Consider the following 55,703-nt stretch of genomic DNA (forward strand, 5'->3'; position numbering starts at 1 on the left):
CTGTAGAGTCGAGCCATGCTCGGCTGATGAAAAGCAGCCGAGCATGGCTCGGCTCTACAACAGCCCGGGCGACGCCCCGGAAAACGGCATCGAACAGCAACGCCGGCGCGCCAGGCGCACGGCGATGTGGGTCGGCGCCATCGCTGTGCTGGTCTACGTCGGTTTCATCCTCAGTGGGGTGATCGGCCGATGAGCGACGCACCGGCCACCGCGACCTCACGCAGTGCCGGGCTGCCGCGCCTGATCGGCGTGGCGGTGGCGGTGTTCCTGCTGACGTTCTCGCTGGTGCCGCTGTATCGCATCGCCTGCGAGAAGGTGTTCGGCGTGCGACTGGAGCGCGGCCCCGGCAGCGAAGCCAGTGCCGGTGCCGCGTCCGGCAAGCGCACCGTACGGGTGGAGTTCGATGGCGGCGTCAACTCGCGCCTGCCCTGGTCGTTCCACCCCGAGCAGCTGACCATGGACGTGGTGCCCGGCGAGCTCAACGAAGCGTTGTACTTCGCCCGCAACGACAGCCAGCAGGCGGTGGTGGGCAGTGCGGTGCCTTCGGTGGCACCGGCGCGCGCGTCGGGTTTCTTCAGCAAGACCGAATGCTTCTGTTTCACCGCGCAGACGCTGCAGGCCGGCGAGAAGCGCGACATGCCGGTGCGCTTCATCGTCGATCCGGACCTGCCGCCGGAGATCAGGACGATCACCTTGTCCTACACCTTCTACCGCAACGACGCGCTGTCCGATCGGCTGGCTCCGGCCGCCACCTCGGAAGGCGCGCACGCCGCACCCTGACCCGGATACCGACATGGCCCAGACACCGACCGACGCCAACGTGTACTTCGTCCCGGCCCAGAGCAAATGGCCGTTCGTGGGTTCCATCGCGATGATGGTGACCATGGTGGGCGTGGCCAGCTGGCTCAACGATGCCAGCTGGGGACGCTGGACGTTCTACATCGGCATCGCGATGCTGGTGCTGACCCTGTTCTGGTGGTTCAGCGACGTGGTGCGCGAGTCGCAGGCCGGCAACTACAACCACCAGGTCGATGGTTCGTTCCGGATGGGGATGATCTGGTTCATCTTCTCCGAGGTGATGTTCTTCGGCGCCTTCTTCGGCGCGCTGTTCTACACCCGCAACCTGGGCCTGTCGTGGCTCAGCGGCGAAGGCCGCGGGGTGATGACCAACGAACTGCTCTGGCAGGGCTATTCGGCAGGATGGCCGACCAATGGCCCGGCGGCGATCGGCGGTGCGTTCCAGACCATCCCGGCCTGGGGCCTGCCGCTGATCAACACGCTGATCCTGCTCACCTCCGGCGTGACCCTGACCATCGCCCACCATGCACTGAAGGCCGGCAACCGCCGCCAGCTGCTGATCTGGCTGGGCCTGACCGTGGTGCTCGGCCTCGGCTTCCTGACCCTGCAGGCGGAGGAGTACATCCACGCCTACAAGGAACTGAACCTGACGCTCGGCTCGGGTATCTATGGTTCGACGTTCTTCATGCTGACCGGCTTCCACGGCGCGCACGTGCTGCTGGGCACGATCATGCTGATCGTGATGTGGCTGCGTTCGGCCAAGGGACACTTCACCCGCGACAACCATTTCGGTTTCGAAGCCGCCGCATGGTACTGGCACTTCGTCGACGTGGTGTGGCTGATGCTCTTCATGTTCGTCTACGTGCTTTGACCGCGCACGCATCGGTGGCCTCAGCCGCCGATGCCGTGCGGCTTGATCCAGCCCATGTAGATGCTCACGATCACCAGTACGATCAAGGCCACCGACACCCCGATGCGGCGTGTCAGTGCGTTGACCGTGCGCTTGGTCTGGCCGCGGTCGACCAGCAGGTAATACAGGCCGGCGCCCAGATTCCAGACGATGACGATCAGAAACGCGATTACCAGCAGGGTCTTCAGCGAATCACTCATGTGCGGCTCGAGGGCAGGGTGGATGTGCCTATCTGACCGCGTTTGCGCGGACTTGTCATGATGCGCCAGCACACGCGCGTGCTCGGATGGCTGCTGGCCGTGCTGGCAATGGCCGGTTTCACCGCATTGGGGCTGTGGCAGCTGCAGCGCATGCATGCCAAACAGGCAATGTTGGATGCACAGGCTCCAGCCGCAGCGCAGGTACTGTCGTTGGCGCAGGCGCTGGCAGCGCCCGGTGCGTTGCATGGCGTGGCCGACCACGGTCGCTTCCTGCCCGGCGTGGTGCTGCTGGATAACCAGACCCGGCACGGCCGTGCCGGCGTGAAGATCTACCGCCCGTTCCGCAGTGACGAGGGCAGTGTGTTGCTGGTCGATCTGGGATGGCGCGCGCTGCCGCCTGATCGCACCCTGCCGGATGTGCCGTCGCCACCTTCGCCGGTGGCCGTACGTGGGTTGCTGGCGCCGCCGCCGTCAGCGGGACTGGCACTGGGCCCGGCGTTCTCCACCACCGATGAAGCGGGCCGCTGGCTGGCCAGCCGGTTGCCGGCCGAAGGCCTGGCCCGCGCGCTGGGGGTGCAGTCACTTCCCGATCGTGTACTGCGCCTGGACCCGGCGCTGCCCTTCGGCGACGAACGTGATCTGGACCTGTTGCCGAACACGCTGCCACCGCAGCGTCACCTGGGCTACGCCGTGCAGTGGTTCGGCCTGGCCCTGACCGTGCTCGTCGTTGCGCTGGTGTTGGAGTGGCGCAGGAGGCGCGCCGTGGCACGACCGGCATCCCGTACCCAACCATGAGAAAATGCCCCGCATGAACACTGCTACGTCCCCGCAGGCGCGCGGCTCTGGCCGCCGGACCCTGGTACTGCTGTTTGCCGTGTTCTTCGGGGCGATGGCGCTGGCTGCCGTGCTGCGCTTCTCCGGCTGGCAGCCCACCGGGCACCGCAATGCAGGCCAGCTGCTGAAGCCGCCGGTGGACCTGCGCCAGCAGGCGCCGACCCTGGCCAGCGGCCAGCCTTATCCGTGGAATCCCGAGGCCCGTACCTGGCGCCTGCTGGTGGCGCCGGCCGGAGTCTGCGACGCGCAGTGCGTCACTTTGTCGCAGGGACTGGGCAAGGTGTGGCAGCTGTTCGGCCATAACGCCGATAATGTCGAAATCCTGTGGCTGGGAACGCCACCGGCGTCGATCGCCTCGCTGCCCGCGCTGCGGCCGCTGGCACCGTCGCCAGCACTGCGCGCGGCCCTGCCCGGCGTCGACGATCCGGCTGGCCTGCCGGTCTACGTGATCGATCCGAACGGCTTCGTGATCATGCGCCATGCCCCCGGCAGTGACCTGGGTGGCCTGCGCAAGGACATGGCCACGTTGCTGAAACTGAAGTGAGTCCCGTTTGATGAGCCTTTCCGCGCGTCCGGCGCTGCACCGCAATTTCCACCGCCTGGCGTGGTTCGCCATGATCATGACCGCGAGCACGATCATGTTCGGCGCCTTCGTGCGCCTGTCCGATGCCGGCCTGAGCTGCCCGGACTGGCCGACCTGCTATGGACAGGCCACCTGGCCGCAGCACGTGGAAGAGACCATCGGCCATCCGGCGGCGGAGATCCGCCCGCTGGAAACCCACAAGGCCTGGCGTGAGCAGGTGCATCGCTTCCTGGCCGGCGCGCTGGGCATCGAGATCCTGACCCTGGCGCTGCTGGCCACGCGCAAGCGGCGATTCGGAAGCACGGCGGTGGTGACCGCCTGCGTACTGGTGGCCGCCGGCATACCGCTGTACATGATGGGCTGGCACGGCACCGCCAGCGCCTTGGCCCTGATAGGCGAGGCGATCCTGCTGATCGCGGCGCTGCGCTGGAGCAACATCGACCTGGCGCGCGCTGCCCTGCTGACCCTGGCGGTGGTGATCTTCCAGGCCCTGCTGGGCATGTGGACGGTGACCCTGCTGCTGAAACCCATCGTGGTGATGGGCCACCTGCTGGGCGGCATGCTGATGTTCGCGCTGCTGGTGTGGATGGCCTGGCGCGCCACGCACATGCCGATCACCCTGGCCGAAGCACCGAAGCTGAAGTGGATGCTGCGCATCGGTGTGGCGGTGCTGGTCACCCAGATCGCACTGGGGGGCTGGGTCAGTGCCAACTACGCGGCGCTGGCCTGCGGCGGCGGCAGCGCCTCGCTGGACAACTTCCCGCGCTGCGCCAACCAATGGTGGCCGCAGCACAACTTCGTCGAAGGCTTCACCCTGTGGCGCGGCATCGGCGTGGACTACGAAGGCGGCGTGCTGGATGGCGCTTCGCGTATAGCCATCCAGATGGCGCACCGCCTGTTCGCGGTGGTGGTGGCGGTCTACCTGTTGTGGCTGGGCGTGCGCCTGTTCCGCCTGCCGAGCATGCGTGGCTGGGCCAGTGCGCTGATCGCGCTGCTGGTGCTGCAGGTCACCCTCGGCATCCTCAATGTGAAGCTGGCGCTGCCGCTGGAAGTGGCGGTGGCCCACAACGGCGTGGCCGTTGCCCTGTTGTTCGTGCTGGTCAGCCTGCTGGCCCGCCTGCGTGCCCCGGACTGATTCCATGTTTTCCAATTACCGCCAGTACTGGGACCTGACCAAACCCAAGGTCGTCGCCCTCATTGTCTTCACTGCCCTGGTCGGCATGGTCCTGGCCATCCCCGGCGTGCCCAGCTGGGAGCAGGTGCGCGCCGGCGTGCTCGGTTTCCTCGGCATCTGGCTGGCGGCCTCGGCCGCGGCCGCGATCAACCAGCTGCTGGATGCGCACATCGATGCGCAGATGGCGCGCACTTCGTGGCGTCCGCTGGTGGTGGGCAAGGTCAAGCCGTGGCAGGTGCTGGTGTTCGCCGGCCTGCTGATCGTGCTGTCGATGACCATCCTGGTGCTGTGGGTGAACCTGATCACTGCGGTGCTGACCTTCGCCTCGCTGATCGGTTATGCGGTGATCTACACCGTGTACCTCAAGCGCGCGACCTCGCAGAACATCGTCATCGGCGGCCTGGCCGGCGCGATGCCGCCGATGCTGGGCTGGGCCGCGGTGACCGGCATGCAGGGTTCGTCGGACTGGGCGTACTCGTCGCTGCTGGTGCTGATCATCTTCATCTGGACGCCGCCGCACTTCTGGGCACTGGCGATCTTCCGCCGCGAGGACTACGCCAAGGCGGAAATTCCGATGCTGCCGGTGACCCATGGCGTGGTGCACACCCGCAAGCAGATCATGGTGTATTCAGTGGTGCTGGCCCTGGTCTGCCTGCTGCCGTACCTGGTGGGCATGAGCGGCGCGTTCTACCTGGGCGGCGCGATCGTGCTCAACGCCGTGTTCCTCTGGTACGCCTGGCGCATGCTGAACCCGCCGGACGAGCTGTTCTCGATGAAGATGTTCTATTACTCCATCGTCTACCTGATGGCGCTGTTCGCCTTCCTGCTGGTGGACCACTGGATCCTGCCCTGGTTGTAAAGCGCCACCTGTAGAGCCGAGCCCATGCTCGGCTGAGGGGGGGTTGGAAGAGCAGCCGAGCGTGGGCTCGGCTCTACAGTAGATCCACACCATGCGTGGATGTTCTCCTCGTCGCGTCAGGGCTTGCGCCGCGCATACCGCTGTGCGATCACGCCGCAGACGATCAGCTGGATCTGGTGGTAGATCATCACCGGCAGCACGATGGCACCGAGGCTGCCACCAGCGAACAACACCTTGGCGATCGGCACGCCCGTGGCCAGGCTCTTCTTCGAGCCGCAGAACACGATGGCGATCTCGTCCTCGCGGTTGAAGCGCAGGCGGCGGGCGATGAAGGTGATCAGCGGCATGGCGATGCCCAGCAGCACCGCGGCCACGACGGCCACGGCCAGCAGTGACAGCAGCGGCGTCTTGCTCCACAGGCCCTCGGTGACGGCTTCGCCGAAGGCCGAGTACACCACCAGCAGGATGGTGGCCTGGTCGGTGTAGCGCAGCAGTGCACGCTGCTTCTCCACCCAGCCGGCAATCCACGGCCGCAGCAGATGGCCGGCCACGAACGGCACCAGCAACTGCAGCATGATGCCGCCGATCGCATGCAGCGGATCGTGCACGCCGCCGGAGGTGCCGGCCAGCGCGGTCAGCAGCAGCGGGGTCAGGAACACGCCGAGGATGCTCGACAGCGAGGCACTGCACACCGCTGCCGGTACGTTGCCATGCGCCATCGAGGTGAACGCGATGGACGACTGCACGGTGGACGGCAGGGTGCACAGGAACAGCACGCCCAGGTACAGCTCCGGGGTCAGCAGCCAGCCCGACAGTGGCTTGAACATCAGCCCCAGCAGCGGGAACAGGATGAAGGTGCATGCGAGGATGGTCAGGTGCAGCCGCCAGTGCAGCATGCCGCCGATGATGGACTCACGTGGCAGGCGCGCGCCGTGCAGGAAGAACAACGCCGCGATGGCGACGGTGGTGACGTCATCAAGGACGATGGCGGCGGCGCCCTTCATCGGCAGCAGCGAGGCCAGGCCAACCGTGCACAGCAGGGCGAGGGTGAAATTGTCCGGTCGCAGGCGCGACCACCAGCGGGTCATGGTGGGCAGAGTCCTTGGTGCGGTGGAGTCAGGGCGAAATGGATGGCGTGGCCAGGCGCTGGCGGGTGGCGGCTTCCAGCGACTTCAGGCCGGCACGCTGGCCGAGCTGCAGGGCCTGTTCCGGGCTGGCGTGTTCGTAACGTGCATTGACCAAGCCGAGCACGGCACCGGCACGGTTGCCGGAGGCGCAGTGCAGCAGCACCGGTCCCTGGCTTTGCCGCAGGGCCTGATGCACGGCGCGCACATTGGCCGCATCCAGCCCCTCTGCGCCGGCCACCGGAATGCGCACATAGCGCAGGCCCAACGATTCGGCCACGTGGGTTTCATCGAAACCGCGGTCTTCGTCGGGCTGGCGCAGGTCGATCACCGTGCGCACACCCTGTGCAGCCAGTTCGCGCAGTTGTGCGGCACTGGGCTGGCCGCCGGCATACAGGCCGGGGCGGACTTCATTGAGCGGGGTATCCGCGGCCAGGACGGCCAGCGGCAGGCAGAGCGACAACAACAGCAGGCAGGTCAGGCGCAGCAGCATGGTCCTCTCCGTGAAAGCGTCTGCCCCTCTACAGGCGCAGCCCGGCGCGGGCCTTCAACAGCTCGCGCAGTTCGTATTTGTCAGTATCGTCCAGACCCTGCTGGCGCTGCTTTGCCAACAACTCCTCCAGGCGTTGCACCAGCAGCTGTTTCTCCAGCTGAGCCACCGCGTCGTGCAGTTCCTGGGTCCAGCTGGCCTCGGTGCCGGGCAGTGTCTGTGCCGCCAGTGTATGCAGCGAGCCCTGTTCTTCGCGGCCGTCGAAATGTTCCAGCAGGGCGCCGGTGCTGATGTCCGGGCGCTGTTCGACCAGCCCCAGCAGCTCCAGCAGCAGCTCCACGCCGGGCAGGCGCAGGCCCTGGAAGTGATGCTTGCCGCCCAGGGTCAGTGCCAGCGACGGCTGCTGCAGCAGCACGGCGATCGCGCCGCGCACCAGGCTGCGCTTGGCCACCGGTTGAATAGTGCGTGCCGGCTGGCGCTGAGGCATCGAAGCGCGTGCAGCCTGGGCATTGCCGCCGAGGCCGGTCAGCTGCGCCAGCTGCTGCTTCATCAGGTCGCCGAAGGCACCGTCGGGAATCTGCGCCAGCATCGGCTTGGCCCGCTCGGCCAGGCGCGCCTTGCCGTCCAGCGTGCCCAGGTTGATCTCGCGGGTGAGCTCGTCGAAGAAGAACTGGGACAGCGGCGTGGCCTGCTTCAGGCGTTCGTTGAAGGCCTCGGCGCCTTCCTTGCGCACGATGGTGTCCGGGTCCTCGCCATCGGGCAGGAACAGGAAGAAGGCCTGGCGGCCATCCTTCATGCGCGGCAGCACCGACTCCAGCGCCTTCCAGCCGGCACGGCGGCCGGCGGCGTCGCCGTCGAAGCAGAAGAACACGTCCGGCGCGTTGCGGAACAGCAGCTCGGCATGGTCCGGCGTGGTGGCCGTGCCCAGCGTGGCAACTGCCTGGGTGACGCCGAACTGGAACAGCGAGACCACGTCCATGTAGCCCTCGACCACGATCAACCGCTCGATCTTCTGGTTGGCCTGGCGCACCTGCCACAGGCCGTACAGCTCGCGGCCCTTGTGGAACAGCGCGGTCTCGGGCGAGTTGAGGTACTTGGGGCCGTCGTCCTTCTCGAACACGCGGCCGCCGAAGGCGATCACCCGGCCACGGCGGTCGAAGATCGGGAACATCACCCGGTCGCGGAACTTGTCGTAGACGTGGCCGCGGTCGTTCTTGGAGAACAGGCCGGCGCGGTCGAGCAGCTTCATGCGCCGCTCGTCCTTGCCCAGCGCATCGCGCAGGCCGCTGTAGCCATCCGGCGCGTAGCCGATCTGGAAGCGTGCGCGGTTCTCTTCGTCCACGCCACGCCCATCCAGGTAGCTGCGTGCCTTTTCGCTGCCCTGCAGGTTGCTCTGGAAGAACTTCGTGGCCGCCTCAAGCGCCGAATACAGCTCGCGGCTGTCGTCCTGCTGCTGGGGGCTGCGTGGGTTCTCGCTGCGCGGCACTTCCATGCCTGCGCGCTTGGCCAGTTCATCCACCGCGTCGAGGAACTCGAGGCGGTCGTAGTTCATCAGGAAGCTGATCGCGGTGCCGTGCGCGCCGCAACCGAAGCAGTGATAGAACTGCTTCGTGGGCGAGACCGTGAACGACGCCGAGCGCTCGTCATGGAACGGGCAGCGCGCTGCATATTCCTTGCCCTGTCGCTTCAACGGCACGCGGCTGCCCACCACCTCGACGATGTCGGAGCGGGCGAGCAGATCGTCGATGAAAGCGTCGGGGATACGGGCCATGGGCAACAGAACGGGGCGCGGCCGCCAGGGCGCGCAGCAGGGGCGGCAGGTTCCCCTAGTTTACTCGCTGGCGACGTCGAGACTGGCCTGTTCGGCCTCGACCCCGGCCTTGGCCAGCTGAGCCCGTGCATGCAGGCGCTCGTCGATCACCGCGGTCATCAGCGCGCCGACGAAGAACACGGCGGTGGCGTAGTAGATCCACACCAGTGCGATCACCAGCGCACCCATCGAGCCGTAAGCGCTGCCCGGGGCCACGGTGGCGATGTAGACGCCGATGCCATACCGGCCCAGGGTGAACAGCACCGAGGTGATGGCGCCGCCGATGAAGGCCTGGCGCCACGCCACGCGGCGGTCCGGCAGGTAGTGGTAGAGGAAGGCGAAGGCCAGCGTGTAGAGCAGCAGCGAGGTCAGGTAGCCGATCGCCGGCAGCACCGAGGGCAGCTGCGCGAACACCACCTGCAGTGCAGTGGTGGCGGTCATCGAGAGGATCAGCAGGAAGCCCAGTGCCAGCACCACGCCGAACGAGAACACGCGCTTGCGCAGCCAGGCCTTGACGCCTTCCAGGCGCTGGCCGCTGGTGTGGAAGATCCGGTTCAGCGCGTTCTGCAGCTGGGCGAACACGGCGGTGGCGCCGATGAACAGCAGCAGTGTGCTCCACAGCCCGGCCAGCGAACCCACGCTGGGCTGGCTGTTGGCGTTGTGCAGCACGGTGTCGGCGACGCTGGCCACGCTGCTGCCGGCCACCGAGCCGATCTGGCTGATCAACGTCTGTTGTGCAGGCGGGTACAGCGAGGCGGTCAGCCACAACAGCAGCACCAGCAGCGGTGCCATCGACAGCAGGGCGTAGAAGGAGACCGAAGCGGCCTGGGTCAGTACATCGATTTCGACGAAGCGCTTGGCGACCGCCATCGGAAAGCTGTCCTGCAGGCGGTCAGCGTAGTGGCGAAGCCGTGCGGGGATGCCGTGGGGACGCGAGCCGGTGGGGGCGTTGGATTGCTCGACCATGGGGATGTTGTAGCAGCCGGGGGTCGAAGGTGCGGTGAAGCGGATGCATCAATGGGGTCAGAGCCCTTCCGCGATGCGAAAGGGATCCGACCCCGGCAATGGCTTATGCCAGCAGCTGCTTGACCAGCTTGGACACCAGGCCCATGTCGGCCTGGCCGGCGAGCTTGGGCTTCAGTGCGCCCATCAGCTTGCCCATGTCGGCCGGGCCGGAGGCGCCGGTCTCGGCAATGGCGGCCTGGATGGCGGCCACGATCTCGGCCTCGCCCATCTTCGCCGGCAGGTAGGCTTCGATGACCACGATCTCGGCGCGCTCGATCTCGGCCAGGTCCTCGCGGTTGGCGGCCTCGTACTGGTTGACCGAGTCCTTGCGCTGCTTGACCATCTTGTCGAGCACGGCGATCACGGCGGTGTCATCCAGTTCAATGCGCTCGTCCACTTCGCGCTGCTTGATGGCGGCATTGATCAGGCGGATCACGCCCAGCTTGTGCTTCTCGCCCGCCTTCATGGCGGCCTTCATGTCTTCGGTGAGCTGCTGCTTCATGCTCATGAGGAACCTCGTGGTGGTAAGTGGGGCGGGGCGGATGCCCGAACCCGGAAACGCAAAAAGCCGGCGACGCTCGCGCGTGCCGGCTTCGGCTCCATCGCGACAGGCAAACCCGCCGCAATGAAGATGCGTCCGATCAGTACAGGCGCTGACGCTTGGTGACGTCGCGCGACGAGCGGCGCAGCTGACGCTTCACAGCAGCGGCGGCCTTGCGCTTGCGCTCCTGGGTCGGCTTTTCGTAGAACTCGCGCTTGCGGGTTTCGGCCAGCACACCGGCCTTTTCGCAAGTGCGCTTGAAGCGGCGAAGAGCAAACTCGAAGGGCTCGTTCTCGCGGACTTTGACGCTGGGCATGGAATCTCCGGGACACAGTAGAACCGGGTCACGCCCGGCGAGCCGCACATTATAGCGGCGAATAGACAAACTGCAAGCGGCCAACCCTGAATACGGGCCGGAAGTTCGAAAGCAGTGAGATCTGCACATCCCCCGAGGGGGCGGCAGGGGCGTCATAATAGCAGGCATGCGAGTCCTTGGCATCGAATCTTCCTGTGATGAGACCGGCGTGGCGGTGTATGACACCGACCTGGCCGGCAGCGCGGCCCTGCGCGCCCACGCGGTCTACAGCCAGATCGCCCTGCATGCCGAGTACGGCGGTGTAGTGCCCGAGCTGGCCAGCCGCGACCACGTCCGCAAGCTGCTGCCGCTGGTGCGCCAGACCCTGGCCGACGCCGGTCTGGGCGTAGACGACATCGATGGGGTGGCCTATACGGCGGGTCCGGGCCTGGTCGGCGCGCTGCTGGTGGGCGCCGGCGTGGCCCGCTCGCTGGCCTGGGCGCTGGAGGTGCCGGCGGTAGGCGTACACCATATGGAAGGCCACCTGCTGGCCCCGCTGATGGAAGACGATCCGCCGGAAGCGCCGTTCGTGGCGCTGCTGGTGTCCGGCGGCCATACCCAGCTGGTGGCGGTGGACGCCATCGGCCAGTACCGCCTGCTGGGCGAGACCCTGGACGATGCGGCCGGCGAGGCCTTCGACAAGACCGCCAAGCTGATGGGCCTGCCGTACCCGGGTGGCCCGCAGCTGGCCAGGCTGGCCGAGCAGGGCACGCCGGGTGCGTACCGATTCGCGCGACCGATGACCGACCGTCCTGGGCTGGATTTCAGTTTCTCCGGCCTGAAGACCCAGGTGCTGATGGCCTGGCGTGACAGTGACCAGAGCGAGCAGACCCGCGCCGACATCGCCCGTGGCTTTCAGGATGCCGTGGTCGAGACCCTGTCGATCAAGTGCGAGCGCGCGCTGGAAGCGGCCGGGACCAACGTGATCGTGGTGGCTGGCGGCGTGGGCGCCAACAAGCGCCTGCGCGCGCGCCTGCAGCAGATGGCCGAGCGCCTGGGCGGCCGCGCCTGTTTCCCGCGCCCCGCGCTGTGCACCGACAACGGCGCGATGATCGCCTTCGCTGGCGCGCTGCGCCTGCAGGCCGGCCAGCACAGCCCGCCGAAGGTGGACGTGACCCCGCGCTGGGACATGGCGACCCTGCCGGCGGTCTGATCCGGCAGCGCCGGGCCACGCCGGGCGGACGTATTACCGACGCCCTGCCAACGGCGACGCCGCCAACACGGTCGTCGCCCGCTCATGGCGCTGCAGCCAGCCCAGGGTGTGCGGGCAGCGGGCGTGGATCAGCCGCCCGATCGCGGCCAGGTCGGCACCGAGGTCGCGTTCCAGGATGGGTTCGTGGTGCGCGATCCGGTTGCGCAGGTGGCGGATGCGTCCAATGTCTGCGTGGATGGCTTTCCTGATGACACTGGGATGTGCCGAAGGCGCATGACGTAGAACCCCACCAAGTGCGGGTATCCACAGGGTGGAGTCGAAGCGACATGTAAAGAGCTGCTGCCAGAACACCATTGGCAGGTTGGCGACGATCTCAGGTGTATCGGTTACGCGGCTGGCAAGTTGTTCCAGTGCCGTGCGTGGAGAAGTACTGGATGAAGTTGGCAGTCTGCGTCGGAAGGCATCATTCCACGGCCAACGCGGGCCGTGCTGTCGGGTAAGCACAGCTGCTGCGGCGTTGCGAATGACCACCTCGCACAGATGGACCGGCATCATCAGCGCACCGCACATCCGCATGTTCCAGAGATACAGGGAATCGGCAGTGACGTCAGGGCTGCAGGTCGATGCGATTCTCTCGTAAGTCGACAGGCGCTCCGCTGACAACGCGCGCCGCAGTACATCGTATGGAGCCATCGTCATGTGCAGTGGTGAAGGAGGGCTCAATGTTCGCGAGAGTGGGCGGCGGCGACCATCAGGGAACGTAGTTGTCCGCGCGGCTGATTTCCTGCGTTTCGCCTCGGGCGAATACCTGACCTGCCCTGTCGGAATTGGCCTTGACCGGCGATCTGGTCCTTGCCTAATCTGCGTGCCTGCGCCACCGGGACTCGCGGCTGGATTCCAGCTCCCCCTGGGGACAAACGGTAGTACCAAAGGGCCCTGCTAGCGGGGCCCTTTGTCTTTTCTGGGCCCGCCCCGTGCCGGCCACCCATCGCCCGTTCCGGGCAGGGTCACCGCCGTGCCGTTACCATGGCCCCCTGTATTCGGGCGGGTAAGCGCAATGGATAAGGTTTTCATCGAGGGGCTGACGATCGACGCCCTGATCGGTATCTACGATTGGGAGCGACGGATCCGCCAGGACCTGGTGTTCGACCTGGAAATGGGCTTCGACAACCGTCGCCCTGCGGCTACCGATGACATCGCCCACACGCTGAACTACAAGGCGGTGAGCAAGCGCCTGGAGCAGTTCGTGCGCGAATCGGAATTCGGTCTGGTCGAGACCCTGGCCGAGCGTTGCGCGCAGATCGTACTGACCGAATTCGACGTGAAGTGGCTGCGCCTGAAGCTGAGCAAGCCCGGCGCGGTGCGCGGCGCGCGCGCGGTGGGCGTGATCATCGAGCGCACGCGGGACTGACCCGGTCATGCCGGCCGCTGGCCGGCAACCTCAACAGCAATGAAGAAGGAGACAACTGATGGTGGACGCGGTGGTGGCGGTACAGTGGCTGGAAAAGCTGCAGAACACACTGGAACCCTATCCCGGCGCCTACCTGGCGTTGATGATCTCGGCGCTGCTGATCGCAGCGGGCCTGGCCAACTGGGTGACCAAGCGCATCCTGGTGCGTGGCCTGCGGCGCCTGCTGCAGCGCCTGCCGGGTGCCGAGTCCGGGCGTGGCAGCCATTTGATGCGGGTCATTTCGCGCCTGTCCAACGTGGTGCCCAGCCAGGTGATCGCGTCGGGCATCACTCTGATCCCAGATCTGCCGCCCGGCCTGGTCAACGTCATCATCAAGCTGTGCATCGTGTGGGCGGTACTGACCGTGTCGATGGCGTTCTCGCATGCGCTGGACGCGGCCAACAGCCTGTACGAGCGCAAGCCCGACGCGCGCAACAAGCCGATCAAGGGCTACCTGCAGGTAGTCAAGATCGTGGTGTTCGTGGCCGCCGGCCTGTCCATCATCGCCACCCTGCTGGGGGTCGCCCTGGGGCCACTGGTCACCGGCCTGGGCGCGGCCACCGCGGTGCTGATGCTGATCTTCCAGGACACCATCCTGTCGCTGGTGGCCAGCGTGCAGATCAGCGGCGATGGCCGCGTGCGCATCGGCGACTGGATCGAGATGCCCAGCCAGAACGCCGATGGTGATGTGATCGACATCGCCCTGCACACCATCACCGTGCAGAACTTCGACAAGACCATCACCACCATCCCGACCAAGAAGCTGGTGACCGAGTCGTTCAAGAACTGGCGCGGCATGCAGGAGGCCGGTGGCCGCCGCATCAAGCGCGCGCTGTACCTGGACCAGCACAGCGTCGGATTCCTGGACGAGGGCGACCTGGCCTTCCTCGGCCAGTTCGCGCTGCTGCGCGACTACCTGCAGGACAAGGAACAGGAACTGGGGCAGTGGAACGGGCGCCTGCGCGAGCAGGGCGTGGCCGAGGTCAACAGCCGCCGCGTGACCAACCTGGGCACCTTCCGCGCCTACGTGGAGCGCTACCTGCGCAGCCACCCGGGCATCCACACCGACATGACCCTGCTGGTGCGGCAGCTGCAGCCGACCACCGAGGGCCTTCCGCTGGAGCTGTACTGCTTCACCCGCAGCACTGCCTGGGGCGAGTACGAGGCGGTGCAGTCGGACATCTTCGACCACCTGTTGGCGATCCTGCCGGCGTTTGGCCTGCGGGTGTTCCAGGCCTCCAGCGACGCCATGTTGATGGCCGGGCAGCGCCAGTTGGCCGGCTCGGAGTAAGCTGCGGTGCCCCCGGCGGGGCCATACGGTCCCCGCTGGTGGCTGAAACTGAATGAAGAAACCTCTCGCCAAACGGCTCGGGATCGCTAGAATGCCGGGCTTGTAAACGTTTTCATCAAGGACTGCCGGTGGCCTCCGATCGCATCGAATCCCTCATTGCCCAGATGACCGTCGAGGAAAAGGTCGGCCAGCTGGGTGTCTTCGCAGACATGGTCCGCCCGTTCGCCCCGGACGTGAACCCGGAAGCCAACGTGCGCAATGCCGACCAGGTGCTGCAGCAGGTGCGCGAGGGCAAGGTCGGGTCCCTGTTCAATGGTGTCGGCGCCGAACTGGGCCGCCGCATCCAGCAGGTCGCCACCGAGGAGAGCCGCCTGGGCATCCCGGTGATCCTGGCTGCCGACGTCATCCACGGCATGCGAACCGTGTTCCCGATCCCGCTGGGCGAGGCCGCCAGCTTCGAACCGGACCTGGCCGAGCGCACCGCGCGCGCCACCGCCATCGAAGCCACCGCTGCCGGCCTGCACTGGACCTATGCCCCGGCCGTGGACATCGCCCGCGACCAGCGCTGGGGCCGTGGCGCCGAAGGTGCCGGTGAGGACGTGGTGCTGGGCTGTGCGTTCGCCGCCGCCCGCGTGCGCGGCTTCCAGGGCAGCGACCTGCGCGCCGCCGATTCGCTGCTGGCCACGCCGAAGCACTTCGCCGCCTATGGCGCGGTGATGGCCGGCATGGAATACAACATGGTGGACATCTCGCCGCAGACCCTGCGCGACGTGCACCTGCCGCCGTTCAAGGCCGCCTTCGACGCCGGCGCGATCACCGTGATGTCCTCGTTCAACGACATCAACGGCGTGCCGGCCAGCGCCAATGCCGAACTGCTGACCGACATCCTGCGCGGCGAATGGAAGTTCCCGGGCGTGGTGATCTCTGATTACACCGCCGACATGGAACTGGTCGCGCACGGCTATGCCGCCGATGATCGCGATGCCACCGCCAAGGCATTCACCGCCGGCCTGGACCTGAGCATGCAGAGCGGCTTCTACGCCGAGCACCTGCCGGGCCTGGTCGAGAGCGGCGAGGTGCCAATGGCGGTGCTGGATGAGGGCGTGCGCCGCATCCTGTGGCTGAAGGAAACCATCGGCCTGTTCGACGACCCGTACCGTTCGCTGGACCCGGCGCGCGAAGCGGATACCTCGCACCTCGCCGCGCATGACGAGCTGTCGCGCGACGCCGCGCGCCGTTCGATCGTGCTGCTGAACAACCGCGACAACGTGCTGCCGCTGCAGAAGACCGGGCAGAAGATCGCGCTTATCGGCCCGTTCGTGCAGGACCGCGAGAACATTGAAGGCTGCTGGACGCTGTTCGGTGACAAGCAGCGCTACGTGGATCTGGAAACCGGCGTCCGTGCCGCCATCGGTGACGAAGCGCTGCTGGAAATCGTGCCGGGCTGCGAACTGGAAACTGCCATTCCGGGCGGCACCGAAGCAGCCGTGGCTGCCGCTCTGCGCGCCGACGTGGTGGTGCTGGCGCTGGGCGAACCGCAGCGCTACAGCGGTGAAGCGCAGTCGCGCGTGGAGATCACCCTGCCGCCGGCCCAGCAGGCGCTGGCCGAGGCCGTGGCGATGACCGGCAAGCCGCTGGTGGTGCTGCTGCGCAATGGCCGCGCGCTGGCGCTGCAGGGCGCGGTGCGCAATGCACAGGCGGTGGCGGTGACCTGGTACCTGGGTACGCAGACCGGCCATGCCGTGGCCGATGTGCTGTTCGGCGACTACAGTCCGTCCGGCCGCCTGCCGGTCAGCTTCCCGCAGGTATCCGGCCAGCAGCCGTACTTCTACAACCACCCGCGCACCGGTCGCCCGGAACTGCCGACCATGTCGGAGTTCAAGGCCCGTTGGCGCGAGATTCCGAACGAACCGCTGTACCCGTTCGGCCATGGCATCGGCTACACCAGCTTCGCCTACGGCGTGCCGCAGCTCAGCGCGGCGCAGTTGGGCTGGGACGACACCCTGACCATCACCACCACGCTGACCAACAGCGGTGATGTGGCCGGCGAGGAAGTGGTGCAGTTGTACATCCATGACCGCGTGGCCAGCCGCGTGCGTCCTGTGCGTGAGTTGAAGGACTTCCGCAAGGTGGCACTGCAGCCGGGCGAGTCGACCGAGGTGGTGTTCACCCTCACCCGCGAGCAGCTGTCGTTCACCGGCCGCGACGGCGTGCTGCGCGCCGAGCCGGGCGTGTTCGACGTGTGGGTATGCGCCTCGTCGGCGGCCGGTGAAGCGGTGCAGTTCGAGCTGCTGAAGGGCTGATTGCGCCCTCATCCACGCATGGCGTGGATCTACGGCAAGCGGTAGCGCCGGGCCACGCCCGGTGTTGCTGTGCTCACGTTGCACGAACACGCCGGGCGTGGCCCGGCGCTACCATCGGGTTCCCTGTTTCGATGGAGCGCGCGCATGCGCCGGATGGCCTGTCTGATTCCCGCCCTGTTGCTGGCCGCCTGTTCGCAGCCGGCGCCGCCGGCCGAGCCTGCGGCGGATGCTCCGCCGCCGATGGAGGCCAGTGCTGCAGCGACGCCTGCGGCACCCCCCGCTGAGCCCACCGCCGCCGCACCGGCCGCGTCCGAAGCGGAAGCGCCCGCCGAAGACGCACGCGCGCGCATCGAGTCGCTGCTTGGCGATGCGGCGCAGTACGAAAAGGTGTTCAACGCGTTCAAGACCGCGGTGGTCGGCGGTGATCGTGCTGCCGTGGTCGAGGAAGTGCACTTCCCGTTGAACATCAGCGGCGGAAAGAAGATCACCGGCCCCGGTGAGTTCCAGCGCAACTACGAGAAGATCATCACCCCGGCGGTGGTCAAGGCGGTGTCCGAACAGGACTTCGGCAAGGTCTTCGTCAACCAGCAGGGCGTGATGATTGGCGATGGACAGGTGTGGTTGAACGGGCAGTGCCTGGACCAGGCCTGCACGAAGACCGAGGTGAAGGTCATCACCATCCAGTAAACGGAAACGGCCCCGCATGCGGGGCCGTTCCGGGAAAAGGTGCCGATCAGGCCTTCGGCGTCAGCTTCAACAGGCGCGCCTTGCTGCCATCTTCCAGCAGCCACAGCGCGCCATCCGGACCCTGTTCCACTTCGCGGATGCGCTCGCCCATGTTGAAGCGTTCGGCCTCGCGCGCGCTGTCGCCATCAAAGGCCACACGCACCAGCGAGGTCGACGACAGGCCACCGATGAAGCCGCTGCCCTTCCACTGCGGGAACAGGTTGCCGCTGTAGATCACGAAGCCGGCCGGCGAGATCACCGGCGTCCAGGTCACCTTCGGCGCGGCGAACTCCGGGCGCGTGTCGTGGTCGGGAATCGGCCGGCCGTCGTAATGGTCACCATTGGAAACGATCGGGTAGCCATAGTTGGCGCCGCGCACGATCAGGTTCAGTTCGTCGCCGCCGGCCGGGCCCATCTCGTGTGCCCACAGCTTGCCGTTCGCGTCGAAGGCCATGCCCAGAATGTTGCGGTGGCCCAGCGACCACACCTGCGCGGCAACGCCGCCCTGTGAGGCGAACGGGTTGTCGGCGGGCAGGCTGCCATCGTCGTTGAGGCGGATGATCTTGCCGAGGTTGCCGCCCATGTCCTGGGCCGGATCGAACTTCTGGCGCTCGCTGGAACTGATCCACAGCTTGCCGTCGGGGCCGAACGCGAGGCGATGCCCGTAGTGGCCCTCGCCGCTGACCTTGGGGCTCTGCCGCCAGATCACCTTCAGGTCCTTCAGCTGGCCACCGCCGTTGGCATCCAGTGCCAGCGTGGCCCGGGCCACGGCAGCACCGCGGGTGTCCAGCGTGCCTTCCTCGGCGTAGCTGAGGTAGATCACGTGATTACTCGCGAATTGCGGGTGCAGGATCACGTCACCGAAGCCGCCCTGGCCGCCGTAAGCGACCTTCGGAACGCCGGTGATCTCATGCTTCTGGCCGCTGGCCAGGTCCAGGTGCTGCAGCTTGCCGCGCTTTTCGGTGACCAGCAGGCCGCCGTCCGGCAGGAAGGTCATCGCCCACGGCTGGTCGAACCGGCTGATTTCGGTGGCGGTGAACGGGCGCTGGTCGGCAGTGGTGGAGGCAGCGGGCGCTGCGGTCTGGGCGCCGTTGGCGGCGGGGTCAGCGGCATTGCAGGCGGAGGTGGCAAGGATCGGCACAAGGCCGAGGGCGAGCAGCAGGGGCGTGCGGGTCATGGGTGTCTCCAGTGCGGGGATGCGGATGGCCGGGCTGTCCCTTGTATACCACTGGCGCCGTGAGCGTCGTGGCCCGAAGGTCCTGCGACCCCTGTGCGAGCGCGGCGGGATCGTCTAGGGTGGGCACGCCCGGGCAAAGCGTGCCCGTCTGCCTGCCAAGGACCTGCAATGAACACTGCCATGCCCCACAAGCCGTCCACCGCCTTCATCGCCGCCTCGTGGGTGGCCCTGTTGCTGGGCGCGGCGGCCTACCTGATCGGCCTGTTCAACGCCGCCACGATGGCGCTCAACGAGAAGGGCTACTACCTGACCCTGTTGCTGTTCGGCCTGTTCGCGGCGGTGTCGCTGCAGAAGAGCGTGCGTGACCGCGTCGAGGGTATTCCGGTGAGTGGTTTGTACTATGCGTTGTGCTGGTTCGCGCTGCTGTCGGCGCTGATGCTGCTGCTGGTCGGCCTGTGGAATGCCACCCTGGCATCGAGCGAGAAGGGCTTCTATGGCATGGCCTACGCGCTGTCGCTGTTCGGTGCGGTGGCGGTGCAGAAGAACACCCGCGACCTGATCGCCGCCGGTGGCGGTGAGAGCAAGCGCAGCGCAGGCGTGCCGCCGCTGCCGGAACAGGAGTGATTCTGTAGAGCCGAGCCCACGCTCGGCTCTACAGGAGCATGGCGTTATCGCTTCAACCGCGGATCCGCCAGCTGTGCATCCTCCCAGCCACGACGCACCGCACCGCGCGCCTGCGCCCATTCCAGCCGGCTGCGGCCACGTTCATTGGCCCAGCGCGATTCCAGCTCGGCTTCGACCTGTTCGTAGGCGCGGATCATGTCCTGCGCACGCGCGGCGTGGCCGATGCGGTAGGCCGGTTCATAGTCCTCGAAGAACAACTGGTCGTCGTAGTAGGGCTCGGCCGTGTAGCGTTCGCGCCAGTAGTTGCTGACCGCGTCGCGCGGCGTGCTGTCGTCCGGTACGCGGCCGGGGATCTGGTACTCGGTCATGGAAGGCTCCGTTGTAGACGAAGCCCGATCGTGCCTGCGTGGCGGTTAACGGCCCGGTCCGGCAGCGTGATAACCAGATCAATCCGCCGGGCATGCCGCGGCGTTACCGATCACCCGGCGTCGGCATCCTTGCGCGGCAGCTTGTAGATCACCGCGCCGATGGCAAACGCCACCAGTGCCGCGGCGATGTTCTGCCAGCTGGCACTGGCGAACAGCGCCACGCACAGCAGCAGCGCCAGCACCGGAATAAGCGGGCCACCCGGCAGCTTCAGCGCACCTGGCCGGTTGGCGTAGCGCTTGGCCAGCACCAGTACTGCCGCGGCAGTGCCGATGTAGGCGAACAGGCGCGTGGTCATCGATAGCAGCGCCAGCTGCACGAACGAACCGGACAGGGCCAGGCCGAGTGCGATCAGGCCTTGGCAGAGGATCGAGGCGGCCGGGGTGTGGAAGCGTGGGTGCACCTGCGCCAGGATCTTCGGCCCGTAGCCATCGCGGGCCAGCGCGAACAGGAAGCGCGGGCCCATCATCATCGTGTTGCTGTTGGTGCCGAGGATGGAGATGGTGGCGCCGACCGTCAGGATCAGCGCAAGCGCTTCGCCACCGAAGCCGGCGGCGGCATCGGCCAGCGGCGTGGCCGAGCTGGACAGGCCGGCCAGCGTGCCCTGCGCCACCACCTGCACCGCGCCGTAGATGACGGTGACGGTGATGATCATGGTGATCAGCGCGAACGGAATGTCGCGGCGCGGATTGCGGTACTCGCCGGCCGCGGCCGGGATGTTCTCGAAGCCCGCGTAGGCGTACAGCAACAGGAGCGCGGCTTCGCCCATGCGCTGCAGGTCATGCGGGTCCGGGCGCTGGCCGGAGAACGCAAGTTGCGGATCGATGTAGAACGCGCCGATGGCCACGAACAGCAGCAGCGGCAGCATTTTGCCGATCACCAGCACCACGCCGGTACGCGCGGCCGAGCGCACGCCGATGATGTTGACGCCGGTGAGGAAGCCCAGCGACACCACGATCACCGCGATGCGGCCCATGCCGGCGCCGGCCCACGGCCAGAAGCGCGCGACCGCATCGGCCAGTGCATTACTCAGTGCGGCCGCCGAACTGATGCGGGTCAACCAGATCATCCAGCCGATCTCGAACCCGGCGAATCGCCCGAACGCCTCGCGTGCATACAGGTAGCTGCCACCGGGTTCATCGAAGTAGCTGGCGGCCTGCGCGTAGCACAGCACCAGCAGCGCGACCAGGATGCCGGCGGCGACCACGCCCCACAGGCTGAAGGGACCGAGCAGGGCGACGGTGGCGGCCGGCAGCAGGTAGATGCCGCTGCCGATCACATCGTTGATCGACAGGCCGACGATCTGCCAGCGGCTGACCGCGCGCTGCAGCTGCGGTTCGTCCTGCGCGCTCAACGGGCGTCTCCACTCAGTGCGGGCAGTTGCCACTGGGCCTGCAGGCGCGTGTACTCGGCACGCGGCAGCAGGACGAAGCGCGGCGCATCCTGCGGCCGCAGCCAGTCCAGCAGGGCCTGCATGCGCACCTGCGGCATGGCGGTGCAGCCGGCTGTGGCCTCGCCGGGCTGGCGCCACAGGTGGGCGAAGATGCAGCTGCCTTTGCCGGGCTGGTTGTCCGGGTTGTGGGCGATCACGAAGCCTTCCTGGTAACGCACGTCGCCCTTGTTGTGCAGATCCAGCCGCATCGGCTCGGTGGAGCCCTTGACCGCTGCATTGCCGACCTTCTTTTCATCAACGATGCGGTTGTAGAACGGCGAACCGGGCACGTCCATGCAGTAGCTGCTGTCCAGCATCGGCTGGTAGGGCATGGCGGTGCCGCGGCGGGTGACGGCATAGCCGAACGCACTGCCGAGCGCGAATATGCCGGCCGGGCTGCGGCCATCGCCTTCCTGCTTCTGCGGGCCGTCGGCCTGCGCCGGGTGCAGGCCCAGGCCCCAGGCACTGCCGGTGCGGCCGAGCGCCACCGGGAACGCCTGTCCATGCGCGTGCCAGCCCTTGCCGTCGCGCACATAGGCCTGCAGTTGCCCCTGGGTGCTGTCCCAGCCTTCGCTGGTGACCACGATCAGCTGGCGCGCGCCATCCAGCGGCGCCGCGTGAACGGACACCGCCGTAGCAAGCAGCAGTGCAGCGGTAGCGAGACGGACCAGTGATTTCATCAACAGGTGCTCCGGTCAGGAATCCAGCAGGTGGTCGATCCGCTCCAGGTTCACCGCAAGCTGCTGCTGGCGGTCCGGATTGGTGTGGCAGAGCAGCACGAACAGGAAATCGAGCAGGGCGTGCATGGCGCTACGGTACAGCAGCTGCGCGACCTGCGGCGTGCGATCGTGCGCGCACACCACCAGCGCTGCGTCAGCATGCGCGCGCAGCGGGTTGGCGGTATGGCGGGTGATGGAAATCATCTTGCCACCCATGTCCTGGAACTGGCGCGACAGCTGCGATAGCTGCGGCAGGTTGCCGAATTCGGAGAACACCAGCAGCGCATCGCCCGGGCGCGCGGCCGACAGGTTGGCCAGCATCAGGATCGGGTCGGTATGCGGCACCACCAGCAGGCCAAGCAGCGACAGCCGCATGGCGAACTCGCGCGCGAACAGGCCGTCGTCACCCAGGCCGTACACGAACAGCTTGGGCGCACCGTCGAGCAGCTGCACGATGCGCTCGATCTCCGCGCGTGGATTGGCCTGGCGTGTTTCCTCCTCGGCCTGCGCCTTGCTGCGGCGCAGCGCCTCGCCCAGGCGCAGGTAGTCATCGCCGCTGTCGGGTTCGTCGGGCGCCTGCTGCGGATCGGCACCGGCGCGGGCGACGTCCTGGCCGATGGAGTACTTCAGGTCCGGGTAGCCCTTGAAGCCGAGCTTCTGGCTGAACTTCACCACGCTGGACTGGCTGATGCCGAGCGCACTGGCCAGCTGCTGTGACGAGTAGTCGCGCAGCAGGTGGGCGTTGTCGAGGATGAAGTCGGCGATGCGGCGCTCGATGGCCGACATCTGCCCGCGCTCGGTGCGGATCTTCAGCAGGGGCGGCATGCGGGGTGTCCGGGCATGTGTGGGCGCGTTGCGGCTGGCAGCGTAGAGCGTGTCATGGAATGGGTCGAGCGGGTTCCAGCCTCGAAGAGGTTACGGAGCGCAGTTGTTGCTTTTGACGTTGAGTCCGCCTTCAAGCGAGCCGGGCACCGCAGGTCCGGCGAGGGCGAAGAGGCGCGAGTGTCTGAGCGTAGCGAGTTCCCGCGCCGTCCCTCGACGGGCCGAGGAGCGCAGGGAACCGGTGCATAGCACCGGCTCGCAGCCGGCGGAGCGTTTCTTCTGGTTACTTTTCTTTTCGCGAAAAGAAAAGTAACGCCCGACCCAACGTCAGTGGCACGCCAGGCCAGCCGCAAGGCAGAAGTCACCCCAGCATCTCCAGCCCACGCACTTCGGTGATGCCCAACCCCGGCACGTCGCTGATGCTGATCTCCGATTCGTTGAAATGCACGCCGCCGCTGACCGGGTCGAACTGGCCCAGCGAGGGACCGTCGAGGTCAACCTTGGTGATCACATCACTCTTGGCCACGGCCAGGTGCACGGCTGCGGCCACGCTGATGCTCGACTCGATCATGCAGCCGATCATGCACGGCACGCCGTAGATGCCGGCGATGTCGGCGATGCGGATCGCGTTGGACAGGCCGCCGGTCTTCATCAGCTTGATGTTGATGATGTCGGCCGCGCGCTGCTGGATCAGGTCCATCACCTGGCTGGGGCTGAACACGCTTTCGTCGGCCATCACCGGCGTGTTGACGCGGTCGGTGACGTACTTCAGGCCACTGATGTCCGCCGCCTTCACCGGCTGCTCCAGCAGCTCCAGTACCACGCCGGCCTCTTCCAGCGTGCGCATCGCATGCACCGCCTGCTTGGCGGTCCAGCCCTGGTTGGCGTCCAGGCGCAGCAGGGCGCGGCCTTCCACCGCCGCATGGATCGCCTTGACCCGTTCGATGTCCAGGCCGATGTCCTTGCCGACTTTGATTTTCAGCGACTCGAAGCCGCGCTCGATCGCCGACAGCGAATCGGCCACCATCTTGTCGATGTAGTCCACGCTGATGGTGATGTCGGTAGTAATCACCGGGTCGCCGCCACCGAGCATCTGGTACAGCGGCGCACCGTGCAGCTGCGCCCACAGGTCGTACAGCGCGATTTCCACCGCGGCCTTGGCGCTGGTGTTGCGCTCCATCGCGGTCTGCACCAGCGTGCACAGATGGTTGAGGTTGACCACGTCCTGGCCGATCAGGCGCGGGGCGATGAAGTGGCGGATCGCTTCGATGATCGAGCCGTGCGTATCGCCGGTGATCACCGCAGTGGCCGGGGCTTCACCGTAACCGGTGTGGCCGGTGTCGGTGCGGATCAGAACCACCACGTCTTCCACGGTTTCCACCGTGCGCAGGGCAGTCTTGAACGGCGTCTTCAGCGGCACGCGCAGCATGCCCAGTTCGATGGCAGTGATCTTCATTCAGGAGTCTTGGCCCGCAGGCGCTGGATGTTGGTGATGCGGTCGATGTAGCGGACGGTATCGCTGGCCATCATCGGCTCCAGCGGCGTGACCGAAACACCATTGAGGTGGGCCTGTACGCGCGTGCCGTCGGCACCGAACCAGCTGCCGCCCGCCGTATCGTGGATCACCCAGGTGCGGCCGTCGACATGGCCGATGGCCATCATCACGTGCCCGGGAATGTAGACGAGGTCGCCCACCTGCAGGTCGGTGACGGCGCGGTCGCGTACCGCCTTGCCGTCCTTGCCGGTGAAGGGCAGGCGATCCAGCGCGGGGCTGACCGCCTGTGCACTGGTATTGCGCGGCAGCAGCACGCCGAAGCTGCGGTAGATCTCGGAAACGAACCCGCTGCAGTCGCGGGTGTCGTAGTCGTGGCCCCATCCGTAGCGTTCGCCCAGGAACTTGAAGGCCTGCTGCAGCAGCAGGCGCGGGGTCAGCGGCAGGTAGTCGGCGGCGGTGTCCTGCGAGCGCGGCAGCAGCGCCGGCACCAGTTTCAGGCGGCCATTGGCCTCGCGCACCGGCAGCTGCACCACCCACGAGGCATGCGCCTGCTGGCCGTTCACCGGTTCGGCGGCGGGCCAGTCGGCCAGCACCGGCAGGCGTACGCCCATGTCCAGCTGCAGGCGCGAGACGCGCGGTTCCTCCGGGGTGTAGGCGGTCTGCGCGGTGGCGCCGGTGACGATGCGGTACGGGCCCTTCGTGCCATAGCCGAGCACCGTGGCCTTGTCGCCGCTGGCGATGGCATCGGCCTCGATCCATGCGCTGTAGCGCTCGCTGTGCACGAACAGCCAACGGCCATCGGTACTGCGATGGACCACCGCGACCTTGTCGCCGGGGAACAGTGCCGATTCCTGGAAGCGGTCGATGTCGGTGTCACCGGCAGTGCTGAAGACCCGCTCGCGGGTGGGGAAGGTACGCAGTGCCGCGCGCTTCACCACCAGCCCGTAGGCCGGTGCCACCTGGGCAGGAATCGCATCGAGGCCGAGGTTGGCTTCGATCGCGCTGCGCAGTGCGGTCGCGATCGCCTGGCCCTTGTCGTTGTAGAGGGCGCGGGTGGGCCAACTCGACAGCGCGGTGATGCTGGCACGCACCGTCGCTGCATCAAGCTGGGCGGGCAGTGCGGCGATGTCCTGGATGTGACTGTCCTGTGCCCGCATCCGCGCGTTCTGTGCTTCGATCTGCGCGCGATTCAGGATCGGCGCATCGGCGTTGTCCAGGCGCGCGGCCCAGTATTGCGGGGTCAGGTAGGCCTCGTGCAGGCCGATCACATAGGGCAGCGGTGCGCCGGGATCGGGTGCCACGGGAGGCTGTGCAAAGGCCGGGGCGGCCAGCAGGCACAGGGCCAGGGTCAACCGGCGCGGCCAACGCCGGCGCGGTTCGCGGGAAGCCAGGCTCATGCGGTGCACACCCTCCTCGAATGCCTGTTGGAATATTTATTCCTTTTGGCTTCGAAATCAAGAATAAATTATTGACCGGCATCCCGGCCCGTGTTACACAGCCGTTACCACCCGCGCTGGGGAAGTGTCGCTGTGGAGTCTGCCGTTCGCAAACCGTGTCTGCCTGCCGCCGCCGGTCTCTGTGCCGCGCTGCTGCTGTGGGTGTCGGCCGCGCACGCAGCAGACGAGCGCAGCAGCCAGCAGCGCGCGCGAGGAGTGCAGGTGATCGACCTGGTCGACAGCGGCCGTTTCCGCGACGCCGATGCGTTGCTGGCCACTGCACCCGCCGCCACAGACGAGCCGTTCCAGCGCGAGCGCATGCGCCGCATCCGCCTGGATTTTTCCCTCGACGAAACCGCCGCCAAGTCCGCCGTGCGCCGCTGGATTCCCGACCTCACCGACGAGGAATTCGCGCGCTGGGACCAGCTCGGCCTGATTGAACACCTCGATATCGATGGCGCGCGCTGGTACTTCAAGCGCGCACCGTCGAACCTGTTCCTGCTCAGCGATGAGGCACGCGCACGCCGCCGCGCGGATGCACCGATGCCGGCGCCGGGCCCGAACGAGGTGCTCAATGCACACCACGCGCGCGTGCTTGCCGCGGCCCAGCAGAGTGGGCAGGCGTCGGTACTGCCGCAGCGCATTGAATTCACCCAGTCGCTCACGGTGAAAGCCGACGCCGTACCGGCCGGCGAAACCGTGCGCGCCTGGATTCCGTACCCGCGCGAGATTCCGGGCCAGCAGGAGCAGGTGCAGTGGCTGGGCAGCGCGCCCGGTAAGGCACGCATGGCGCCAGCCAGCACCCTGCAGCGCACCGCTTATCTGGAAGCCAAAGCTGTGGCCGGGCAGCCGACCCGCTTCGAGATCCGCTACGCGGTGACGATCTTCGCGCGGCATACCGCGATCGATCCCGCCAAGGTGCAGGCCACACCGAACGATCCCGCATTGAAGCCCTACCTGGCCGAACAGCTGCCGCATGTGCGCTTCACCCCCGCGCTGAAGCTGTTCTCCGACCAGGTGCTGCAGGGCGAGGCGCGCCCGCATGAAGTAGTGCGCAAGCTGTTCGCGGCGGTCGATCGCATTCCATGGGCGGGAGCGCGCGAATACTCCACGCTCAGCAACATCAGCGATTACGCCCTGCGCGCTGGCCATGCCGACTGCGGCCAGCAGACCCTGCTGCTGATCGCATTGCTACGCATGAACGGCATTCCCGCGCGCTGGCAGTCGGGGATGGTGTTCTCCGACGATGGCAGTGGCTACAACAACCTGCATGATTGGGGGCAGGTCTACCTGGCGCCCTACGGCTGGCTGCCGATGGACGTGACCACCGGCGCGCTCGCCAGCGATGTGCCTGCACTGCGCAATTTCTATCTGGGTGGCCTCGACGGCTACCGCATCGCCTTCAACGACGATTTCGGCCAGCCCTTCGTGCCGGCCAAGCAGCATTACCGCTCGGAAACGGTCGACTCGCAGCGCGGCGAGGCCGAGTGGGCAGGCGGCAACCTGTACTTCGACCAATGGAGCTACGACTTCCAGTGGCGGGTACTGCCAGCCGGGCAACGCTAGCGCGACACATCGCAACTCACACCATTCAATTCTTGCAGGAGAGAGCAGGGGATGAAGGCTTACAGCATCAAGCGGGCGGCGTTGTGCGTCGCCCTCGGGGCGTGTCTGGGCGTGATCGCGCCCAGCGCATTCGCACAGGATGGTTCGGTGGTCGGCCGGTTGGTCAGCGATGCCGGCCAGGTGCCGGCCGGTGCCACGGTCACCGTACGCAACCCCGCCACGGGCTTTGTCCGATCGGTGCAGGCCGACGCCAATGGTAGCTACCGCATCCCGTTGCTGCCGGTCGGCACCTACGAGATGGACGTGAGCCTGCCGGGTGGAGCGGCCAGCCGTGTTGGCCAGGTCACCGTCAGCCTTGGCAGTGCGACCACGGTGAACGTGCCGCTGGGTGCGGTCAGCACGCTGGGTACGGTCGAGGTACGTGCACCGCAGGTGGTGTCGATGGTGGATGTCAAGTCCACCGAATCGGCCACGAACATCACCCGCGAAGAGCTTTCGCGCCTGCCGGTGGACCGTGACATCACCGCCGTGGCACTGCTCGCGCCCGGCGCGGTGAAGGGCAAGGGCTCGTTGGGCGGCCAGGGCATTTCCTTCGGTGGTTCGTCGGTGGCCGAGAACACCGTCTACATCAACGGCCTGAACGTTACCGACTTCTACAACCGGGTCGGCTTCTCGTCGGTGCCGTTCTCGTTCTACCAGGAATTCCAGGTCAAGACTGGCGGCTATTCGGTAGAGTTCGGGCGCAGTACCGGCGGTGTCATCAACGCAGTCACCCGGTCGGGCAGCAACGACTTCAAGGCCGGTGCCGAACTGGTGTTCGAACCGCGTGCCTGGCAGTCGCAGGCGCGCGACCGCTACGACGGCAGCGGCAGCCGCTACATCACAGCGAGCCGCGATGACTACAGTCGCAGTGCGCTGAACGTATTCGCGTCCGGTGCGCTGGTGAAGGACCGCTTGTTCTTCTTCGGCATGTATGAAGCTCGCGACTACCGCCCGACATCGACCAACGACGCTGGCACCCGCCTGAGCCAGGGCAAGGCCGATGATCCGTTCTGGGGCGGCAAGATCGACTGGCAGATCACCGACAACCAGATGCTGTCGCTGTTCGGATTCTCGGACAAGAGCAAGACGCTCACCGATGTCTACGATTACGACTACGCCACGGGACAGACTGTGGGTGAGCGCAGCAACCAGATCTACAACACGGTGGGCGGCAAGAACTGGTCCGGCACCTATAGCTGGCAGGTCAACAGCGACCTGACCATGAAGCTGATGTATGGCGAGAACAAGCGCAACCGCATGCAGAGCTCGTTGATGGACGAGAACTGCAACCGTGTGTTCGACAACCGAACGGCCAGCCAGGGCGTGCCACCCTCGCTGCAGGGTGACCGCAGCTGCACCAGCAGCTCGCAGCTGGAATCAGCATTGGATACCCGCAAGGCCGCCCGCGCCGATTTCGAATGGACACTGGGCAATCACCTGCTGCGCTTCGGCATGGACCGCGAGGAAAATACCTCCGACTACAGCCGTGCCTACCCCGGTCCGGGCGGCCTGCGCTACGACATCTATGCGCGTACTCCGGGAAGTTCACTCAACGGCGGCGTGGTGCCGGCCAGTGGCCTGGTGGCGCGTACGCGCCGCTATGAGGTGGAGGGTGCATTTGAGACCATCAACTCGGCCTGGTACCTGGAAGACAACTGGCAGGTGACGCCGAACCTGCTGCTGAACATGGGCGTGCGCCTGGAAGCCTTCGACAACAAGGGCGGCGATGGCAGCAGCTACATCAAGATCGATGACATGGTGGCGCCACGTCTCGGCTTCTCGTGGGACGTGCGTGGCGATGGCACCACCAAGGTGTTTGGCAACCTGGGGCGCTACTTCCTGCCGGTGGCCAACGTCATCAACATCAAGCAGGCCGGTGGCTTCCTCGACGAACGCACCTGGTATGAGTTCCTGGGCTACAGCGGCGCGGCCAACAATGTGCCGGTGCTGGGCGCGCAGATCGGACCGGTGGACAATTCGCAGGGCGATGGCAGCGTGCCGGACCTGCGCGCTGAAGTGAACCGGGACATGGATCCGGTCTACCAGGATGAAGCGATCCTGGGCTTCCAGCAGATGATCAACGAGGCCTGGTCGGTTGGCGCCAGCGTGACTTACCGCCGCCTGCACAACGCCATCGATGACATGAACATCACCGCCACCGGCCAATGCGGTGCCATCGACGGGGTGTGGATCATGGGCAACCCGGGACGCACCAACACTGTCTGGGGCGACACCAACTGTGATGGCACCAATGATGGCTGGATCAACATCGACACATCCAGGGAAGGCTGGGCGCTGTACGACGATGATGGCAACTACGTGGGCCAGCGCGGCTGGGTAAAGCCCAAGCGCGACTACAAGGCGCTGGAACTGCAGGTCGACCGTGCGTGGGATGGCAAGTGGGGCTTCAACGCGTCCTATACCCTGGCCTATGGGCGCGGCAACGCCGAAGGCCCGGTCAACTCCGATACCGACTTCGCCGATGCCGGCCGCACCGAGAACTTCGACAACCCGTGGGTCAACTATCGCGGCTACGGCTACCTGGCCAACGATCGCCGCCATCAGTTCAAGTTCCGCGGCAGCTACGCGTTGACCGAGAACCTGAGCGTGGCCGCCACCCTGGGCATACAGTCGGGCAGCCCGATCACGCGCTTCGGTGCCGGCAATCCTTTCGACGACACCGACTTCCACAGCTACTACGTGTGCGTGTCCAACTGCCAGGCGACGGTACCGTCCGAACGTGTGTTCGTGCATTCGCCGCGCGGCGGCGATGGGCGCACGCCGTGGACCTACGACCTGGACGTGAGTGTTTCGTACAAAGTGCCGATCCCCACCGACCTGCGCCTGAAGTTGGCGGTGTACAACGTTCTGAACCAGCAGCGCGTGGTGACCGTGGACCAGGATTACGAGCCGCAGGACAGCATCGGAACGCCGAACCCGATGTATGGTTATGGCACTGGATTCCAGTCACCGCGCTACGCACAGCTGACGGTGACCTGGAGCTATTGAGGACGCATCCATGCGCCGCCCTGCCGGGCGGCGCGGGTCTGTGATCGCCGGATATGATCCGGCACCGCCTGACGGAGACTGCCTTGCATCGTCTGTTGCTACTGGTCGCTGTACTGGCGAGCCCCGCTGCCCAAGCAGTGGATGGCGCACGACTGGATGCCGCCATCGCCTTTGTGGACCAGCACGAGCACCTGCCGGGGCTGGCGATGGCGGTGGTCGAGGATGGCCAGGTGGTCTATCGCCACACTGAAGGCGCGCGTGGTGACGGTGGCCGCATCGACGAGGACACGCTGTTCAAGATCGCCTCCAACAGCAAGGCGATGACCGCCGCGCTGCTGGCCACGCTGGTGCAGCAGGGCAAGCTGGGTTGGGCTGACCCGGTGCAGCGCCACCTGCCAGCGTTCCGCATGCATGACCCGTGGGTGGGCGAGCATCTGCAGGTACGCGATCTGCTGATCCACAACAGCGGCCTCGGCCTGGGTGCCGGCGACCTGATGCTGTGGCCTGAGCCCAATGCCTTCACCCGCAGCGACGTCATCGCCGGGCTGGCACACCTGAAACCGGTCACCAGTTTCCGCAGCGGCTATGCCTACGACAACCTGATGTACGTCGTTGCCGGTGAGGTGGCTGCGGCCGCCGGTGGCAAGCCCTATGACCAGCTGATGCGCGAGCGGGTGTTTGAGCCGCTGGGGATGACCCGCTGCCAGGTGGGCGCATGGTCGGTGAAGCAGATTGGCAATGTCGCCCAACCGCATGTGCGGCGCGATGGCCGCAACGTGGTGGTCGCTGGTGATGGAGCGCTCAGCCCCGATCTGACGTCGATGGCGGCCGGTGGCATCCGCTGTTCGCTGCGCGACATGACCCGCTGGATGCAGGTGCTGCTGGACCCGGCGCTGGTACCGGCGTGGTTGGGCGCCGAGCAGCGCCGCATGCTGTGGACGCTGCACATGCCAATGCCGCTGGGCGAGCGCCAACGCGACTGGGACAACACCCGTTTCTACGGCTATGGGTTGGGCTGGCGGGTGTCGGACATGGACGGGCACTGGAAAGTCGCCCATACCGGTACCCTGACAGGCATGTATTCCTCGCTGGCGCTGCTGCCGGACCGCAAGGTCGGTGTGGTGATACTGATCAACGGCGAGGCCGAAGACGCGCGTACCGCGCTGATGCAGTCGACGCTGAAACAGTTCACCGCGCCGGAAGACGCGCAGCATGTGGGGTACTACCTAGCGGAACTGGCGGCTGATCGGGCCGTGCGCGCCGCCACGGGGAGTCCTGTGCCCTCCACCAGGGGCGCACAACCGGCCGCCGTCACCGATCTGCAGCGCTGGCAGGGCCGCTACGCCGATCCCTGGCTGGGTCCGGCCTCGCTGTGCGCGGGCAAGGACGGCCTGCGCTTCAGCGTCGACAAGTCGCCAGCGCTGCAGGCGGCCGTGCTGAAGTTGCAGGGGCGCTGGCTGCTGCGCTGGGATACGCTGGGTGACGAGGCGCAGGCGTGGCTGCAGCCGGGCGAGGGCCCGGCACCGACACTGGACCTGCGCGCCATCGATCCGGACATCGACTTCAGCTATGACTTCCAGGACCTGCATTTCACTCGTACTGGCGACTGCGCTGGCAGCGACCGCCAGCGCCGCTGAGCCACCGCGTGTTTCACCGGCCACCGACGCGGCCAGCGCTGGTTTGGTGGAGATCCGCACGTTGTCGCCAGGCATCGACATGGACATCCGCTACGCCGGCGCCAACAACTTCACCGGCGCGCGCGTGCCCGGCTACGAGGCGTCGTCCTGCTACCTGCTGGCGTCGGTGGCGAAAGCGCTGGCGCAGGTGGAACAGGATCTGCGCGCTCAGGGCTTCGGCCTGCGCCTCTACGACTGCTACCGGCCGGTGCGTTCGGTGCAGGCCTTCATGGCCTGGGTGAACGACCCCGGCGAACTCTCGCGCAAGGCGCTGCAGTACCCGGACCTGGACAAGCCGCGCCTGCTGGCCGACGGCTATATCGCCGAGCGCTCCGGCCACAGCCGCGGCGCCACGGTCGATCTGGGCCTGCTGGATTGCCGCAGCAGAGCATGTACGCCGCTGGACATGGGCACCGACTTCGATTTCTTCGGGCCACGCGCGCATACGCAGACGAGCGGGCTGAGTGAGACGCAGCAGGCGAACCGGCGGCAACTGGTGCAGGCAATGGCACGGCGTGGTTTCGTGAACTATCCGCAGGAGTGGTGGCACTACACGTTCCAGCCCGAACCGGATCCCGGCACCGCGTACGACGTCCCAGTGCGGTAGGGGTATCGGCAGGGCTGCGCCCTGTACCTGCAGAATCTGGAGCAGCAACAGCAACAGCTTGCTTTCCGTGGGTTGGCGGGGCGGTGCCGGAGTGCGGGGACGCCGTAAATCCGTCCATGGAGGCTTGGCAGCCGCATCCATGCGGCTGACACCCCGCATTCCGGCACCGCCCCGCCTCTGACAGTTTCCCGCGTGGTCCGTTTTAGAGCCGAGCCCATGCTCGGCTGCTCCTTGTTCAATCGTCGAGATATTCGATTTGGATGGAGATTCATCCACGCATGGCGTGGATCTACTGTGGCTACCGGATTGGGTCCGGGGCAGATCCCTTACACTGGCCGCCTCTTCATCCCTGCCCACCCGATGAACCTTCCTCTGCACTTCGGCCTGCTCGGTACCCTGGAAGCCGGCGCCATCGCCCTGCTGGTCGGGCTGCTGGTGTACTTCCTGTGGTCGCAGCTGTGCCGGCTCCTGCACTGGACAGCGGGGCATGCGATCGGCTGGTCCTGCGTCATCGCCGTGATCATCTCCGCCGGCATCGATGCATGGAAGCTGTTCTACATGGGCATCGTGCGGCTGGAATCGCCGCTGTACGCGCGCATCTTCCTGGCCACCATCCACGATCCCAACGAGCTCGGCAGCCGTGTGGTGCTGGAAATCGCCGGTGCGCTCGCCGGTGTTGCTCTTGCATGGGTGTTGTTCAGTTCGCGGTCATCGGAAAAAACCGTCGACTGACGCAGGTTTTTCGTTGCCTGCCGGTTAAATGCAGAGGCGCTGAATGCGCATCTTATGAGCCACTCACTTCACCCTAACCACCGCGCTAAAGCATGCGTGGAGGCGAGTGGTTAATCGTGTGTGTGCACGCCGCTCGCGACGCAAAATCGATTCAGAAACGCGGTGGCAGGGTAGGTGCCGTGCGGAATCAACACGCCGCGCAACACCACCCAATCGGTAGGAGACACCCCTGATGACTATTCGCAACCGCAAGCCCCTGATCGCCCTGATCGTCGCCGCCGGCAGCGTGCTGGCCATTCCGGCGATGGCCCAGTCGGCCAAGCAGCAGGCCGCGCAGGCACAGAATGAAGCCGCGCAGGCGCAGCAGTCGGCGGCACAGGCAGGGCAGGCGGCTGACCAGGCGACCAATGCGGCCGCCGCGGCATCGGCGCAGGCCAATGGCGGTGGCCAGACCTGGGCCAGCATCGATACCGATGGCAACGGCACCATCAGCAAGACCGAGGCACAGGTGAACGCGGGCCTGGCCCAGGTGTTCGACCAGGCCGATACCAACAAGGACGGCGAACTGAGCGCCGATGAGTACAAGGCCTACGTGGCCGCGCAGCAGGCCGGTGCGGGTGCCGGCGCGGCCCAGGGCCGCTGATCCACGCCTGATTCGGGAAGACCGGTGCATGGGGACCCGGGCGGCTGCGGCCGCCCGGGTTTTTCTCGTCATCGCCACCCCTGTATCCTTGGCCGATGAACACCTCCACGCCTGCGCCGTCGCGCGCCATCGGCCTGGTCGGTTTTGACGGTGACGATACGCTGTGGAAGAGCGAGGACTACTACCGCAAGGCCGAGCAGGATTACCTTGACCTGCTGTCGCGCTACGTCGACGTGCATGACACCCAGACCGCGCGCCACCTGCTGGAAGTGCAGCAGCGCCACCTGGGCACCTTCGGCTACGGCGTGAAGAGCATGACCCTGTCGATGATCGAAGCGGCCATCGACATCACCGGTCAGCGTATCGGGGCCAAGGACATCCAGCGCATTCTGGACATCGGTCACGACACCCTGCGCCATCCGGTCGAGCTGATCGACGGTGTGCGCGAAGCGGTGGCGGCCATCGCCGAGCACTACCCGGTGGTGCTGATCACCAAGGGCGACCTGTTCCACCAGGAAGCGAAGATCAAGGTCGCCAACCTGGCCGAGCTCTTCCCGCGCATCGAGATCGTTTCCGAGAAGGACCCGGAGACCTACGCCCGCGTGCTGGCCGAATTCGACCTGCCGATGCAGCGCTTCGTGATGGTCGGCAACTCGCTGCGTTCGGACATCGAGCCGGTGGTCACCCTCGGTGGCTGGGGCGTGCATACCCCGTATGCAGTGACCTGGGCACACGAGACCCAGCACGGCGTGGCCGACGATGAACCGCGCATGGTCACCGCCGATACCGCCCACGACTGGCCGGCCGCACTGGCGGCGATCGAAGCCAAGGCCGCGGCGGCGGCCTGACAGGGCCCGGCGGCTGCGGCAGAATCGGGCCATGAACCACCGACTGCGCATGCTGCTGTTGTCCCTGCTGCTGGCGCCGGCCACCGTGCTGGCCCAGCAGACGGCCGAGCGTTCGGCCACCTATGAAGTGGACACCGGCGACAGCTGGGTCGATGCCCAGCTGCAGGACATCAATCATTACGCCGAGCGCTACCCGGATGCCTTTCTCGATGAGGTGTCGCGCTATGCCGACGTGCCGCGTGGCTACATCAGCGCGCTGTTCACCACCCACGGTTGGCAGGCTGGGGATATCTACTTCGCCTGTTTCTGGGCCAAGGCCAGCGGCCAGACCTGCCGTGAGAGCGTGCGCGCCTTCAGCCAGGACCGGGAAGGCGGCTGGGAAGCGGTGGTGAAGCGGATGCCAGTGAAGCCGCAGAACCTGCATGTGCGTGCGGTGCGCCACGCCATCGTGGCCAGCTACAGGCACTGGGACCGGCCGATCACCCTGGATGCCACCCTGAAGCGCCAGCTCAACCGGTAGTGCCGGCCGGTGGCCGGCAACTGCACCCTTCCAGGCATCCGGAGGTTGCCGGCCGGTGGCCGGCACAACCGGTATTTTTCATGTTGCTCTGCATATCGCGGCCGCCACGCACTCCGGCGACAATACGGGTTCGAGCTGGTCCCCGTTCCCGTAATCGAGTGACTGATGAGCGCCTCTTTCGTTTCGCCTGATGTGATCCGCCGCCTGTTCGCACAGGCCATGTCCCGCATGTACCGCACCGAAGTGCCGTTGTACGGCACGCTGGTGGAACTGGTGGAGCGGATCAACGCGCAGGTGCTGGAGCAGGACCCGGCGCTGGCCGCGCAGCTGCAGCGCAACGACGAGCGCGCACGCCTGGATGAAGAGCGCCACGGCGCGATCCGCGTCGGCACCGTGCAGGAACTGGCGACGCTGCGCCGCCTGTTCGCCGTGATGGGCATGTACCCGGTCGGCTACTACGACCTGTCGGTCGCGGGCGTGCCGGTGCATTCCACCGCGTTCCGCCCGCTTACCGGCGCCGCGCTGGCACAGAATCCATTCCGCGTGTTCACCTCGCTGCTGCGCCTGGAGCTGATCGAAGACGAAGCGCTGCGTGCCGAATCGGCGAAGATCCTTGCGCGCCGCCGCATCTTCACCGAGGGCGCGCTGGCACTGATCGACCAGGCCGAGCGTGACGGTGGCCTGGCGCAGGCCGATGCCGAGCGCTTCGTCGAGCAAGCACTGGAAACCTTCCGTTGGCACGGCGATGCCACGGTCGACCTGCCGACCTACCACGCGCTGCACAACGCGCATCGGCTGGTGGCCGACGTGGTCAGTTTCCGCGGCCCGCACATCAATCACCTGACCCCGCGCACGCTGGACATCGACGCTGCGCAGGCGGCGATGATCGAACACGGCATGGCGGCCAAGGCGGTGATCGAAGGCCCGCCGCGCCGCGCCTGCCCGATCCTGCTGCGCCAGACCAGCTTCAAGGCGCTGGAAGAGGCAGTGCATTTCCCGGACGCGGAAGGTGGCGATGCCGGCACGCATACCGCGCGCTTCGGCGAGATCGAACAGCGCGGCCTTGCGCTGACCCCGAAGGGCCGCGCGCTGTACGACCAGCTGCTGTCGCAGGCACGCGACGCCGGTGGCGAAGGCAGCACCGGCGGCGACTACGGCCAGCGCCTGCAGGCGGTGTTCGCCAGCTTCCCGGATGACCATGACACGCTGCGCCAGGAAGGACTGGGCTATTACCGCTACCAGCTGACCGACGCCGGCCGTGCCGCGCCCGAGCGCGTGGCGGATCTGCCGGCTGAAGTGCTGGTGGCCGCGGGCCTGGCGACGGCCGACCCGATCGTCTACGAGGATTTCCTGCCGGTCAGCGCCGCGGGCATCTTCCAGTCGAACCTGGGCGGCGAAGAACAGCGCGCCTATGCCGCGCACGCCAACCGCGAGGCCTTCGAGCAGGCGCTGGGCGTGGCGGTGAATGACGAGTTCGAGATCTACGAGCGGCTGCAGGCGGAATCGCTGGCGGCGCTGCGCGCCTGATCGGCACCGCTTTGGTGCGCGTGGTGGGTGCGGACCAAGGTCCGCACCCACTGGAAGCTGGTAGCGCCGGGCCATGCCCGGCGAACCGAGAATAATCAGCCCTTCATCGTGCCGGTATCCAGCCAGCGCTGGTGCCACGACAGCGCTTCCGGCAGCAGGTGCGGGGTGTGCTTGCCGTAGCTTTCGCGGCTGGCACGGTCGAAGTAATCCTGCAGCTGCGGGCGGAAATCCGGGTGCGCGCAGTTGTCGATCAGCACCTGCGCGCGCTTGCGCGGGGTCAGGCCACGCAGGTCGGCCAGGCCCTGTTCGGTGACGATCACCGACACGTCGTGCTCGGTGTGATCGACATGGCTGGCCATCGGCACGATCGCCGAGATGGTGCCGTTCTTTGCAGTGGACGGGCTCAGGAACGCCGACAGGAAACCGTTGCGGGCAAAGTCACCCGAACCGCCAATGCCGTTCATGATCCGCGTGCCCATCACGTGCGTCGAATTGACGTTGCCATAGATGTCCACTTCGATCATGCCGTTCATGCCGATGCAGCCCAGGCGGCGCACCAGTTCCGGGTGGTTGGAGATCTCCTGCGTGCGCATGATGATGCGCTCGCGGTAGAAATCGATGTTCTCCTTGAACGTCTCGTTGGCCTGTGGGCTCAGCGCAAAACCCGTGCACGAGGCATAGCTCAGCACGCCGTCGCGCAGCAGGTCGAGCATGCCGTCCTGGATCACCTCGGTGAACGCAGCCAGGTCGCGGAAACCGCTCTTGGCCAGGCCGGCCAGCACCGCGTTGGGGATGTTGCCCACGCCCGACTGCAGCGGCAGCAGGTTCGGCGGCAGGCGGCCCTTCTTCACCTCGTGCTTGAGGAACTCGATCAGGTGCGAGGCGATCTGTTCGCTGGTTGCATCGATCGGGCTGAACGGGCTGTTGCGGTCCGGGCCGTTGGTACGCACCACGGCCACGATCTTGTCCGGGTCGCAGCGCAGCGCGGTGTCGCCGATGCGGTCGTTGGCGTTCACCAGCGGAATCGGCTTGCGGTGCGGCGGCAGCGCGGTGCCGTAGTAGATGTCGTGCATGCCGTCGACGCCGGCCGGCTGCCATTCGTTGACCTCGACGATCACCTTCTTCGCCAGGTCCAACCAGGTCTTGTTGTTGCCGACCGAGGTGGAGGGCACCAGCGAGCCATCTTCGCGGATGGCCGAGACTTCGATCACCGCAGTATCGATCTCGCCGTAGAAGCCGAACCACACGTGCTGGGCCACGTGGCTGAGGTGGATGTCGATGTAATCCAGCTTGCCCTCGTTGATGCGGTTGCGTGCATCCGGGTCGCTCTGGAACGGCATGCGCATGGCGATGCCATCAGCCTTGGCCAGCGCGCCATCGAGTTCCGGCGCGGTGGAGGCGCCGGTCATCAGGCTGATCTGGAAGGGCTGGCCCTGGACATGCATCGCTTCGATGCGGCGGGCCAGTTCCACGGGAACGGCCTTGGGATACCCGGAGCCGGTAAAGCCGCTCATGGCCACGGTTTCACCGGGCTGGATCAGCGCGGCTGCGGCCTCTGCGGAGACCACGCGGTCACGGAGACGCGCGTTGGCGATGCGATCAACAGACATGACGACACGTGTTGCTGGGGGGGAATTCCGATTATCGGCCATCCTCATCCGTACGGGGGGTTCTACCTTCGTGGAATGGCTTTTCCCCGGAGGGCTCACCCATACCCGCCGGTTTTGTTTTGCAGTGCAGCGTGCAAAGTGCTTTCGCAGCCCGCACGATGGCCCTGCATCCCGACGTGGGGGAGGGAGCAGAGCCCGCTGGCAGTTCGCTGCAAGCGGGCTTTTTTATTGCCTGCCGCCCAGTATGAATACGCGGCACCCCTTCAGGGTCGGATCCTTTTGCCAACGGCAAAGGGCTCTGACCCCACCCGCGGCATCAAGCGGCGGCATCTCGGGGGCAGAGCCCTTTGCCGTTGGCAAAGGGATCCGACCCCGCGAGAATCAGGGCATGACCCTCGCCCCCGCCGAACTGTCCGCCGTCCTCCAGCCCGTTGTCGACCGCGCCCTGGCGCGCCTGGCCCAGGTCCTGCCCGAGCCCGTTCCTGCCGAGCTGCTGCCGCTGCTGACCCGGCTGGCGGTGACCAGTGACTTCGCGCTGGACACCCTCGTGCGGCAACCGGCGCTGCTGGCGCAGCTGGCCGCGCCCGGTTGCCCGCCGATCCCGGCGCCGGTGCTCGATCCGCTGCAGCCCAGCGACTGGCCGGCGCAGATACGGCGCTGGCGCACCGCCATGTCCACGCGGCTGATCTGGCGCGACCTGGCCGGCCTCGACGACGTGCCGCAGACCCTCGCCGGCGCCACCGCTTTGGCCGAAGACTGCCTGCGGCTGGCACTGGACGCCCTGCAGCAGGAATTCGCCCAACGCCACGGCGTGGTCCGCGATGGCGAAGGCACCCCACAGCAGCTGGTGGTGTTCGGCCTCGGCAAGCTCGGCGGTGGCGAGCTCAACTTCAGTTCCGATGTGGACCTGGTCTACGCCTACCCGCACGGCGGCGAATCCGACGGCGCGCGCGCGCTGGCCGCCGAAGAGTATTTCGCCCGGCTCGGCCAGCGCCTGGCCAAGCTGCTGGACGAAACCACGGTCGATGGCTTCAGCCACCGCGTCGACCTGCGCCTGCGCCCGTTCGGCAGCGCCGGCCGCGTCGCGCTGTCGTTCGCGGCGATGGACCAGTATTTCCAGCGCGAGGGCCGCGACTGGGAGCGCTATGCGTGGCTGAAGGCGCGCGCGGTGGCCGGCGACATCGCCGCCGGTGAAGCGTGGCTGCAGACCCTGCGCCCGTTCGTGTACCGCCGCTACCTGGATTTCACCGCACTGGACGGCCTGCGCGAGATGAAGGCGGCGATCACCGCCGAAGTCGCGCGCCGCGAGCTGCACGAGGACATCAAGCGTGGCGCCGGTGGCATCCGCGAAATCGAGTTCCTGTGCCAGGCGCTGCAGCTGATCCGCGGTGGTCGCGAACCGGCACTGCGCGAACGCCGCCTGCTGGTGGCGCTGGACGCGCTGGTCGCCGCCGGGCAGATCGCCCCCGAAGATGGCAGCGCGCTGCGCGAGGCCTACCTGTTCCTGCGCCGGCTGGAAAACCGCCTGCAGATGCTGCGCGATGCGCAGACCCACGTGCTGCCCAGCGATGCGCTGGACCGCGAGCGCATCGCCGTCGGACTCGGCTACCTGGACTGGGACGTGCTGCGCGCGGCGTTGGCCGAACAGCAGCAGCGGGTCAGTACTGAATTCGCCGCACTGCTGGCACCGCGCAAGGGCCAGGCCGCGCCCGATGCACTGGCCAACTATTGGCGCAGCCTGCCCGAAGGCGCCAATGCACCGCTGCTGGCCGAAGCCGGTTTCCTTGACGCCAACGGCGCCGACCAGTCGCTGCGTGATTTCGCCCAGGGCACCGGCGTGAAGTCGTTGTCCGACGCCGCGCGTGCGCGGCTGGATCGCGTGCTGCCGGCACTGCTGCATGCCGCCACGCGTTCGCCCCAGCCCGACGCCGCGCTCAAGCGCGTGCTTGGCCTGCTGCAGGCGGTGCTGCGCCGGACCAGCTATCTCGCGCTGCTGGACGAGCAGCCCAGCGCGTTGGCGCGGCTGGTCGATGTGCTGGCGCGCAGCGCACTGCTGGCCGAACGCCTGGCGGCGTATCCGCTGCTGTTGGACGAACTGCTGGACGTGCGCGTGTCCGGGCCGATGCCCGATGCCGCCGGCATGCTGGCCGAGTGCCAGCAGGTGCTGGCGGTGGAGGATCCCGAATCTGCGCTGCGCTGGCTCAACGAGACGCGGCTGGCGCTGAGCTTCCGCATGGCGATGGCCACGCTGGACGGGCGCCAGGGGGCGGTGGACAGCACCCGGCAACTGGCCGAGCTGGCGCAGGCGGTGGTGGTCACCGTGCTGGCAATGGCCGAGGCGGACATGCGCGCCGCACACGGCGAGATTCCCGGTGGCCGCTTCGCGATCATCGGCTACGGCAGCCTGGGTGGCCTGGAACTGGGCTTCGGCTCCGATCTGGACCTGGTGTTCCTGCACGACAATCCGGCCGGCGTGGACGCCAGCGACGGCGCGCGTCCGCTGGAGCCGGGGCGCTGGTATGCGCGCCTGGCGCAGAAGGTGATGGCGCTGCTCGGTGCGGTCACTGCTGCGGGCCGCCTGTACGACATCGACGTGCGCCTGCGCCCGGACGGTGGCAAGGGTTCGCTGGTGTCTTCGTTGGCCAGCTACACCGAATACCAGCGCGAACGCGCATGGACCTGGGAACACCAGGCCTTGGTGCGCGCACGCGGCGTGGCCGGTGATGCCAGTCTGCTGGCCGACTTCGAACAGGTGCGTGCGCAGACGCTGGGGCGTGAGCGCGATCCGGCCACGCTGTATGCCGATGTGCTGAAGATGCGTGGACGCATGCGCACCGAGCTGGACCGCAGCGATGCCGCGCGGCTGGACCTGAAGCAGGGTGCCGGTGGCGTAGTGGACCTGGAGTTCCTGCTGCAGACCGGCGTGCTGGCGCGCAGCGCGCAGCATGCGGCGCTGCTGCAACCACGCGATACGCCGTCGTTGATCGACGCGTTGGCGGTTGTCGGTTTCCTGCCGGAAGACACCGCAGAGGCGCTGCATGGCGCACATGCCACGTTGCTGGACGTAGGCCTGGCCTGCACGCTGGATCGACGTCCGCGACTGGCACCGACCACGCCCGCGATTGAAGAGGCGTGTGCCGCGATTACGGCAGCGTGCAGAGCCGCGGAGTTGCCGTTCGGGTGAGTGGGTGCACCCATTAGCGCAATTGCCCGGGGATGATCCGCTGTTGGTAGGTGCCGACCGTTGGTCGGCACAATCTGTCAGCGGTGATGAACTCTGATGGAGCGTGCCGACCAACGGTCGGTACCTACCAGAGCATGTGCGGTCAGCTGGTGGCGCGCAGCGGCGCCATCTTCCACAACAGCGCGCGGAACGGGGCCAGCAGGCAGACGCCGATGGCCAGCTTCACCGCCAGGTCGCCGGCGGCCCAGCTCACCCACGGCAGGGCGGAGCCGGCAAACGCGATCGACCAGAAAATGGTGGTATCCACCGTCGCACTGCAGGTGGTGGCCACCATCGGCGCGCGCCACCAGCTGCCACGGCGCAGGCGGTCGAACACGGTGATGTCCAGCAGCTGCGCCACGATGAACGCCGAGCACGAGGCAATGGCGATGCGCGGCGTGGCCACCCAGATCGACAGCAGTACCGCCACCGCGAAACCGATCCACGCCACGCGGCGCGCCGGGCCCGGGCCGAAGCGGCGGTTGATCAGGTTGCTGACCAGGAACGCCACCGGATAGCTGAAGGCACCCCAGGTCAGCCAATCGTTGATCGGGTACTGCACCAGTACGTTGGACAGCAGCACCACTGCGCCCATCGCCAGTACCGCCAGCACCAGGGCGCGCGGGGTCAGCGGGGCAAACACAGGGGCAGGACGCACGGACATGGCGAGCCAGGGGGACAAAGGGGATCGCCCATTATCCGCCCGGCCCGCGGCAAAGCCAAAACCGGTCGTTCAGCTTTACAGCACCTCGCTCATCACGTCGCCGGCGGCGTAGGCGGTCGGCACATAGGCCAGCGCCTGGCCCTGCGCGCTCTTCACGGTCCAGCCGGCACCGGCGTCGGTCGGGTCGAAGCGCACCTGCTGGCCAACGACGAAGCCGGCGACCGGGTCATCGCCTGCAGCCGCCGGCCATTGCAGCGTTGCGGTCTGGTCGGCCTTGCCAGGTACCTGCAGGTGCACCTGGCGATCACCGGCTGGCGTGGTGGCGACCTGCTTCACCTCCATCGGCGGCAGCGGAACCGCCGGTGTGCGTGCGGCGACCTTGCCGTTGCGCTCGCTGGCCTTGAACGGGGCCTTGGACAGTTCGGCCAATCCCATCGACGTGGCCAACGGAATCGACAGCACGATCAGCGACGTGACCAGCACGCTGGTCTGGCCGCTGTTCAACTGTGGCGCGGCGCCGGCATGGACGGTGGGCACCACCAGCGCCGAAAGCAGCAGGGCAGTGGCGGGAACGCGCAGGCAACGGAACATGGAGACCTCCTGGTCAGGGTGGGGACGGCGGCTCAGCGCCGGGTATCGAAGATGTCGCGCGGGCCGGTGGCCTCGGGCAGGTATTCCAGCGGGCGGCCCTGGTTGTCCTTCAGCTGCCAGCCCTGGTCGTTGCCAGTGGGCTCGAAGTTCACGGTCTGGCCCACGGTGAACTGCACGGCGGGATCGCCGATGCCGCGCGGGTACTGCATCGACGCGGTGTTCTGCGGGTCGTTGGCATCACGCAGCAGCACTTCGCGGCGGCCGTCGACGGTGGTGGCGATGGCGCTCACCTGCATCTGCGGCAGCTTGATCTGCTGCGGGCGCGCCAGCGGCTGGCCAGCATCGGCGGCATCCTGGGCTTCCTTCGCCGCCGCCGCACGGGCCGAGTTCACCATCTGCGAGGACATCTCCAGGCTTGGCCCCTGTGGGCCCGGATCGTGGATGATGACGATGCGGCGTTCTGCATGAGCGGCCGTGGACCAGGCCAGGCTCGCGACGATCAGCATCGGCATCAGGAAGGCAGGCAGGGTGCGCATGTCGTTCTCCTTGCTGGATTCAGGGCGTGGCGGCGGCAGCACCGGCCACCGGTACATGGGGGATCACCAGTTCCTGCTGCAGTTGGCTGCGCTGGTGCAGGAAGTCGAATACCGATTCCACCGTCACCACCGAATAGTTGCCGGAAATGCGTTCGCCGGCCGGATGGTCGGTGGTGGTGGCGTTGGCCACGAACAGGCGCGCACCCACGCGCTTGCCGAGGCCGATATGCAGCACGCTGGGCTGGTACTTCTGCTGGCGCAGCCACTGCTGGGCCTGTTCGCGCTTGACGATGGCCGGCGCGCCTTCGGCCTGCGCCATTGCCGCGGTCAGCACCTCCAGCACCCACTGGTTGGAGTTCTGGTAGTCGGTGGCGAACGGGTAGGCGACCACGTTGTACCTGGTCTCGTGCAGCGCCTTGGGCTGGATCGAGGGCGACACCAGCATCGCCTTCAACGCGGCACGCAGCGGCGCCGCCGGCACGCCGATGCGCAGGTCGGTATGGCCGCCGCTCTCGCCGACGAAGTTGCCCAGCCCTTCGTGGTACAGCTGCGAGCTGTCGGTCTTGCAGCGGTTGAGCAGGTGCATCGCGCGCCAGCGGCCATCGTCCTCGCGCAGCAGGAAGGCCAGGTGGCTGTGTCGCAGGCCGTAGCGGCTCAGATCCTGGCCACCGCGTGCGGCGACCACCACGTCCACATCGGGCAGCGCATCCAGGCGCTCGGCGGTGGTCCAGGCCACGTCCAGCATCGCCGCCTGCGAGGCGACGCTGGGGTAGCGTTCGCGGCACTCGGTGCTGTTGGCCCATGCCGGTGCGGTCGCCAGCAGGCTGGCGATCAGCAGGGCGGCGCGGGGCAGGCGGGAGAAACGATCCATGTCGATACCTTCAACGGCGGGCAGGCCCGCGCGCCGATCATACGCCGCTCAGCGCAGCGGGCGGTCCACGCCCTTGCGCTTGAGTTCCCTGTCGCAGGCATCGCTGATCGGCGCGATCGGCAGCGGCGGGCGCTCGCCAGTCTTCGGATCGCGCAAGGCCGGTTGTTCGCGATACGCGTCCAGCTGCTGCTGGCACTGGTAGGAAATCGGGTCCAGTTCGGTGGGCGCGGTGGAGCAGGCAGCGAGCAGGGTCAGGGGCAGCAGGAGCAGGGTGCGCATGAAGACGTTCAGCGTGATGGGGGAAGCTGGACTCTAACGGTGCGGGCGGATCGAAATGTTCAGAAATCGCTGCGCACCCGGCACCACCGTGATGCCGGGCGCCCAGGATTGCCGGCCAGCGGCCGGCACTACCCCAATGCCAGGCGCTGCTTCACTTCTGCCGCTACCCGAGCGGTCTCGCGCAGCGGCTCGATGCGGTCGTACTGCCAGTCCAGCCAGTGCGCCTGCATCCGCCCGCGCTCGCGCAGCTGCTGCTGGAAGCGCGCCAGCCGACCCTGCGCGGTATCGGCCAGCGCCACCATCACCGGCATGCGCGTGGCGCAGGCTTCAGACAGCAGGTTCACCGAATCGGGCGACACCACCACGCGGTTGGCCCAGCCGAGCAGGCCGCCATAGGGATTGGTGCCGTCGCCGCCGTCGCCCCAGATCACGTGCGGCAGGTCCGCGAAGGTCGCGCGCAGGATCTCGGCCAGTGCCGGCGGCGTGCGTCGCGACGTGGTGGCCAGCAGGCTGCCGCCCTCGCTGCGGATCTGCTCGGCCAGCGCCCGGAACACGCCCACCATCGCGGGCTCATCCCAGGGCGCCAGCGGTGTCGGCCCACCCACCAGCAGCGCGGTGCGCGGGCCCGGCAGGGTGCTGAAGCCGGCGAACGCGGCGCGGCCCCAGGCCAGCCAGTCATCGTCCACCGGGTTGAGGCTGCCGAGCAGGGTCAGCACGTTGCTGCCGCGCAGGGCGTCGTGTTCGGGCACCACCACCACATCCCAGTGGCGTGCGCCGATGCGCGGGTCGAGGATCTGCACCACCTGGCTGCCACGGGCACGCAGCACGCGCAGGGCACCGGCGGCCTGGCGGCCACAGCCGATCGCCAGCGCCGGGGCGTCCGCGGCCAGCGTCGCGAAGGCCTCGCCGTAGCCGTTCACATCACCGGGCAGGCGACGCGGCGACAGCCAGCGCCAGGGCGCGCGGGGCTGCAGGACCACCGGCCGATGGGTGCCCTGGCGCAGCGCCGAGGCCAGCGCAACCGCCTGGCGGACATTGCCTGCGCGGCCGTCAGTGACCGTCCAGGGCGCGCTCGATCGTTTCACCATTGGCATTAATTCGTTTCAGCCCTGCTGGGTGTTGCAACAGTCGCGACACTCTACACTGCGGCTCGTCGATTCGCCCCGCGCCGCCCGCGGGCACTGACTTCCTTTCGCCGCCCTGGAGATCCACCGATGTCCCACGCGCTCGACGCTGCTGCCCTCGATCAGCTGTTCCGTACTGCCCGTACCCAGAACGCCTTTCTCGACAAGCCGGTTCCTGAGAGCCTGTTGAAGGAACTGTACGACCTGGTGAAGTGGGGCCCGACCGCCGCCAACACCACGCCGGCCCGCTTCGTATTCGTCACCTCGAAGGAAGCCAAGGACAAGCTGGCCCCGGCCCTGTCCGAAGGCAACCTGGCCAAGACCATGGCCGCCCCGGTCACCGTCATCATCGGCTTCGACCTGGACTTCCACGAGAAGCTGCCGTACCTGTTCCCTCACACCGATGCCAAGGCCTGGTTCGACGGCCCGCAGGAAGGCCGCCACGAAGCCGCCATCCGCAACGGCAGCCTGCAGGGTGCCTACCTGATCCTGGCTGCGCGCGCGCTGGGCCTGGATGCCGGCCCGATGTCCGGCTTCGACCCGGCCAAGGTCGACGAAGCCTTCTTCGCCGGCACCTCCATCAAGTCGAATTTCCTGGTCAACCTGGGTTACGGTGACTCGGCGGGCCTGTTCCCGCGTCTGCCGCGCCTGTCGTTCGACGAAGCGGCGCGCATCGCGTAAGTCGTTGTATCGGTTTCGGGCCCGCCGTCCCGCGGCGGGCTCTTGCTGCACCGTGTACCCACCCTACGATCCGGAGAGTTCCTGAGATGAGCGCCACCCGTAAACTGCTGCTGCCGCTGGCCCTGACCCTGGCCATCGCCGCCTGCTCCAAGCCGGCCGACACCGCTGCCCCGGCTGCCGATGCCGCCGCCCCGGCCACCACCGAGCAGGCCGCCACCCCGGCTGCCGATGCCGCCGCCGCTGCGCCGGCCGCCGAAGCGATCAAGATCGCCTCGGGCACCTACAAGCTGGACCCGACCCACACCGACGTGCTGGCCCAGTGGAGCCACTTCGGCTTCTCCAATCCCAGCGCGCACTTCGGCAACGTTGAAGGCACCCTGGTGTACAACGCCGAAGACGTGACCAAGTCCACCGTGGAAGTGAAGCTGCCGCTGAGCGGCCTGAACAGCTTCACCGCCAAGTTCGACGAGCACCTGAAGAGCGCCGACTTCTTCGACGCTGCCAAGTTCGCCGATGCAACCTTCAAGAGCACCAAGGTGGAAGCCGCTGGCACCAACAAGCTGACCGTCACCGGTGACCTGACCATCAAGGGCATCACCAAGCCGGTCACCCTGGACGTCACCGTCAACGGCGGCGGCGAGCACCCGATGGCCAAGGTTCCGGCCGCCGGCTTCGATGCCACCACCACCCTGAAGCGCAGCGATTTCGGCGTCGGCGCCTATGCCCCGAACGTCAGTGATGAAGTGAAGATCCGCATCACCACCGAAGCCACCGGCGAAAAGCCGGCGGCTTGATGCCCCAACTCACTCGTCGTGAGAAGGCAGAAGGCCCGCTGAAAAGCGGGCCTTCTTTTTGGGTGTTGGGGAACACGCGTTGGTAGATGCCAACTTTGGTTGGCGCACGAGCACTCCGCAGGCCAACCAAGGTTGAGCACTACCGGGTATGCGCGCTCAGCGCAGCGCGCCCAACCATGCCACGCACGTTTCGCTCGGGCTCTGCTTGGCCTTCACCGTCATCCCGCTCACGCGCACGAAGGTCTGCGCTGCCTGCGCCACTACCTGGCGTGCGATCAACGCCGCCTGCTTGGTCGCGGCCTGCTGCTTGCGCAGCTGCACGATGTGCACCGACGGCCGGCCCACCGGTGCGTACTTCTGGTCGCGGCGCAGCACATCGGCCACCTGCGCCACTTCGAACTCGGCTTGCAGGTAGCGGTGCTGTGCTTCCACCAGTTCGCGCAGCGGCGTGCGCAGGGCAACGGTGTCGGCGAAGGCGGCCAGCGCCGCATCGCAGGCAGTGTCATCGGCGAAGCGGGTACGCAGCGCATCCACGCTGGCCAGGGTCAGTTTGGCCATGTGGGCCTCGTTGCTGCAGGAAAGGAGCGCGATTGTCGCATTGCTTGCCGGCTGATGCGTTGAACCGGGCGGCGGAATACCTGGAGAGCCGAGCCCACGCTCGGCTCATCGCGCGTAGCGCGAGGGTGAATCGAAAAGCAGCCGAGCGTGGGCTCGGCTCTACATGGTCAAGGGCGTGCGGACCAACGGTCCGCACCCACCCAGGAAGGTGCGTCAAAGGCGTGCGGACCAACGGTCCGCACCCACCAAGCAGGGTCCGCACCCACCGGCTGCCCGGTCAATCGCCGTCGGTTTCGTCCGGGTGGGCCTTCCAGTAGCCGGTCGAGCGGATCCAGTCGCGTGGCACGCCCAGGTGGCCTTCGATGAACTTGCGCATCATCCGCGCGCGACGCGATTCGGTGGCGATCCAGTAGAAGACATCACCTTCCGGCGCCTCGAAGTCGGTCAGCATGTCTTCCAGCAGGGTGCTGGTCGCCGCCGGGAAGCCGTTGCGCTCCAGCCAGTAGATGCGCACGTTCTCGTACTGCGGCAGGTCCTGGCGCTCGGCTTCATCGCTCACTTCGATGAAGGCCTGCACTTCGGCATCCTCCGGCAGCACGTCCAGCCAGCGGGCGATGGCCGGCAGCGCGGTTTCATCGCCGATCAGCACATAGGCGTCGTAGGTGTCGGCCACCACGAACGAACCGCGCGGGCCACCGATTACCAGCACGTCGCCCGGCTGCGCGCGCTCGGCCCACGGCCCGGCAATGCCCTGGTCGTGCAGCACGAAGTCGATGGCCAGCTCGCCGGTCTCGTGGTCCCACCAGCGCGGGGTGTAGTCGCGGGCGGGCGAGGGCTCCTTGCCGTCCGGGTAGCTGCGGCCTTCGGCGGTCAGCACCGGCAGCACCATCTCGCCCGCAGCGTTGGGGAAGAACAGCTTGATGTGGTCGTCGGCGCCGGGCGAATCGAAACCGGCCAGCGCGTCGCCGCCCAGCACGATGCGGCGCATGTGCGGGGTGACCTCTTCAGTGCGCAGCACGGTCAGTTCACGGAAGCGCACATCCAGGCGCAGGCGCGTGTTGTTGTGTTCGGTCATGGGGGTTACCTGTAAAGGTGTCGCGCGGGGGCGCGCGGCGTAGGGAAGACCTGGCTGGAGTCAGTCTGGCTGGGTCATTGAAATCGGTGGTTGCTCGTTACCGGCGGTACCGTTGAGCAGGGCAGACGCCCGCGTCAGCAGCGCCGCCACTTCGTCCGCCTCGCCCTCGGCCCAGCGGCCGTGGTGGTGCACCAGCGCCCGCTTGAACTCGCGCAGGGCGCAGGCCAGCGGCGGCGGCAGCGAGGCCTTGGTGATCTCGCGGGCACGGTCGAAGGCACGTCGCTGCGCCAGGCGCACCTGGGTGCGCTGCACCTTCAGCTCGAACTCGCCGGCGGCGGTGATGCGGAAGATCCGCTTGCCGTCCACTTCCTCGGCCTCGATCCAGCCGGCCTGCTCGAAGCTGGCCAGCAGCGGGTACATGGTGCCGGCGCTGGGCGTGTAGGCCTGCATGAACTGGTTGCTGATCAGCTGCATCAGCTCGTAGCCATGGCGCGGCTGCTCGCCGATCAGGGCCAGCACCAGCAGGCGCAGGTCGCCGCGGCTGAGCACGCGCGGCTGACCGTTGCGACGGGGTACCGCCGAATCGGTGGAACGGGCTCTGGGAGAGGGGCTTCGGCTCATTTCGATATATCGGTAAACGAGTGTGCAAACGATATATCGATATGTCGAAAGCGACAACACCCGATCCGGCCACAAGCAGGTGCAATTTGGGCCACGGCCAGCCCCACCCACAGCAAAAGGGGCGCCCCTTGCGAGGCGCCCCGGCGATGCTGTGGAAGGGAGCAGGGCCACCGGGCCCATCACTCACGGGCCACCTTGGGCCCACGGCCAGCGGCAATCCAGAGGCAGGTGCGACACGTTGTCGCCGGTTCAGTGGCGAAGCCCGGACGGCGCCCGCCGTGGCCCCGGCGCTGCCCTACAACCGTCATCGGCAGCGGTAACACTGCGTCCTGCACATGGGCGCAGCAGCCCGCAAGCGACAGCCCGCGCAGCCACCAAGGCCCGCCGCAGGGCCTTCAGCGGGCCCGGCAAGCCCCTTGCGGACACTGGCCAGTTGCATCCATACGCCTGCGTAGCCAAGTGACGAAAGCCCTTGGTGCGCTACACTTTGCGGTCTAGAAATCTATACAACAGTCGCGCGCGTGCGTGCGGTTATGGGAGCGCTAATGAACTGGTTGAACGAGGTGCTGAACAACGACCCGAATCCTGTGGAAACCCAGGAGTGGATCGAGTCGTTGAAGGCCGTTATTGATGTCGAGGGCTCCGAGCGCGCGCATCAGCTGCTGGAAGGCATGGTGGAACTGACCCGTCGTTCGGGCGCCTACCTGCCGTTCTCTCCCACCACCGAGTACGTCAACACCATCGAGCCGCAGCTCGAGGCCAAGAGCCCGGGCAATGCCGAGCTGGAATGGCGCATCCGTTCGATCATCCGCTGGAACGCGATGGCCACCGTGGTCCGCGCCAACCGCAAGCCGGGTGACCTGGGCGGCCACATCGCCTCGTTCGCCTCCGGCGCCACCCTGTACGACGTGGGCTTCAACCACTTCTGGCGCGCCCCGAGCGAGAACCACCCGGGCGACCTGCTGTTCATCCAGGGCCACAGCGCCCCGGGCATCTACGCGCGTTCCTTCCTGGAAGGCCGCATCAGCGAAGAGCAGCTGGACAAGTTCCGCATGGAAGTGGACGGCGGTGGCCTGTCCTCGTACCCGCACCCGTGGCTGATGCCGGAGTACTGGCAGACCCCGACCGTGTCGATGGGCCTGGGCCCGCTGGCCGCCATCTACCAGGCGCAGTTCATGCGCTACCTGGAAAACCGTGGCCTGATCGAGAAGTCCGACCGCAAGGTGTGGTGCTTCATCGGCGACGGCGAGAGCGACGAGCCGGAAACCCTGGGTGCCATCGCCCTGGCCGGCCGTGAAGGCCTGGACAACCTGATCTTCGTGGTGAACTGCAACCTGCAGCGCCTGGACGGTCCGGTGCGCGGCAACGGCAAGATCATCCAGGAACTGGAAGGCGTGTTCCGTGGCGGCGGCTGGAACGTGATCAAGCTGCTGTGGGGCGGTTACTGGGATGCCCTGCTGGCCAAGGACACCAACGGCGTTCTGAAGAAGCTGATGATGGAAACCGTCGACGGCGAATACCAGAACTGCAAGGCCTTCGGCGGCGCGTATACCCGCGAGCATTTCTTCGGCAAGTACCCGGAAACCGCCGCGATGGTCGCCGGCCTGAGCGACGACGACATCTGGCGCCTGAACCGTGGTGGCCACGACCCGCACAAGGTGTACGCCGCCTACCACCAGGCCGTGAACACCAAGGGCATGCCGACCGTAATCCTGGCCAAGACCGTGAAGGGTTACGGCATGGGCAGCGCCGGTGAGGCACTGAACCCGACCCACCAGACCAAGAAGCTGGACGACGAAGCGGTGCGCCACTTCCGCGACCGCTTCAACATTCCGGTGACCGACGCGCAGCTGGCCGATGGCCAGGTGCCGTTCTACCACCCGGGCCCGGATTCGCCGGAAGTGCAGTACCTGCAGGAACGCCGTGCCGCGCTGGGCGGTTACCTGCCGCAGCGCCGCCGCAAGGCCGACAAGACCTTCGTGGCGCCGAAGCTGGAAGCCTACGAGCGCCTGCTGAAGAGCAGCGGCGAGCGCAGCTACTCCACCACCATGGCGTTCGTGCAGAGCCTGAACATCACCCTGCGCGACAAGGAACTGGGCCCGCACATCGTGCCGATCGTGGCCGACGAAGCGCGTACCTTCGGCATGGAAGGCCTGTTCCGCCAGATCGGCATCTACGCGCCGTTCGGCCAGAAGTACAAGCCGGTCGACGCCGACCAGCTGATGTTCTACCGCGAAGATCAGAGCGGCCAGGTGCTGCAGCAGGGCATCAGCGAGCCGGGTGCGATCAGCTCGTGGATGGCCGCCGGTACCAGCTACTCGGTCAGCAACGTGCCGATGCTGCCGTTCTACATCTACTACTCGATGTTCGGCTTCCAGCGTGTGGGCGACATCGCCTGGCAGGCAGCGGACATGCGTACCCGCGGCTTCCTGCTGGGTGGCACCGCCGGCCGCACCACGCTGAACGGTGAAGGCCTGCAGCACGAAGATGGCTTCAGCCATCTGGTGGCCGGTGGCATTCCGAACGTGCGCAGCTACGACCCGACCTTCGGCTTCGAAGTGACGGTGATCCTGCAGCACGGCACCAAGCGCATGATGGAAGACCAGGTGGACGAGTATTACTACGTCACCCTGATGAACGAGAACTACACCCACCCGGAAATGCCGGAAGGCGCGGCCGAGGGCATCGTCAAGGGCATGTACCTGCTGACCGACGCCGGCAAGCCGAAGAAGGGCGAGCTGCGCGTGCAGCTGCTGGGCTCGGGCACCATCCTGCGCGAAGCCATTGCCGCCGCCGAACTGCTGGACAAGGACTTTGGCGTGACCGCCGATATCTGGAGCTGCCCGAGCTTCAACGAACTGCGTCGCGATGGTTTCGACGTGGAGCGTGCCAACCGCCTGCATCCGGAAGGTGAGCAGCGCAAGGCCTACGTGACCGAGCTGCTGGAAGGCCGCCAGGGCCCGGCGATTGCCGCCACCGACTACGTGCGTGCGTATGCGGACCAGATCCGCGCGTTCGTGCCGATGTCGTACACCGTGCTGGGTACCGATGGTTTCGGCCGTTCGGATACGCGTGCGAACCTGCGCCGGTTCTTCGAGGTTGACCGGTACTACATCGCCCATGCCGCGATTGCGGCGCTGGCGAAGGAAGGGAAGATGACCGCGAAGGATGTGGCCCGGGCGATCAAGCAGTACAAGATTGATCCGGAGAAGGCTAACCCTGTTGGGGTTTGAGGTCGTCAATTAATTGACGCGAAAAGGGCGGCCATTGGCCGCCCTTTTTTTCTACACAGTTTTCCCACAAAATCGGCCTACCTCTTATGGAAGGGACGGCAATGAAGGCTCTAAAGGATGTTGTGCCTACTCCGGAACAGTTAGCTCTATTTTCAAGAGTTAGACCGGGTGTGGAACTGATTCGTGGTGCTGCTGGAAGTGGCAAAACGACCACGGCATTGCTTAAATTGAAGGCAGCTGTCGGATTCTATGTAAACAGAGTAAAACGGAGTCCTGCTAAGCGACAAGTTAAAGTGCTTGTGCTTACATTTAATAGAACTCTGCGCGGCTACATCGCGGAGCTTGCTCGTTCTCAATTTGTGGAAGGGAATGAAATAAGTCTTGAAATTTCAACATTCTCTTCATGGGCTAAAGCCATGGTTGGAGCAGGCGATGTGCTTGGTGCAGCTCAGTCTCAGGGTATTCTTCAAGCGTTCGCGGCCGGTGGAACTATTGATCCGGAATTCGCAGCGGAAGAGGCAATGTATGTTCTGGGTCGATTTATGCCAGATCAGGTCGACGAATATCTGTCGACTAAAAGGGTTGGTAGAGGGCTCGTTCCAAGGATGGAGCGAACTCAGAGAAGCGTGTTGCTCAAAAGTGTTGTAGAACCGTATGTCCAACATAAGAAGAATCATGGTCTTCTTGATTGGAATGATCTGGCCGTACTGGCGGCTGAACAATCTGAAGAAATCTATGATGTTGTTGTAATTGATGAGGCGCAGGATTTTTCAGCCAATGAAATGAGAGCGGTTGTCGCCAAACTTAGAGGCGACCACACCATATGCATTGTCTTGGACGCTGCCCAGAGGATCTACGCAAGAAGCGGGTTCGGCTGGTCTGAGGTGGGACTGCACGTTAAGTCAGAGAATAGCTTTAGGCTCGATGTTAATTACAGAAATACGAAGCAAATCGCTGCTTTCGCCACAGGAATCTTGGATGGCATAGATCCCGGCGATGATGGGGCACTTCCTGACTTTACCAAGGCCAAGGTTGACGGCGATCTTCCCGTTATCCTCAAAGGAACGTTTGGGCGTCAGATGGATTGGGTGATGCAGTTTATGTCCGAAAAGGTAGACTTAAGCGAGGAGTCTGTAGCATTCCTCCATCCTGCTGGTGGTGGATGGTTTAGGCATATCCGGGAGACTCTCGATAATGCGGGCATAGGCTATGCAGAGATCAGTAGGAAGGCGGACTGGCCAGATGGAGCAGAAAGCATAGCCTTAAGTACAATGCATTCCGCTAAAGGGCTGGAGTTTGATTACGTGATCATGCTGGGCATAAGTAGTGAAAATATGCCGCTGGATGATGAAAGTACGGATGATGAGGCCCACCACCGTGCTCGCCGACTGTTGGCAATGGCTGTAGGAAGGGCGCGTCGGCAGGTTGTGATTGGCTACAAACCAGAGCAGGCCTCAGAGATATCTGCTTTCTTCAAGGACGAGCTCTGTCGAGTGATTAATCTATGACCATCGAGGATTTCTGCGAGACTCGAGGAGTGTCTAGGATTCTCCATTTCACGACGAATAGGGGCTGCATTGGAGTTCTTCATTCCAGGGCTCTGCGCTCGCGACAAAGGCTGACTGAAGACGAGCAGCTGAAGTTCGTCTTTCAGCCAAACGCGGCTTCAAGAACAAAGGATGCTGCTTGGCTGGACTATGTAAACCTCTCGATTGAAAGAATAAATAATACGTTCTTCGGGATCTGCTCTGAGCGATGGCACGATGGTCGCGATAATTGGTGGTGCGTACTTCAGTTTTCGCCAGAAATTCTTACTCATCCAGGTGTTTTTTTCTCAACCACCAATAATATTTACACTTCGGTCGTTCGCGGGGAGGGGGTTGCAGGAATTGCCGCGCTCTATGGCGACAAGGTGCAGCGCTGGTATGGTAACGTGGTGGCCCGGCCTGGAGATCTTCCGGATGCATATACAACCTGTGTCCAAGCGGAAGTTCTTTATCCTGGCGAGGTGAGTACGAGCTGGCTTGAGGCAATTCATGTCAGGACGTCAGAGGAGTCTGACGAGGTTGCGGCGCAGATTAGGGCAACAGGTCATCGGGACGTGCCGGTCTACGTGAACGGAGAGATTTTCGGAGAGAATGTCGATGAGTGCTAAGCAGCCCGTTAGTCTAAAACAGATAAGAAATTCAATGCTCTGGGCTGCTTGGGGCGACGCAGTGGGTTTTCCCGCGGAGCTTGTTTCAGACCGGGAATATTCGAAGAGAGTTGGCGCAAAGGGATGGGGAGGGACTCCGGCCTGGAAGAAAGTGGTCGGGGGCAGGTTTGGTGTACAGGTTCAGCTGCCAGCCGGTGCGTATTCTGATGATACGCAGCTCCGCTTAGCCACCTGTCGTGCAATATTTACAGGTGGGCGCTTCGATGTTGAGCTTTTCTCGAAGATCGAGCTGCCAATATGGTTGTCTTACGCGCTCGGTGCCGGGCGCGGAAGTAAGGCGGCTGCAAGTTCGCTTACTTCAAACAATGTCGCATGGTTTAGCAATTTCTATAGTGCGAAAGGAATTGATTATATGTACGGCGGCGGAAATGGCGCCGCTATGAGAATTCAGCCCCATGTGTGGTCATGTGCTGATTTGTCGTCACCTATTGCGTACATGGTCGACGTAGTTAGAAACTCGGTATGCACTCATGGGCATGTTAGGGGAATCATTGGGGCAGCGATACATGCTCGGTTTCTTGCCTATGCTCTAATGACGCGCAAAATTCCACCGCTCAATCTATGGAGTGAGCTTGCACATGACGCCGCGGAATCTGCAGTTGGAGCTATCGATCAAGACGAGCAATTGAGCCAAATTTGGCTGCCCACTTGGGAGGCAAAGTCAGGAGTAGCTTTCTGCGAGGCAGTTGAAGAGGTTCTACGCGAATGGGAACAGCTAGTG

At 66.0% G+C, this 55,703-nt stretch carries 54 protein-coding genes (1 of these 54 running past the window's edge); 29 read left to right on the plus strand and 25 right to left on the minus strand.

The window, feature by feature from the left end:
- From ACTJJM_RS10735 to ACTJJM_RS10745, 3 genes are all read left to right on the plus strand, one after another.
- Window positions 1-193 (plus strand): hypothetical protein (locus ACTJJM_RS10735; RefSeq protein ID WP_440865458.1); only part of this gene is annotated, 193 nt, incomplete at its 5' end.
- Complete coding sequence (locus tag ACTJJM_RS10740; RefSeq protein WP_019336368.1) at window positions 190-780, plus strand: cytochrome c oxidase assembly protein; 591 nt, start codon at window positions 190-192, stop codon at window positions 778-780. The genes ACTJJM_RS10735 and ACTJJM_RS10740, both read left to right, overlap by 4 nt.
- Window positions 781-793: 13 nt before the next feature.
- Complete coding sequence (locus ACTJJM_RS10745) at window positions 794-1,669, plus strand: cytochrome c oxidase subunit 3 (protein WP_005412024.1); 876 nt, start codon at window positions 794-796, stop codon at window positions 1,667-1,669.
- Between the two features lie 20 nt (window positions 1,670-1,689).
- Here ACTJJM_RS10745 and ACTJJM_RS10750 read toward each other — a convergent pair whose 3' ends face one another.
- Entirely contained in the window at window positions 1,690-1,908 is a 219-nt protein-coding gene (locus ACTJJM_RS10750; protein ID WP_010484233.1) for a twin transmembrane helix small protein, read from the minus strand.
- A gap of 57 nt (window positions 1,909-1,965) precedes the next feature.
- On the opposite strand from ACTJJM_RS10750, the gene ACTJJM_RS10755 reads away from it, so the two are divergent.
- Genes ACTJJM_RS10755 through cyoE form a run of 4 tightly spaced genes read left to right on the plus strand, consistent with a single transcriptional unit; the run spans window position 1,966 to window position 5,358 of the window.
- The gene (locus ACTJJM_RS10755) at window positions 1,966-2,703 is read left to right on the plus strand and encodes an SURF1 family protein (RefSeq protein ID WP_191863756.1); all 738 of its coding nucleotides are present in this window, start codon (window positions 1,966-1,968) and stop codon (window positions 2,701-2,703) included.
- Between the two features lie 13 nt (window positions 2,704-2,716).
- The gene (locus ACTJJM_RS10760; protein WP_026347289.1) at window positions 2,717-3,286 is read left to right on the plus strand and encodes a hypothetical protein; all 570 of its coding nucleotides are present in this window, start codon (window positions 2,717-2,719) and stop codon (window positions 3,284-3,286) included.
- Between the two features lie 10 nt (window positions 3,287-3,296).
- Entirely contained in the window at window positions 3,297-4,460 is a 1,164-nt protein-coding gene (locus tag ACTJJM_RS10765; protein ID WP_019336365.1) for a COX15/CtaA family protein, read from the plus strand.
- Between the two features lie 4 nt (window positions 4,461-4,464).
- Window positions 4,465-5,358 (plus strand): heme o synthase, encoded by an 894-nt coding sequence (cyoE, locus tag ACTJJM_RS10770; protein ID WP_241874456.1) that lies wholly within the window; start codon window positions 4,465-4,467, stop codon window positions 5,356-5,358.
- Between the two features lie 116 nt (window positions 5,359-5,474).
- Here cyoE and ACTJJM_RS10775 read toward each other — a convergent pair whose 3' ends face one another.
- The 6 genes from ACTJJM_RS10775 to rpsU all read right to left on the minus strand — a co-directional run bounded on the left by ACTJJM_RS10775 (window position 5,475) and on the right by rpsU (window position 10,644).
- A complete protein-coding gene (locus tag ACTJJM_RS10775) occupies window positions 5,475-6,446 on the minus strand; it encodes a bile acid:sodium symporter family protein (protein ID WP_043400036.1) in 972 nt (323 codons plus the stop codon).
- A 28-nt stretch (window positions 6,447-6,474) separates the two neighbouring features.
- Window positions 6,475-6,975 carry a fused DSP-PTPase phosphatase/NAD kinase-like protein gene (locus ACTJJM_RS10780; protein WP_010484227.1) on the minus strand — a complete coding sequence of 167 codons (501 nt, stop codon included), beginning with the start codon at window positions 6,973-6,975 and terminating at the stop codon, window positions 6,475-6,477.
- Between the two features lie 28 nt (window positions 6,976-7,003).
- Complete coding sequence (gene dnaG / locus ACTJJM_RS10785) at window positions 7,004-8,743, minus strand: DNA primase (RefSeq protein ID WP_049412301.1); 1,740 nt, start codon at window positions 8,741-8,743, stop codon at window positions 7,004-7,006.
- A gap of 60 nt (window positions 8,744-8,803) precedes the next feature.
- A complete protein-coding gene (locus ACTJJM_RS10790) occupies window positions 8,804-9,748 on the minus strand; it encodes a YihY/virulence factor BrkB family protein (protein ID WP_313311000.1) in 945 nt (314 codons plus the stop codon).
- 103 nt (window positions 9,749-9,851) lie between these two features.
- On the minus strand, window positions 9,852-10,295 hold the full coding sequence (locus ACTJJM_RS10795) for a GatB/YqeY domain-containing protein (protein ID WP_043400028.1): 444 nt from the start codon (window positions 10,293-10,295) through the stop codon (window positions 9,852-9,854).
- A 133-nt stretch (window positions 10,296-10,428) separates the two neighbouring features.
- Entirely contained in the window at window positions 10,429-10,644 is a 216-nt protein-coding gene (gene rpsU, locus ACTJJM_RS10800) for a 30S ribosomal protein S21 (RefSeq protein ID WP_002808376.1), read from the minus strand.
- Between the two features lie 166 nt (window positions 10,645-10,810).
- On the opposite strand from rpsU, the gene tsaD reads away from it, so the two are divergent.
- Window positions 10,811-11,836, plus strand: a complete 1,026-nt coding sequence (gene tsaD, locus ACTJJM_RS10805) for a tRNA (adenosine(37)-N6)-threonylcarbamoyltransferase complex transferase subunit TsaD (RefSeq protein ID WP_440865459.1) — start codon at window positions 10,811-10,813, stop codon at window positions 11,834-11,836.
- A gap of 33 nt (window positions 11,837-11,869) precedes the next feature.
- Here tsaD and ACTJJM_RS10810 read toward each other — a convergent pair whose 3' ends face one another.
- Window positions 11,870-12,535: a hypothetical protein gene (locus ACTJJM_RS10810; protein WP_049454524.1), complete on the minus strand. Its 666-nt coding sequence runs from the start codon at window positions 12,533-12,535 to the stop codon at window positions 11,870-11,872.
- Between the two features lie 358 nt (window positions 12,536-12,893).
- Between ACTJJM_RS10810 and folB the strand changes: the two genes are divergently transcribed.
- The 4 genes from folB to ACTJJM_RS10830 all read left to right on the plus strand — a co-directional run bounded on the left by folB (window position 12,894) and on the right by ACTJJM_RS10830 (window position 17,567).
- Window positions 12,894-13,247 (plus strand): dihydroneopterin aldolase, encoded by a 354-nt coding sequence (gene folB / locus ACTJJM_RS10815; protein ID WP_019336361.1) that lies wholly within the window; start codon window positions 12,894-12,896, stop codon window positions 13,245-13,247.
- A 58-nt stretch (window positions 13,248-13,305) separates the two neighbouring features.
- Complete coding sequence (locus ACTJJM_RS10820; RefSeq protein WP_010484220.1) at window positions 13,306-14,577, plus strand: mechanosensitive ion channel family protein; 1,272 nt, start codon at window positions 13,306-13,308, stop codon at window positions 14,575-14,577.
- Between the two features lie 128 nt (window positions 14,578-14,705).
- Window positions 14,706-16,880 (plus strand): glycoside hydrolase family 3 N-terminal domain-containing protein, encoded by a 2,175-nt coding sequence (locus tag ACTJJM_RS10825; RefSeq protein ID WP_224328890.1) that lies wholly within the window; start codon window positions 14,706-14,708, stop codon window positions 16,878-16,880.
- 144 nt (window positions 16,881-17,024) lie between these two features.
- The gene (locus ACTJJM_RS10830) at window positions 17,025-17,567 is read left to right on the plus strand and encodes a hypothetical protein (protein WP_010484218.1); all 543 of its coding nucleotides are present in this window, start codon (window positions 17,025-17,027) and stop codon (window positions 17,565-17,567) included.
- Window positions 17,568-17,613: 46 nt separating this feature from the next.
- On the opposite strand, the gene ACTJJM_RS10835 is transcribed toward ACTJJM_RS10830, so the two are convergent.
- Window positions 17,614-18,783 (minus strand): PQQ-dependent sugar dehydrogenase, encoded by a 1,170-nt coding sequence (locus ACTJJM_RS10835; RefSeq protein ID WP_440865460.1) that lies wholly within the window; start codon window positions 18,781-18,783, stop codon window positions 17,614-17,616.
- Between the two features lie 168 nt (window positions 18,784-18,951).
- Between ACTJJM_RS10835 and yiaA the strand changes: the two genes are divergently transcribed.
- Window positions 18,952-19,407, plus strand: coding sequence for an inner membrane protein YiaA (gene yiaA, locus ACTJJM_RS10840; protein WP_010484216.1), 456 nt, complete (start codon window positions 18,952-18,954; stop codon window positions 19,405-19,407).
- 44 nt (window positions 19,408-19,451) lie between these two features.
- Here the strand turns inward: yiaA and ACTJJM_RS10845 are convergent, their stop codons facing one another.
- The 6 genes from ACTJJM_RS10845 to ACTJJM_RS10870 form a co-directional block, all read right to left on the minus strand.
- Window positions 19,452-19,775, minus strand: coding sequence for a hypothetical protein (locus ACTJJM_RS10845; RefSeq protein ID WP_010484215.1), 324 nt, complete (start codon window positions 19,773-19,775; stop codon window positions 19,452-19,454).
- A gap of 110 nt (window positions 19,776-19,885) precedes the next feature.
- Window positions 19,886-21,187, minus strand: a complete 1,302-nt coding sequence (locus tag ACTJJM_RS10850; RefSeq protein WP_440865461.1) for an APC family permease — start codon at window positions 21,185-21,187, stop codon at window positions 19,886-19,888.
- On the minus strand, window positions 21,184-21,945 hold the full coding sequence (locus ACTJJM_RS10855; RefSeq protein ID WP_440865462.1) for a L,D-transpeptidase family protein: 762 nt from the start codon (window positions 21,943-21,945) through the stop codon (window positions 21,184-21,186). The genes ACTJJM_RS10850 and ACTJJM_RS10855 overlap by 4 nt, the downstream gene beginning before the upstream one ends.
- Before the next feature lie 15 nt (window positions 21,946-21,960).
- Window positions 21,961-22,809: a MurR/RpiR family transcriptional regulator gene (locus ACTJJM_RS10860; protein WP_019662204.1), complete on the minus strand. Its 849-nt coding sequence runs from the start codon at window positions 22,807-22,809 to the stop codon at window positions 21,961-21,963.
- A gap of 358 nt (window positions 22,810-23,167) precedes the next feature.
- Window positions 23,168-24,262 (minus strand): dipeptide epimerase, encoded by a 1,095-nt coding sequence (locus ACTJJM_RS10865; RefSeq protein ID WP_012478950.1) that lies wholly within the window; start codon window positions 24,260-24,262, stop codon window positions 23,168-23,170.
- The gene (locus tag ACTJJM_RS10870) at window positions 24,259-25,698 is read right to left on the minus strand and encodes an SH3 domain-containing protein (RefSeq protein ID WP_440865463.1); all 1,440 of its coding nucleotides are present in this window, start codon (window positions 25,696-25,698) and stop codon (window positions 24,259-24,261) included. The genes ACTJJM_RS10865 and ACTJJM_RS10870 overlap by 4 nt, the downstream gene beginning before the upstream one ends.
- Window positions 25,699-25,830: 132 nt before the next feature.
- Between ACTJJM_RS10870 and ACTJJM_RS10875 the strand changes: the two genes are divergently transcribed.
- From ACTJJM_RS10875 to hglS, 9 genes are all read left to right on the plus strand, one after another.
- Window positions 25,831-27,303, plus strand: a complete 1,473-nt coding sequence (locus tag ACTJJM_RS10875; RefSeq protein WP_440865464.1) for a transglutaminase-like domain-containing protein — start codon at window positions 25,831-25,833, stop codon at window positions 27,301-27,303.
- A gap of 51 nt (window positions 27,304-27,354) precedes the next feature.
- Window positions 27,355-30,354, plus strand: a complete 3,000-nt coding sequence (locus ACTJJM_RS10880; RefSeq protein ID WP_143994099.1) for a TonB-dependent receptor — start codon at window positions 27,355-27,357, stop codon at window positions 30,352-30,354.
- An 83-nt stretch (window positions 30,355-30,437) separates the two neighbouring features.
- Window positions 30,438-31,991: a serine hydrolase domain-containing protein gene (locus tag ACTJJM_RS10885; protein WP_440865465.1), complete on the plus strand. Its 1,554-nt coding sequence runs from the start codon at window positions 30,438-30,440 to the stop codon at window positions 31,989-31,991.
- Window positions 31,924-32,637 (plus strand): M15 family metallopeptidase, encoded by a 714-nt coding sequence (locus tag ACTJJM_RS10890; protein ID WP_440865466.1) that lies wholly within the window; start codon window positions 31,924-31,926, stop codon window positions 32,635-32,637. The genes ACTJJM_RS10885 and ACTJJM_RS10890 overlap by 68 nt, the downstream gene beginning before the upstream one ends.
- Window positions 32,638-32,997: 360 nt before the next feature.
- Window positions 32,998-33,369 carry a hypothetical protein gene (locus tag ACTJJM_RS10895; RefSeq protein ID WP_053442427.1) on the plus strand — a complete coding sequence of 124 codons (372 nt, stop codon included), beginning with the start codon at window positions 32,998-33,000 and terminating at the stop codon, window positions 33,367-33,369.
- A gap of 232 nt (window positions 33,370-33,601) precedes the next feature.
- Window positions 33,602-34,012: an EF-hand domain-containing protein gene (locus tag ACTJJM_RS10900; protein ID WP_004139214.1), complete on the plus strand. Its 411-nt coding sequence runs from the start codon at window positions 33,602-33,604 to the stop codon at window positions 34,010-34,012.
- Window positions 34,013-34,107: 95 nt separating this feature from the next.
- Window positions 34,108-34,860, plus strand: a complete 753-nt coding sequence (locus tag ACTJJM_RS10905) for an HAD family hydrolase (RefSeq protein WP_217014943.1) — start codon at window positions 34,108-34,110, stop codon at window positions 34,858-34,860.
- A 31-nt stretch (window positions 34,861-34,891) separates the two neighbouring features.
- The gene (locus ACTJJM_RS10910; RefSeq protein ID WP_197602006.1) at window positions 34,892-35,380 is read left to right on the plus strand and encodes a hypothetical protein; all 489 of its coding nucleotides are present in this window, start codon (window positions 34,892-34,894) and stop codon (window positions 35,378-35,380) included.
- 165 nt (window positions 35,381-35,545) lie between these two features.
- A complete protein-coding gene (hglS, locus tag ACTJJM_RS10915; protein ID WP_010484201.1) occupies window positions 35,546-36,907 on the plus strand; it encodes a 2-oxoadipate dioxygenase/decarboxylase HglS in 1,362 nt (453 codons plus the stop codon).
- A 95-nt stretch (window positions 36,908-37,002) separates the two neighbouring features.
- Here hglS and ACTJJM_RS10920 read toward each other — a convergent pair whose 3' ends face one another.
- Window positions 37,003-38,517: an acetyl-CoA hydrolase/transferase family protein gene (locus tag ACTJJM_RS10920; RefSeq protein WP_440865467.1), complete on the minus strand. Its 1,515-nt coding sequence runs from the start codon at window positions 38,515-38,517 to the stop codon at window positions 37,003-37,005.
- A gap of 388 nt (window positions 38,518-38,905) precedes the next feature.
- On the opposite strand from ACTJJM_RS10920, the gene glnE reads away from it, so the two are divergent.
- Complete coding sequence (gene glnE / locus ACTJJM_RS10925; RefSeq protein WP_440865468.1) at window positions 38,906-41,701, plus strand: bifunctional [glutamate--ammonia ligase]-adenylyl-L-tyrosine phosphorylase/[glutamate--ammonia-ligase] adenylyltransferase; 2,796 nt, start codon at window positions 38,906-38,908, stop codon at window positions 41,699-41,701.
- A gap of 142 nt (window positions 41,702-41,843) precedes the next feature.
- Here glnE and ACTJJM_RS10930 read toward each other — a convergent pair whose 3' ends face one another.
- From ACTJJM_RS10930 to ACTJJM_RS10955, 6 genes are all read right to left on the minus strand, one after another.
- On the minus strand, window positions 41,844-42,404 hold the full coding sequence (locus tag ACTJJM_RS10930; protein ID WP_010484198.1) for a queuosine precursor transporter: 561 nt from the start codon (window positions 42,402-42,404) through the stop codon (window positions 41,844-41,846).
- 75 nt (window positions 42,405-42,479) lie between these two features.
- A complete protein-coding gene (locus ACTJJM_RS10935) occupies window positions 42,480-42,995 on the minus strand; it encodes a hypothetical protein (protein ID WP_049412249.1) in 516 nt (171 codons plus the stop codon).
- Between the two features lie 32 nt (window positions 42,996-43,027).
- Window positions 43,028-43,531, minus strand: a complete 504-nt coding sequence (locus ACTJJM_RS10940; RefSeq protein WP_029379931.1) for a hypothetical protein — start codon at window positions 43,529-43,531, stop codon at window positions 43,028-43,030.
- Window positions 43,532-43,550: 19 nt separating this feature from the next.
- Entirely contained in the window at window positions 43,551-44,402 is an 852-nt protein-coding gene (locus ACTJJM_RS10945) for a DUF2145 domain-containing protein (RefSeq protein ID WP_241874446.1), read from the minus strand.
- Between the two features lie 48 nt (window positions 44,403-44,450).
- Complete coding sequence (locus ACTJJM_RS10950; protein ID WP_010484194.1) at window positions 44,451-44,681, minus strand: hypothetical protein; 231 nt, start codon at window positions 44,679-44,681, stop codon at window positions 44,451-44,453.
- Window positions 44,682-44,809: 128 nt separating this feature from the next.
- Window positions 44,810-45,769: a mitochondrial fission ELM1 family protein gene (locus ACTJJM_RS10955; protein ID WP_440865470.1), complete on the minus strand. Its 960-nt coding sequence runs from the start codon at window positions 45,767-45,769 to the stop codon at window positions 44,810-44,812.
- 126 nt (window positions 45,770-45,895) lie between these two features.
- Between ACTJJM_RS10955 and ACTJJM_RS10960 the strand changes: the two genes are divergently transcribed.
- Together ACTJJM_RS10960 and ACTJJM_RS10965 are read left to right on the plus strand one after the other, a co-directional pair.
- Complete coding sequence (locus ACTJJM_RS10960; RefSeq protein WP_010484192.1) at window positions 45,896-46,486, plus strand: malonic semialdehyde reductase; 591 nt, start codon at window positions 45,896-45,898, stop codon at window positions 46,484-46,486.
- Window positions 46,487-46,572: 86 nt separating this feature from the next.
- Window positions 46,573-47,280, plus strand: coding sequence for a YceI family protein (locus ACTJJM_RS10965; RefSeq protein ID WP_005407837.1), 708 nt, complete (start codon window positions 46,573-46,575; stop codon window positions 47,278-47,280).
- A 156-nt stretch (window positions 47,281-47,436) separates the two neighbouring features.
- Here ACTJJM_RS10965 and ACTJJM_RS10970 read toward each other — a convergent pair whose 3' ends face one another.
- The 3 genes from ACTJJM_RS10970 to ACTJJM_RS10980 all read right to left on the minus strand — a co-directional run bounded on the left by ACTJJM_RS10970 (window position 47,437) and on the right by ACTJJM_RS10980 (window position 49,534).
- Window positions 47,437-47,838 carry a hypothetical protein gene (locus ACTJJM_RS10970; RefSeq protein ID WP_010484191.1) on the minus strand — a complete coding sequence of 134 codons (402 nt, stop codon included), beginning with the start codon at window positions 47,836-47,838 and terminating at the stop codon, window positions 47,437-47,439.
- Between the two features lie 277 nt (window positions 47,839-48,115).
- Window positions 48,116-48,913: a siderophore-interacting protein gene (locus ACTJJM_RS10975; RefSeq protein WP_010484190.1), complete on the minus strand. Its 798-nt coding sequence runs from the start codon at window positions 48,911-48,913 to the stop codon at window positions 48,116-48,118.
- Between the two features lie 60 nt (window positions 48,914-48,973).
- Window positions 48,974-49,534: a PadR family transcriptional regulator gene (locus ACTJJM_RS10980; RefSeq protein ID WP_029379930.1), complete on the minus strand. Its 561-nt coding sequence runs from the start codon at window positions 49,532-49,534 to the stop codon at window positions 48,974-48,976.
- Between the two features lie 545 nt (window positions 49,535-50,079).
- Here ACTJJM_RS10980 and aceE point away from each other — a divergent pair.
- The 4 genes from aceE to ACTJJM_RS11000 all read left to right on the plus strand — a co-directional run.
- Window positions 50,080-52,767, plus strand: coding sequence for a pyruvate dehydrogenase (acetyl-transferring), homodimeric type (aceE, locus tag ACTJJM_RS10985; protein ID WP_049412224.1), 2,688 nt, complete (start codon window positions 50,080-50,082; stop codon window positions 52,765-52,767).
- A gap of 101 nt (window positions 52,768-52,868) precedes the next feature.
- Window positions 52,869-54,275 carry a 3'-5' exonuclease gene (locus ACTJJM_RS10990; RefSeq protein WP_440865473.1) on the plus strand — a complete coding sequence of 469 codons (1,407 nt, stop codon included), beginning with the start codon at window positions 52,869-52,871 and terminating at the stop codon, window positions 54,273-54,275.
- The gene (locus tag ACTJJM_RS10995; RefSeq protein ID WP_159359710.1) at window positions 54,272-54,922 is read left to right on the plus strand and encodes a DarT ssDNA thymidine ADP-ribosyltransferase family protein; all 651 of its coding nucleotides are present in this window, start codon (window positions 54,272-54,274) and stop codon (window positions 54,920-54,922) included. Before ACTJJM_RS10990 ends, ACTJJM_RS10995 begins: the two co-directional genes overlap by 4 nt.
- Window positions 54,912-55,703, plus strand: the 5' portion of a protein-coding gene (locus tag ACTJJM_RS11000) for an ADP-ribosylglycohydrolase family protein (protein ID WP_262089966.1). The gene runs 816 nt beyond the window's last position; only the first 792 of its 1,608 coding nucleotides appear in the window; the start codon lies at window positions 54,912-54,914; its stop codon lies beyond the right edge, outside the window. The genes ACTJJM_RS10995 and ACTJJM_RS11000 overlap by 11 nt, the downstream gene beginning before the upstream one ends.

Origin of the sequence: Stenotrophomonas sp. 22692 (assembly GCF_052045015.1) — a bacterium.
Classification (GTDB): domain Bacteria; phylum Pseudomonadota; class Gammaproteobacteria; order Xanthomonadales; family Xanthomonadaceae; genus Stenotrophomonas; species Stenotrophomonas geniculata.

Bases quoted from the DNA above. Each gene is read 5' to 3' on its own strand.
- ACTJJM_RS10740 (WP_019336368.1), top strand. From the start codon at position 190: ATGAGCGACGCACCGGCCACCGCGACCTCACGCAGTGCCGGGCTGCCG.
- ACTJJM_RS10745 (WP_005412024.1), top strand. From the start codon at position 794: ATGGCCCAGACACCGACCGACGCCAACGTGTACTTCGTCCCGGCCCAG.
- ACTJJM_RS10750 (WP_010484233.1), bottom strand. From the start codon at position 1,908: ATGAGTGATTCGCTGAAGACCCTGCTGGTAATCGCGTTTCTGATCGTC.
- ACTJJM_RS10755 (WP_191863756.1), top strand. From the start codon at position 1,966: ATGATGCGCCAGCACACGCGCGTGCTCGGATGGCTGCTGGCCGTGCTG.
- ACTJJM_RS10760 (WP_026347289.1), top strand. From the start codon at position 2,717: ATGAACACTGCTACGTCCCCGCAGGCGCGCGGCTCTGGCCGCCGGACC.
- ACTJJM_RS10765 (WP_019336365.1), top strand. From the start codon at position 3,297: ATGAGCCTTTCCGCGCGTCCGGCGCTGCACCGCAATTTCCACCGCCTG.
- cyoE (WP_241874456.1), top strand. From the start codon at position 4,465: ATGTTTTCCAATTACCGCCAGTACTGGGACCTGACCAAACCCAAGGTC.
- ACTJJM_RS10775 (WP_043400036.1), bottom strand. From the start codon at position 6,446: ATGACCCGCTGGTGGTCGCGCCTGCGACCGGACAATTTCACCCTCGCC.
- ACTJJM_RS10780 (WP_010484227.1), bottom strand. From the start codon at position 6,975: ATGCTGCTGCGCCTGACCTGCCTGCTGTTGTTGTCGCTCTGCCTGCCG.
- dnaG (WP_049412301.1), bottom strand. From the start codon at position 8,743: ATGGCCCGTATCCCCGACGCTTTCATCGACGATCTGCTCGCCCGCTCC.
- ACTJJM_RS10790 (WP_313311000.1), bottom strand. From the start codon at position 9,748: ATGGTCGAGCAATCCAACGCCCCCACCGGCTCGCGTCCCCACGGCATC.
- ACTJJM_RS10795 (WP_043400028.1), bottom strand. From the start codon at position 10,295: ATGAGCATGAAGCAGCAGCTCACCGAAGACATGAAGGCCGCCATGAAG.
- rpsU (WP_002808376.1), bottom strand. From the start codon at position 10,644: ATGCCCAGCGTCAAAGTCCGCGAGAACGAGCCCTTCGAGTTTGCTCTT.
- tsaD (WP_440865459.1), top strand. From the start codon at position 10,811: ATGCGAGTCCTTGGCATCGAATCTTCCTGTGATGAGACCGGCGTGGCG.
- ACTJJM_RS10810 (WP_049454524.1), bottom strand. From the start codon at position 12,535: ATGACGATGGCTCCATACGATGTACTGCGGCGCGCGTTGTCAGCGGAG.
- folB (WP_019336361.1), top strand. From the start codon at position 12,894: ATGGATAAGGTTTTCATCGAGGGGCTGACGATCGACGCCCTGATCGGT.
- ACTJJM_RS10820 (WP_010484220.1), top strand. From the start codon at position 13,306: ATGGTGGACGCGGTGGTGGCGGTACAGTGGCTGGAAAAGCTGCAGAAC.
- ACTJJM_RS10830 (WP_010484218.1), top strand. From the start codon at position 17,025: ATGCGCCGGATGGCCTGTCTGATTCCCGCCCTGTTGCTGGCCGCCTGT.
- ACTJJM_RS10835 (WP_440865460.1), bottom strand. From the start codon at position 18,783: ATGACCCGCACGCCCCTGCTGCTCGCCCTCGGCCTTGTGCCGATCCTT.
- yiaA (WP_010484216.1), top strand. From the start codon at position 18,952: ATGAACACTGCCATGCCCCACAAGCCGTCCACCGCCTTCATCGCCGCC.
- ACTJJM_RS10845 (WP_010484215.1), bottom strand. From the start codon at position 19,775: ATGACCGAGTACCAGATCCCCGGCCGCGTACCGGACGACAGCACGCCG.
- ACTJJM_RS10855 (WP_440865462.1), bottom strand. From the start codon at position 21,945: ATGAAATCACTGGTCCGTCTCGCTACCGCTGCACTGCTGCTTGCTACG.
- ACTJJM_RS10860 (WP_019662204.1), bottom strand. From the start codon at position 22,809: ATGCCGCCCCTGCTGAAGATCCGCACCGAGCGCGGGCAGATGTCGGCC.
- ACTJJM_RS10865 (WP_012478950.1), bottom strand. From the start codon at position 24,262: ATGAAGATCACTGCCATCGAACTGGGCATGCTGCGCGTGCCGCTGAAG.
- ACTJJM_RS10870 (WP_440865463.1), bottom strand. From the start codon at position 25,698: ATGAGCCTGGCTTCCCGCGAACCGCGCCGGCGTTGGCCGCGCCGGTTG.
- ACTJJM_RS10880 (WP_143994099.1), top strand. From the start codon at position 27,355: ATGAAGGCTTACAGCATCAAGCGGGCGGCGTTGTGCGTCGCCCTCGGG.
- ACTJJM_RS10890 (WP_440865466.1), top strand. From the start codon at position 31,924: ATGACTTCCAGGACCTGCATTTCACTCGTACTGGCGACTGCGCTGGCA.
- ACTJJM_RS10895 (WP_053442427.1), top strand. From the start codon at position 32,998: ATGAACCTTCCTCTGCACTTCGGCCTGCTCGGTACCCTGGAAGCCGGC.
- ACTJJM_RS10900 (WP_004139214.1), top strand. From the start codon at position 33,602: ATGACTATTCGCAACCGCAAGCCCCTGATCGCCCTGATCGTCGCCGCC.
- ACTJJM_RS10905 (WP_217014943.1), top strand. From the start codon at position 34,108: ATGAACACCTCCACGCCTGCGCCGTCGCGCGCCATCGGCCTGGTCGGT.
- ACTJJM_RS10910 (WP_197602006.1), top strand. From the start codon at position 34,892: ATGAACCACCGACTGCGCATGCTGCTGTTGTCCCTGCTGCTGGCGCCG.
- hglS (WP_010484201.1), top strand. From the start codon at position 35,546: ATGAGCGCCTCTTTCGTTTCGCCTGATGTGATCCGCCGCCTGTTCGCA.
- ACTJJM_RS10920 (WP_440865467.1), bottom strand. From the start codon at position 38,517: ATGTCTGTTGATCGCATCGCCAACGCGCGTCTCCGTGACCGCGTGGTC.
- glnE (WP_440865468.1), top strand. From the start codon at position 38,906: ATGACCCTCGCCCCCGCCGAACTGTCCGCCGTCCTCCAGCCCGTTGTC.
- ACTJJM_RS10930 (WP_010484198.1), bottom strand. From the start codon at position 42,404: ATGTCCGTGCGTCCTGCCCCTGTGTTTGCCCCGCTGACCCCGCGCGCC.
- ACTJJM_RS10935 (WP_049412249.1), bottom strand. From the start codon at position 42,995: ATGTTCCGTTGCCTGCGCGTTCCCGCCACTGCCCTGCTGCTTTCGGCG.
- ACTJJM_RS10940 (WP_029379931.1), bottom strand. From the start codon at position 43,531: ATGCGCACCCTGCCTGCCTTCCTGATGCCGATGCTGATCGTCGCGAGC.
- ACTJJM_RS10945 (WP_241874446.1), bottom strand. From the start codon at position 44,402: ATGGATCGTTTCTCCCGCCTGCCCCGCGCCGCCCTGCTGATCGCCAGC.
- ACTJJM_RS10950 (WP_010484194.1), bottom strand. From the start codon at position 44,681: ATGCGCACCCTGCTCCTGCTGCCCCTGACCCTGCTCGCTGCCTGCTCC.
- ACTJJM_RS10955 (WP_440865470.1), bottom strand. From the start codon at position 45,769: ATGGTGAAACGATCGAGCGCGCCCTGGACGGTCACTGACGGCCGCGCA.
- ACTJJM_RS10960 (WP_010484192.1), top strand. From the start codon at position 45,896: ATGTCCCACGCGCTCGACGCTGCTGCCCTCGATCAGCTGTTCCGTACT.
- ACTJJM_RS10965 (WP_005407837.1), top strand. From the start codon at position 46,573: ATGAGCGCCACCCGTAAACTGCTGCTGCCGCTGGCCCTGACCCTGGCC.
- ACTJJM_RS10970 (WP_010484191.1), bottom strand. From the start codon at position 47,838: ATGGCCAAACTGACCCTGGCCAGCGTGGATGCGCTGCGTACCCGCTTC.
- ACTJJM_RS10975 (WP_010484190.1), bottom strand. From the start codon at position 48,913: ATGACCGAACACAACAACACGCGCCTGCGCCTGGATGTGCGCTTCCGT.
- ACTJJM_RS10980 (WP_029379930.1), bottom strand. From the start codon at position 49,534: ATGAGCCGAAGCCCCTCTCCCAGAGCCCGTTCCACCGATTCGGCGGTA.
- aceE (WP_049412224.1), top strand. From the start codon at position 50,080: ATGAACTGGTTGAACGAGGTGCTGAACAACGACCCGAATCCTGTGGAA.
- ACTJJM_RS10990 (WP_440865473.1), top strand. From the start codon at position 52,869: ATGAAGGCTCTAAAGGATGTTGTGCCTACTCCGGAACAGTTAGCTCTA.
- ACTJJM_RS10995 (WP_159359710.1), top strand. From the start codon at position 54,272: ATGACCATCGAGGATTTCTGCGAGACTCGAGGAGTGTCTAGGATTCTC.